Origin of the sequence: Aeromonas sp. SrichE-2G, assembly GCF_017939565.1 — a bacterium.
GTDB classification, from domain to species: Bacteria; Pseudomonadota; Gammaproteobacteria; order Enterobacterales; family Aeromonadaceae; genus Aeromonas; species Aeromonas taiwanensis.
The window spans coordinates 589,059-645,310 of sequence record NZ_JAGKRG010000053.1; the positions used below are offsets into that span (position 1 = coordinate 589,059).

Annotated in this window: 52 protein-coding genes and 3 tRNA genes (2 of these 55 cut by a window edge); 25 read left to right on the forward strand and 30 right to left on the reverse strand. The window is 61.5% G+C overall.

Features of this window, described 5'->3' with window-relative positions:
- The 5 genes from uvrC to J9885_RS19105 form a co-directional block, all read left to right on the forward strand.
- Positions 1-648, forward strand: the end of a protein-coding gene (gene uvrC, locus J9885_RS19085) for an excinuclease ABC subunit UvrC (RefSeq protein ID WP_210550406.1). Its footprint begins 1,206 nt before the window's first position; the window shows 648 of its 1,854 coding nt (coding positions 1,207-1,854); its start codon lies off the left edge, out of view; it ends in the stop codon at positions 646-648.
- Between the two features lie 281 nt (positions 649-929).
- Entirely contained in the window at positions 930-1,484 is a 555-nt protein-coding gene (gene pgsA / locus J9885_RS19090) for a CDP-diacylglycerol--glycerol-3-phosphate 3-phosphatidyltransferase (RefSeq protein WP_010675229.1), read from the forward strand.
- Between the two features lie 191 nt (positions 1,485-1,675).
- A tRNA-Gly gene (locus J9885_RS19095) sits at positions 1,676-1,751 on the forward strand.
- Positions 1,752-1,786: 35 nt separating this feature from the next.
- Positions 1,787-1,860 (forward strand) — tRNA-Cys (locus J9885_RS19100).
- A gap of 40 nt (positions 1,861-1,900) precedes the next feature.
- Positions 1,901-1,987, forward strand: a tRNA-Leu gene (locus J9885_RS19105).
- A gap of 229 nt (positions 1,988-2,216) precedes the next feature.
- Here J9885_RS19105 and J9885_RS19110 read toward each other — a convergent pair.
- The 7 genes from J9885_RS19110 to J9885_RS19140 all read right to left on the reverse strand — a co-directional run bounded on the left by J9885_RS19110 (position 2,217) and on the right by J9885_RS19140 (position 8,089).
- Positions 2,217-3,797, reverse strand: a complete 1,581-nt coding sequence (locus J9885_RS19110; protein WP_210550407.1) for a diguanylate cyclase — start codon at positions 3,795-3,797, stop codon at positions 2,217-2,219.
- Positions 3,798-3,984: 187 nt separating this feature from the next.
- A complete protein-coding gene (locus tag J9885_RS19115; protein ID WP_210550408.1) occupies positions 3,985-4,968 on the reverse strand; it encodes an MDR family oxidoreductase in 984 nt (327 codons plus the stop codon).
- Between the two features lie 52 nt (positions 4,969-5,020).
- On the reverse strand, positions 5,021-5,656 hold the full coding sequence (locus J9885_RS19120) for a TetR/AcrR family transcriptional regulator (RefSeq protein ID WP_043759564.1): 636 nt from the start codon (positions 5,654-5,656) through the stop codon (positions 5,021-5,023).
- Between the two features lie 141 nt (positions 5,657-5,797).
- On the reverse strand, positions 5,798-6,046 hold the full coding sequence (locus J9885_RS19125) for a GlsB/YeaQ/YmgE family stress response membrane protein (RefSeq protein WP_043759566.1): 249 nt from the start codon (positions 6,044-6,046) through the stop codon (positions 5,798-5,800).
- A gap of 130 nt (positions 6,047-6,176) precedes the next feature.
- Positions 6,177-6,902, reverse strand: a complete 726-nt coding sequence (gene lpxH / locus J9885_RS19130; RefSeq protein WP_210550409.1) for a UDP-2,3-diacylglucosamine diphosphatase — start codon at positions 6,900-6,902, stop codon at positions 6,177-6,179.
- 19 nt (positions 6,903-6,921) lie between these two features.
- Entirely contained in the window at positions 6,922-7,602 is a 681-nt protein-coding gene (locus tag J9885_RS19135; RefSeq protein ID WP_210550410.1) for a DUF4269 domain-containing protein, read from the reverse strand.
- Positions 7,592-8,089: a peptidylprolyl isomerase gene (locus J9885_RS19140; RefSeq protein WP_042076022.1), complete on the reverse strand. Its 498-nt coding sequence runs from the start codon at positions 8,087-8,089 to the stop codon at positions 7,592-7,594. The genes J9885_RS19135 and J9885_RS19140 overlap by 11 nt, the downstream gene beginning before the upstream one ends.
- Positions 8,090-8,278: 189 nt before the next feature.
- Here J9885_RS19140 and cysS point away from each other — a divergent pair, with 189 nt between their 5' ends.
- Positions 8,279-9,655 carry a cysteine--tRNA ligase gene (cysS, locus tag J9885_RS19145; RefSeq protein ID WP_210550411.1) on the forward strand — a complete coding sequence of 459 codons (1,377 nt, stop codon included), beginning with the start codon at positions 8,279-8,281 and terminating at the stop codon, positions 9,653-9,655.
- 134 nt (positions 9,656-9,789) lie between these two features.
- Here the strand turns inward: cysS and J9885_RS19150 are convergent, their stop codons facing one another.
- Both J9885_RS19150 and J9885_RS19155 read right to left on the reverse strand, forming a co-directional pair.
- Positions 9,790-11,583 carry an AAA family ATPase gene (locus J9885_RS19150; protein WP_210550460.1) on the reverse strand — a complete coding sequence of 598 codons (1,794 nt, stop codon included), beginning with the start codon at positions 11,581-11,583 and terminating at the stop codon, positions 9,790-9,792.
- 450 nt (positions 11,584-12,033) lie between these two features.
- Entirely contained in the window at positions 12,034-12,555 is a 522-nt protein-coding gene (locus tag J9885_RS19155) for a hypothetical protein (protein WP_210550412.1), read from the reverse strand.
- A 1,294-nt stretch (positions 12,556-13,849) separates the two neighbouring features.
- Here J9885_RS19155 and J9885_RS19160 point away from each other — a divergent pair.
- The gene (locus J9885_RS19160) at positions 13,850-14,893 is read left to right on the forward strand and encodes a sensor domain-containing diguanylate cyclase (protein WP_210550413.1); all 1,044 of its coding nucleotides are present in this window, start codon (positions 13,850-13,852) and stop codon (positions 14,891-14,893) included.
- Positions 14,894-14,999: 106 nt separating this feature from the next.
- On the forward strand, positions 15,000-15,287 hold the full coding sequence (locus J9885_RS19165) for a hypothetical protein (protein WP_210550414.1): 288 nt from the start codon (positions 15,000-15,002) through the stop codon (positions 15,285-15,287).
- A 178-nt stretch (positions 15,288-15,465) separates the two neighbouring features.
- Here J9885_RS19165 and J9885_RS19170 read toward each other — a convergent pair whose 3' ends face one another.
- The 6 genes from J9885_RS19170 to J9885_RS19195 form a co-directional block, all read right to left on the reverse strand.
- On the reverse strand, positions 15,466-16,191 hold the full coding sequence (locus J9885_RS19170; protein WP_210550461.1) for a transporter substrate-binding domain-containing protein: 726 nt from the start codon (positions 16,189-16,191) through the stop codon (positions 15,466-15,468).
- Between the two features lie 222 nt (positions 16,192-16,413).
- Positions 16,414-16,905, reverse strand: coding sequence for a GDYXXLXY domain-containing protein (locus tag J9885_RS19175; RefSeq protein ID WP_210550415.1), 492 nt, complete (start codon positions 16,903-16,905; stop codon positions 16,414-16,416).
- Positions 16,902-17,909: a DUF4401 domain-containing protein gene (locus tag J9885_RS19180; RefSeq protein WP_210550416.1), complete on the reverse strand. Its 1,008-nt coding sequence runs from the start codon at positions 17,907-17,909 to the stop codon at positions 16,902-16,904. Before J9885_RS19180 ends, J9885_RS19175 begins: the two co-directional genes overlap by 4 nt.
- Positions 17,902-18,840, reverse strand: coding sequence for a DUF2157 domain-containing protein (locus J9885_RS19185; protein ID WP_043759636.1), 939 nt, complete (start codon positions 18,838-18,840; stop codon positions 17,902-17,904). Before J9885_RS19185 ends, J9885_RS19180 begins: the two co-directional genes overlap by 8 nt.
- A gap of 219 nt (positions 18,841-19,059) precedes the next feature.
- The gene (locus J9885_RS19190; RefSeq protein WP_043759638.1) at positions 19,060-19,617 is read right to left on the reverse strand and encodes a TMEM165/GDT1 family protein; all 558 of its coding nucleotides are present in this window, start codon (positions 19,615-19,617) and stop codon (positions 19,060-19,062) included.
- Between the two features lie 241 nt (positions 19,618-19,858).
- Positions 19,859-20,188 (reverse strand): stress response translation initiation inhibitor YciH, encoded by a 330-nt coding sequence (locus J9885_RS19195; RefSeq protein ID WP_210550417.1) that lies wholly within the window; start codon positions 20,186-20,188, stop codon positions 19,859-19,861.
- Positions 20,189-20,308: 120 nt separating this feature from the next.
- On the opposite strand from J9885_RS19195, the gene J9885_RS19200 reads away from it, so the two are divergent.
- The 3 genes from J9885_RS19200 to J9885_RS19210 all read left to right on the forward strand — a co-directional run bounded on the left by J9885_RS19200 (position 20,309) and on the right by J9885_RS19210 (position 23,187).
- A complete protein-coding gene (locus J9885_RS19200; protein ID WP_043759641.1) occupies positions 20,309-20,536 on the forward strand; it encodes a FeoA family protein in 228 nt (75 codons plus the stop codon).
- Between the two features lie 103 nt (positions 20,537-20,639).
- On the forward strand, positions 20,640-22,910 hold the full coding sequence (gene feoB, locus J9885_RS19205; protein WP_210550418.1) for a Fe(2+) transporter permease subunit FeoB: 2,271 nt from the start codon (positions 20,640-20,642) through the stop codon (positions 22,908-22,910).
- Positions 22,911-22,944: 34 nt separating this feature from the next.
- The gene (locus J9885_RS19210) at positions 22,945-23,187 is read left to right on the forward strand and encodes a FeoC-like transcriptional regulator (protein ID WP_210550419.1); all 243 of its coding nucleotides are present in this window, start codon (positions 22,945-22,947) and stop codon (positions 23,185-23,187) included.
- A 54-nt stretch (positions 23,188-23,241) separates the two neighbouring features.
- On the opposite strand, the gene tapW is transcribed toward J9885_RS19210, so the two are convergent.
- Together tapW and J9885_RS19220 are read right to left on the reverse strand one after the other, a co-directional pair.
- On the reverse strand, positions 23,242-24,378 hold the full coding sequence (tapW, locus tag J9885_RS19215; RefSeq protein ID WP_210550420.1) for a type IVa pilus ATPase TapW: 1,137 nt from the start codon (positions 24,376-24,378) through the stop codon (positions 23,242-23,244).
- A 54-nt stretch (positions 24,379-24,432) separates the two neighbouring features.
- On the reverse strand, positions 24,433-24,789 hold the full coding sequence (locus tag J9885_RS19220; protein WP_025327402.1) for a DMT family protein: 357 nt from the start codon (positions 24,787-24,789) through the stop codon (positions 24,433-24,435).
- Between the two features lie 108 nt (positions 24,790-24,897).
- Between J9885_RS19220 and J9885_RS19225 the strand changes: the two genes are divergently transcribed.
- From J9885_RS19225 to J9885_RS19235, 3 genes are all read left to right on the forward strand, one after another.
- Positions 24,898-25,647, forward strand: a complete 750-nt coding sequence (locus J9885_RS19225) for a transporter substrate-binding domain-containing protein (protein ID WP_210550421.1) — start codon at positions 24,898-24,900, stop codon at positions 25,645-25,647.
- 85 nt (positions 25,648-25,732) lie between these two features.
- Positions 25,733-26,740: a vitamin B12 ABC transporter permease BtuC gene (gene btuC / locus J9885_RS19230; protein WP_210550422.1), complete on the forward strand. Its 1,008-nt coding sequence runs from the start codon at positions 25,733-25,735 to the stop codon at positions 26,738-26,740.
- Complete coding sequence (locus J9885_RS19235; RefSeq protein WP_210550423.1) at positions 26,727-27,512, forward strand: ATP-binding cassette domain-containing protein; 786 nt, start codon at positions 26,727-26,729, stop codon at positions 27,510-27,512. Before btuC ends, J9885_RS19235 begins: the two co-directional genes overlap by 14 nt.
- Before the next feature lie 240 nt (positions 27,513-27,752).
- Here the strand turns inward: J9885_RS19235 and J9885_RS20150 are convergent, their stop codons facing one another.
- Positions 27,753-27,875 (reverse strand): hypothetical protein, encoded by a 123-nt coding sequence (locus tag J9885_RS20150; RefSeq protein ID WP_282598315.1) that lies wholly within the window; start codon positions 27,873-27,875, stop codon positions 27,753-27,755.
- Between the two features lie 5 nt (positions 27,876-27,880).
- Positions 27,881-28,948 (reverse strand): 3-deoxy-7-phosphoheptulonate synthase, encoded by a 1,068-nt coding sequence (locus tag J9885_RS19245; RefSeq protein WP_134696465.1) that lies wholly within the window; start codon positions 28,946-28,948, stop codon positions 27,881-27,883.
- Positions 28,949-29,088: 140 nt separating this feature from the next.
- Between J9885_RS19245 and J9885_RS19250 the strand changes: the two genes are divergently transcribed.
- Positions 29,089-29,469, forward strand: coding sequence for a diacylglycerol kinase (locus J9885_RS19250; protein WP_210550424.1), 381 nt, complete (start codon positions 29,089-29,091; stop codon positions 29,467-29,469).
- Positions 29,470-29,547: 78 nt separating this feature from the next.
- On the opposite strand, the gene serA is transcribed toward J9885_RS19250, so the two are convergent.
- From serA to J9885_RS19270, 4 genes are all read right to left on the reverse strand, one after another.
- Entirely contained in the window at positions 29,548-30,780 is a 1,233-nt protein-coding gene (gene serA, locus J9885_RS19255; RefSeq protein ID WP_134696464.1) for a phosphoglycerate dehydrogenase, read from the reverse strand.
- A gap of 243 nt (positions 30,781-31,023) precedes the next feature.
- Positions 31,024-31,677, reverse strand: a complete 654-nt coding sequence (rpiA, locus tag J9885_RS19260) for a ribose-5-phosphate isomerase RpiA (protein WP_043759655.1) — start codon at positions 31,675-31,677, stop codon at positions 31,024-31,026.
- Between the two features lie 164 nt (positions 31,678-31,841).
- Positions 31,842-32,438, reverse strand: a complete 597-nt coding sequence (locus tag J9885_RS19265; protein ID WP_210550425.1) for a 5-formyltetrahydrofolate cyclo-ligase — start codon at positions 32,436-32,438, stop codon at positions 31,842-31,844.
- A 106-nt stretch (positions 32,439-32,544) separates the two neighbouring features.
- Positions 32,545-33,891 (reverse strand): Na+/H+ antiporter NhaC family protein, encoded by a 1,347-nt coding sequence (locus J9885_RS19270; RefSeq protein WP_210550426.1) that lies wholly within the window; start codon positions 33,889-33,891, stop codon positions 32,545-32,547.
- A gap of 320 nt (positions 33,892-34,211) precedes the next feature.
- On the opposite strand from J9885_RS19270, the gene dapB reads away from it, so the two are divergent.
- From dapB to leuA, 4 genes are all read left to right on the forward strand, one after another.
- Positions 34,212-35,024, forward strand: a complete 813-nt coding sequence (gene dapB / locus J9885_RS19275; RefSeq protein ID WP_210550427.1) for a 4-hydroxy-tetrahydrodipicolinate reductase — start codon at positions 34,212-34,214, stop codon at positions 35,022-35,024.
- Between the two features lie 668 nt (positions 35,025-35,692).
- Positions 35,693-36,829 (forward strand): glutamine-hydrolyzing carbamoyl-phosphate synthase small subunit, encoded by a 1,137-nt coding sequence (gene carA, locus J9885_RS19280; protein ID WP_210550428.1) that lies wholly within the window; start codon positions 35,693-35,695, stop codon positions 36,827-36,829.
- 16 nt (positions 36,830-36,845) lie between these two features.
- On the forward strand, positions 36,846-40,070 hold the full coding sequence (gene carB / locus J9885_RS19285; RefSeq protein WP_210550429.1) for a carbamoyl-phosphate synthase large subunit: 3,225 nt from the start codon (positions 36,846-36,848) through the stop codon (positions 40,068-40,070).
- A gap of 505 nt (positions 40,071-40,575) precedes the next feature.
- Positions 40,576-42,234, forward strand: a complete 1,659-nt coding sequence (gene leuA, locus J9885_RS19290; RefSeq protein WP_210550430.1) for a 2-isopropylmalate synthase — start codon at positions 40,576-40,578, stop codon at positions 42,232-42,234.
- Positions 42,235-42,301: 67 nt separating this feature from the next.
- Here the strand turns inward: leuA and J9885_RS19295 are convergent, their stop codons facing one another.
- Positions 42,302-43,330, reverse strand: coding sequence for a sterol desaturase family protein (locus J9885_RS19295; protein ID WP_210550431.1), 1,029 nt, complete (start codon positions 43,328-43,330; stop codon positions 42,302-42,304).
- 234 nt (positions 43,331-43,564) lie between these two features.
- On the opposite strand from J9885_RS19295, the gene J9885_RS19300 reads away from it, so the two are divergent.
- Complete coding sequence (locus J9885_RS19300; RefSeq protein WP_210550462.1) at positions 43,565-44,722, forward strand: DUF1615 domain-containing protein; 1,158 nt, start codon at positions 43,565-43,567, stop codon at positions 44,720-44,722.
- Positions 44,723-44,786: 64 nt separating this feature from the next.
- Here the strand turns inward: J9885_RS19300 and J9885_RS19305 are convergent, their stop codons facing one another.
- From J9885_RS19305 to J9885_RS19320, 4 genes are all read right to left on the reverse strand, one after another.
- The gene (locus J9885_RS19305; RefSeq protein ID WP_210550432.1) at positions 44,787-45,605 is read right to left on the reverse strand and encodes an HAD family hydrolase; all 819 of its coding nucleotides are present in this window, start codon (positions 45,603-45,605) and stop codon (positions 44,787-44,789) included.
- A 17-nt stretch (positions 45,606-45,622) separates the two neighbouring features.
- Positions 45,623-46,213, reverse strand: coding sequence for a hypothetical protein (locus tag J9885_RS19310; RefSeq protein ID WP_210550433.1), 591 nt, complete (start codon positions 46,211-46,213; stop codon positions 45,623-45,625).
- A gap of 69 nt (positions 46,214-46,282) precedes the next feature.
- Entirely contained in the window at positions 46,283-46,909 is a 627-nt protein-coding gene (locus tag J9885_RS19315) for a topoisomerase DNA-binding C4 zinc finger domain-containing protein (protein WP_210550434.1), read from the reverse strand.
- A 221-nt stretch (positions 46,910-47,130) separates the two neighbouring features.
- Complete coding sequence (locus tag J9885_RS19320) at positions 47,131-48,051, reverse strand: hypothetical protein (RefSeq protein WP_246877042.1); 921 nt, start codon at positions 48,049-48,051, stop codon at positions 47,131-47,133.
- Positions 48,052-48,422: 371 nt separating this feature from the next.
- Between J9885_RS19320 and J9885_RS19325 the strand changes: the two genes are divergently transcribed.
- The 5 genes from J9885_RS19325 (at position 48,423) to J9885_RS19345 (ending at position 53,106) form a co-directional block, all read left to right on the forward strand.
- Complete coding sequence (locus tag J9885_RS19325; protein ID WP_043759682.1) at positions 48,423-49,073, forward strand: DedA family protein; 651 nt, start codon at positions 48,423-48,425, stop codon at positions 49,071-49,073.
- Between the two features lie 239 nt (positions 49,074-49,312).
- A complete protein-coding gene (locus tag J9885_RS19330; protein WP_210550436.1) occupies positions 49,313-50,608 on the forward strand; it encodes a DEAD/DEAH box helicase in 1,296 nt (431 codons plus the stop codon).
- A gap of 78 nt (positions 50,609-50,686) precedes the next feature.
- Positions 50,687-51,325: a DUF2913 family protein gene (locus J9885_RS19335; protein ID WP_210550437.1), complete on the forward strand. Its 639-nt coding sequence runs from the start codon at positions 50,687-50,689 to the stop codon at positions 51,323-51,325.
- Positions 51,326-51,586: 261 nt separating this feature from the next.
- Positions 51,587-52,627, forward strand: a complete 1,041-nt coding sequence (locus J9885_RS19340; protein ID WP_210550438.1) for a M35 family metallo-endopeptidase — start codon at positions 51,587-51,589, stop codon at positions 52,625-52,627.
- Between the two features lie 44 nt (positions 52,628-52,671).
- On the forward strand, positions 52,672-53,106 hold the full coding sequence (locus J9885_RS19345; protein ID WP_043808181.1) for a hypothetical protein: 435 nt from the start codon (positions 52,672-52,674) through the stop codon (positions 53,104-53,106).
- Positions 53,107-53,187: 81 nt separating this feature from the next.
- On the opposite strand, the gene J9885_RS19350 is transcribed toward J9885_RS19345, so the two are convergent.
- Both J9885_RS19350 and gltB read right to left on the reverse strand, forming a co-directional pair.
- Positions 53,188-54,603, reverse strand: coding sequence for an FAD-dependent oxidoreductase (locus J9885_RS19350; RefSeq protein ID WP_210550439.1), 1,416 nt, complete (start codon positions 54,601-54,603; stop codon positions 53,188-53,190).
- A 12-nt stretch (positions 54,604-54,615) separates the two neighbouring features.
- Positions 54,616-56,252 carry the final stretch of a glutamate synthase large subunit gene (gene gltB / locus J9885_RS19355; RefSeq protein WP_210550440.1) on the reverse strand. The gene runs 2,821 nt beyond the window's last position, so the window shows 1,637 of its 4,458 coding nt (coding positions 2,822-4,458); its start codon lies off the right edge, out of view — the gene reads right to left on this strand; the stop codon is at positions 54,616-54,618.

A 56,252-nucleotide genomic window follows, 5' to 3' on the forward strand; every position in this document is an offset into this window, starting at 1 on the left:
TGTTTCGACATCTCCCACACCATGGGGGAGCGCACCGTGGCCTCCTGCGTGGTGTTCAACCGGGAGGGTCCGCTCTCCTCGGAATATCGCCGCTTTAATATCGACGGCATCACAGGCGGTGATGACTACGCCGCCATGGAGCAGGCGCTGGAGCGCCGCTTTGGCAAACAGCAGGAGCCGGACAAGGTGCCGGACGTGCTGTTTATCGACGGTGGCCTCGGCCAGCTGCGCCGCGCCGAGGAGATCCTGGCGCGCCAGCTGGAGTTTCTCGGCGGCAAGTATCCGCTCCTGGTGGGCATCGCCAAGGGGGTGACCCGCAAGGCAGGGCTGGAGACCCTGATCCTGGGGGACAGCCACGAGGAGCTGCACCTGCCGGCGGACATGCCCGCCCTGCACCTCATTCAGCACATTCGCGACGAATCCCACCGTTTCGCCATCACCGGCCACCGCGCACGCCGCGCCAAGGCCCGCACCACCAGCACCCTGGAGGATATTCCCGGGGTGGGGCCGAAACGGCGGCAGGCGCTGCTCAAATACCTGGGCGGCCTGCAGGAGGTGAAAAAGGCCGGAGTGGACGAGCTCGCCAAGGTGCCCGGCATCAGCCAGGAGCTGGCCCAGTCCATTCACGACGCCCTGCGCTCCCTCTAGCCCTTCGTCTGCGAAGGGCTGCACTCTGCCCATGCAGGCCTTCACGGAAGACAGGGCCTGGCATACCGGCTGAGGGAGAGCCATGGCATTCACCCCGGATTCATCCCCTGTAGGAAACCCGGACACACAAGGGCCGTGACGCAGGGGGGGCGCAAATGCCATAATGGCCCGCATCCTGAGGTTATTGATGGATTAATGGACCAAGGCGGGCACCTGTGCGGTTGCATCGGCAATCGGCATGGGGCTACCATGTTGCGGCATACAAGAAGTGGCTGAAAATAATGACAAATATTCCTAACCTGCTGACGTTTTTCCGGATCCTGCTCATCCCCGTCTTCGTCATCCTGTTCTACCTTCCCTATCAGTGGTCCTACATGGCGGCGGCCATCGTCTTCATCCTGGCGGCTGCGACCGACTGGTTTGACGGCTACCTTGCCCGCAAGCTGAACCAGTCCACCGCCTTTGGTGCCTTCCTCGACCCGGTCGCGGACAAGATCATGGTGGCGGCGGCCCTGGTGGTCATCGTCGAGCACTACAACACCGTCTGGGTGACCATTCCCGCCATGACCATGATCGGCCGGGAGATCATCATCTCCGCTCTGCGCGAGTGGATGGCCGAGCTCGGCAAGCGCTCCTCGGTGGCGGTCAGCTGGATTGGCAAGTGGAAGACCATGATCCAGATGGTGTCGCTGACGGGTCTTATCTGGCAGTACGATATCTGGATGGTGTGGCTCGCCTATGTGCTGCTCTATGTGGCGACCGTGCTCACCTTCTGGTCCATGTTCCAGTACATGAAGGCCGCCTGGGGCGATCTCAGCTACCACTCCCGCTTCTAGGGCGTGCTCCGGCACCAAGGGGAAAATCGCCGTTTCTTTGCCACTGGGGCCAAGAAACGGTCATGATCGCTAAAAGTGCGGGACAAGAGTAAAAAACACTCGAACGATCAGAGTATTAAATGTTTTTGGTTGACTGGACGAGGAACATCGCTAGAATGCGTTCTCGTAGTCAGGCAGTCAGCCAGACCGATGCGGGAATAGCTCAGTTGGTAGAGCACGACCTTGCCAAGGTCGGGGTCGCGAGTTCGAGTCTCGTTTCCCGCTCCAAATTCAGACAATGGAGAGTTCACTCTCCCTTGCATGGCGCGTTAGCAAAGCGGTTATGCAGCGGATTGCAAATCCGTTTAGTCCGGTTCGACTCCGGAACGTGCCTCCATATTGACAAGCCCGCCCGCGGACTTGATACCGATTGCGGTGCCTGAGTGGTGAAATCGGTAGACACAAGGGATTTAAAATCCCTCGCCGTTCGCGGCGTGCCGGTTCGATTCCGGCCTCAGGCACCATTAAAATTGAAAGAAAGCCTTACAGATTAGACAGATACGACGCTTAATTGCGTCGTTTTTGTTTTTACTCCTCTCCAAGATTTCTCTCCTGTTTTTCCTTTCTTGTCCATCTGTTGTTTAAGTGGCTTATGGCTTACGGCTTACGGCTCCCAGCGACTTGCTGCACACCACGGGTTCGGCGTTCCAACAAAGGCAAGAACCTGTGATTGGGCTGCGATGGGTGACTTGGTCAGGCGATGGCCAGGCGCTTGAGCGAGGTGAAATATTGGCGATCCTCAAGCAGGATATGCTGGGCGACCACTTCATAAGCCAGAAAATGCAGCAACTCCCCCGCGTTGACCTGATCGTGCTCGAAGCGATCTAACAAGCGATGCGACCGCGCCACCAGCTGGGCGTGGATCAGGCCGTGGGCGTTCCCTTCCACGTAGCCTTCCTGTTGGAAAAGCGCCTCTTCATCGTGGAAATGCTGCTCAATGTCCGCCACAAGCTGCGCGATGAGGCGGGCGATCTCAGGCTTGGGTTGCGACTCCAGCAGCGCCTGCAGCAGGGTATTTGTTTTCTCAAACAAGCTGCGATGCTGGTTATCGATCAAGGTGATGCCCGATTCATAGGTACTGCGCCACACCAGGTGCACCAGATTGGGGAGGGGGGACGAGGTCTGACCCGGTTCATGGTGCAGGCTCTCGTTTTCCACCCGATTGCGGCCTGCGGCTTTTGCCCGGTAGAGCGCCTGATCGGTGCGCTCCAACCAGGTATCCCAACTATCCGTCGATTGACAGACAGCCAGGCCAAAGCTGGCTGTGACCTGTAACCCGTTTGAAAACGGATACTGCTCGATTGCACTCCGGATCCGCTCCGCCAATGGCGCGGCATTGGCAAAACCGCTGTTGGGGAGCAGCAGCAGAAACTCCTCACCTCCCCAGCGCCCCAATAAATCGGTAGTACGAATGCAGCTCTGCACCACGGCGCAGAACTCTTTGAGGGCGATGTCGCCAGCCCCGTGACCGAGTTTGTCATTAATCTGCTTGAAGTAGTCGATATCCATCATGATCAAGGAGACCGGATGGCCGTAGCGTTCGAGTCGGGCCATCTCCTGCTTGGCGGTCTCCTCTATATGTCCCCGGTTCCAAATCCCTGTGAGGCGATCCTTCATGGCCAGCTGACGGTTCTGCTCATCCGTGCTCTCCTTGATCATCAACACAAAACCATTGGACATCAAGAGCAATGTGATAAAGGTCGCCAAAAACGTGACCACTTGAATGGGGGTCTCGCGCAACAGGCTGGAGATGTCGTCGGGGTAAAACATCACGCTAAAAAAGCGCAGGGTCAGCACGGTGATCGAGAGGCTCAACCCGCTGGCAATCAGATACTTGCCACGCCCGCTCACCACAACGCGCCTATCCAGCAAGGTGATCAGCACGACCAGGCACTGCACACTGCAGATGGCGCCGCAGATCATGATGCGGGCACCGATATCATCCATGAAAAAGCTGAACGTCGTCGCCAACAACAGGGGAGGAGCGTAGAACCACAAGCGCGACAGGCGGCGCTGCTGAAATACCACGACGGCCGCCAAGAAGCACGAGAGACTCGCTGATAACGCCGCGTTCGCTACCAAGACAGAGAAGAAGTCATGTATCTGGTTACGCAGGAAGAACAGCGTGAAGACCAGCGTCTGCAAGGCCAGCCCGAGCGTCCAGAGCTGTAGCTCCTTCTCGTCTTTGGCGCGGGTGACCCAGCCGACTGAACACGTCAGGGTCACGCTGGCAGCGATGATCATCATAAACATGGTGGGGATATCAATGATCATCTGGGCACACTGATTGATTAAGGTCAGCTGCCATTCTAATAAAGGCGCTTTCCTCGTGCTACTTGCTCGTCACCAGTTATAGTGCTCGATCGCATTCCCCACGCGGGCACGGCCAATATGCATCGGTGTGGCCACAGAGCGGATCGCCTGACCAGATCAGGCGATCCGGCTCATCTCGCGTCAGTCATCACCCCTGGACATTGACCAGGATCCGGCCGCGCACCTGGCCTGCCAGGAAGGCATCCCCCAGGGCCACGACCTGGGAGAGGGGCACTTCCCGGGTGAGGAGGTTGAGGCGGGTCAGGTCGAGATCCTCGGCCAGGCGGGACCAGGCCTGCTGGCGCAGCGGGCGCGGCGCCATCACGCTGTCGATGCCATAGAGGGTGACGCCGCGCAGGATGAAGGGCATGACGGTGGAGGGGAAGTCCATCCCCCCCGCCAGGCCGCAGGCGGCCACGGCGCCGCCGTAGCGGGTAGTGGCGCAGGCGTTGGCCAGGGTGTGGCTGCCAACGGTGTCGATGACGCCGGCCCAGCGCTCCTTGCCCAGCGGTCGCCCCGGTGCGGCCAGCTCGGTGCGATCGATCACCTCGGCGGCGCCGAGGGACTGGAGGTAGTCGGCCTCGTGCAGCCGCCCTGTGGCGGCCACGACCCGATAGCCCAGCTTGGCCAGGAGGGTGATCGCCACGCTGCCTACGCCGCCGTTGGCGCCGGTCACCAGGATGTCACCGTCCCCGGGGGCCACGCCGTGCTTCTCCAGCGCCATCACGCAGAGCATGGCGGTGTACCCAGCGGTGCCGATGGCCATGGCGTCCCGGGGCTGGAAGCGCTCAGGCAGGGCGACCAGCCAGTCGCCCTGAACCCGTGCCCGCTCCGCCAGCCCGCCACTGTGGGTCTCGCCCACGCCCCATCCGTTGAGCACCACCTTGTCGCCGGGGTGCCAGTCGGGGTGCTGGCTCTCCAGCACGGTGCCGGAAAAGTCGATGCCGGGGATCAGGGGGAAGCGGCGTACCACGGGGGCGGCGCCAGTGAGGGCCAGGCCATCCTTGTAGTTGAGGGAAGACCACTCCACCGCCACGGTCACATCCCCGGCAGGCAGCACCTCCTCGGGAATGCTCTGGTAGCTGGCGCGATAACCCGCCTCGTCTTTCTCGATCAGAATACCCTTGAACATCTTGTCTACTCCCATTAATTGGACTGGTTGACTATTAATAATCGTAAAAATATTACTTCGCTAACATCATGAAAAAGTTGAGAAAAGAGAGCATGGGCTCGGTATTGCCCACCAGGCGCGCGCGCAGCACGGCCCCTTCCCAGCCGATCCAGAACTGATGGGCGAGGGCGGAGCAGTCGCAGCCGGGGGGCAGATCCCCCGCCGTCACCGCGTCCCTCAGGCAGCGAGCGAGCAGCGCCTCCCAGTCGAGGAGGATCTGTTCGAGGCGAAGGCGCAGCTCGGGGGAGAGCTGCACCACCTCCTGACCCAGGTTGCCCACGAGGCAGCCCCGCTGGAACGCAAACCGGGTCATGCCCCGGCAGGCGCTGTCGACGAAGGCGGCAAGGCGCGCCAGGGGGGGCAGGCTCTCATCCTCCAGATAGCGCGTCAGCTTGCGGCAGAAGTAGTGGTGATAGGCATCCATGACCGCCAGGGTGAAGTCGTGCTTGGTGGCGAAGTAGTGATAGAAGGAGCCCTTGGGGATCCCGGTCGACTGCAACACCCGCTCGATGGAGGTGGCGGCGATGCCCTGCTCGGTCAGCAGCTCCATGCCCCGGCGGATCAGCAGATCCCGGGTGTCGGCATAGGTGTGCCCGTGCTGGGCAGGGCGGCCGCGAGGGCGGCGGGGCAGGGGGTCATTGGCTTGCATGGGGATTATTAGACGCCTCTACTAGAAATAATGCAAGCGCGGCGCCGGGGGATGTGCTGGGGAGCTGAGACAGATTGATGGGGCGGGGATAAAAACAGCGAGGGCGCCAGTGGCGCCCTCGGATCGGTGCATGTCGGCTTCTCAACTGCGCAGCTTGTTGTAGACAAACAGCACGATCAGGGCACCGACGGTGGCGATGACGATGCTCGGCAGGTTGAAGCCGGTGACGGTGCCCATGCCGAGCAGGGTGCTGACATAGCCCCCCACCATGGCGCCGGCCACCCCCAGGATCACCGTCATAAAGAAACCGCCCCCATCCTTGCCCGGCATGATCCACTTGGCCAGGATGCCGACTATCAACCCCAATACCACCCAGGTAAGAAATCCCATCACCTTGTCCTCATGTGTACGGATAAATTGTGTGCGGATAACCAGAGTATACCCATGGATCTTTATTGCATCCCGGGCCGGGCGGGCATGGGTCAGAAATGGTCATATGAGACTCGCCTGCCGGCGAGTCTCAGCGCAGGGTGCGGGTCTCGAGCCGCTGCCCCGCAGGGGAGCACACCAGCACGGATCCCTGCTCGAACCAGTCCCCCAGCACGATGCGCCGCGCCCCTCGTCCGTCCAGGGAGAAGTCGTGGATGGCGGGTCTGTGGGTGTGGCCGTGGATCATCAGGCGACAGTCGTGCCGGCGCAGCATGTCGTCCACCGCGGCCGGGGTCACGTCCATGATGGCCTGCTGCTTGGTGGCATTTTCCATCTGGCTTTGACCGCGCATCTTGCAGGCGATGGCGCGGCGCCGGGTCAGCGGCAGGCGCAGGAAGAGCCAGCGCAGCCACTTCTGCTGGGTGATGCGGCGAAACTTCTGATAGCCCTCATCCCGGGTGCAGAGCAGATCCCCGTGGCTCAGCAGCACCCGCTCGCCGTACAGCTCGATGACGCAGGGGTCGCCGAGCAGGGTCATGCCGGCCTGCCTGGCAAACTGGCGCCCCAGCAGGAAGTCGCGGTTGCCGTGGATAAAGTAGAGGGGCACCCCCTGCTGGCTCAGGGCGAGAAAGGCCTCGGCCACCTCGCGGTGCAGCGGGTTGGGGTCGTCGTCCCCAATCCAGAATTCGAACAGATCCCCCAGCACATAGAGGGCGTCCGCGCCGGGGGCGTCGTGCTCGAGAAAGCGCACCAGGGCGGCCGTCATGTCGGGCCTGCCTTGGCTGAGGTGAATGTCACTGATAAAGAGCGTGCTCATGAGGTCCTGGGCATCGTGGTTAAGAGTCCTCGGCGCGGGCGCAAGGCGGTGCATCGCCTCGGGCCGGGCGGGCGAGGGGAGAGGGCGACCAGCACAGCCCCGCGAGACTGCGCCCCTCCAGGGTCAGCAACGCCTCGTAAGGGTCGCCGGGGAGGCCCAGAAGACGGCAGATGGCGGCTTCCCCCTTGAGCCCGTCTTCCAGACGCAGGCGTCGCACTTCCTGATGGAAGGGCTCGCCAAAGTGGGCCAGCAGGGCGGCCATCAGGCTGAGGTGGCGCCAGCCGTGAAGGCGCTCGAGGGGAGCGGGGGTGAGGTAGAGCTCAAGGGGCCAGCTCTGGCCATCGGGCCCACGCCGGGTCTGCTCGGCGAGCCAGACCTGCTCGCCTTTGCTTCGCACCAGCCAGCCTTGTGCTGCCAGTGTCGCGGCGAGAGAGGCCGGGTCCGGGTGCTGGCAGAGGATATCGAGATCGCTGCCGGGCCGGTCGAGCCCGATGGCGACCGTGCTCACCAGCGCCAGATCGCTGCACAGGGGGCCAAGCTCATCCCACAGGCCATCCCCCAGCAGGGCGTGGGCCGAGCGCTGGCGCGGGTTGCCCTGGGCCAGGTAGTCGAGGCGGCGCCAGTTGGGGGCGACAGATGGAAAAACTGCGGCCGGGGCCGCAGTTGTGTCAGAGCCTGGCCGGCAGGAATTACTCGGCAAGGGTCACCTTGGTGATCACCACGTCTTCGGTCGGGACGTCCTGGTGCATGCGGCCGTAGTTGCCGGTCTTCACGCCCTTGATCTTGTTGACCACGTCCATGCCGGCGGTCACTTCACCGAACACGCAGTAGCCGAAGCCCTGGGTGGTGGCGGACTTGAAGTCCAGGAAGTCGTTGTTGTTCACGTTGATGAAGAACTGGGCGCTGGCGGAGTGCGGCTCCATGGTGCGGGCCATGGCGATGGTGCCGACCTTGTTGGACAGACCGTTGGCCGCCTCGTTCTTGATGGGGGCGCGGGTGTCTTTCTCTTCGAAGCCCGGGGCATAGCCGCCGCCCTGGATCATGAAGCCGTCGATGACGCGGTGGAAGATGGTGTTGTCGTAGTGACCGTCACGGCAGTATTGCAGGAAGTTGGCCACGGTTTCCGGGGCTTTTTCCGCGTTCAGGGTGAGGGTGATGTCGCCGTGGTTGGTATGCAGAGTGACCATGAGTTGTCCTTTCATTGAATGCGGGCGACAGGGTGCCCGCAGGTGTATGGCATAAAGTGGTGGCAATTCTAGCCCATCAGGGCCTTGCGGCATAGATGGCAGGGGGGAGAGTCGGCTTTTCTGCCTCGTTTTCTATACCGGATGCGGGTAGAATGGCAGGCCATTTTACTCACAGGCAGTGGTCATAAGATGCTGAAGATATACAACACACTCACTCGTCAAAAAGAAGAATTCAAACCTATCCACCCGGGCAAGGTGGGCATGTATGTGTGTGGCGTCACTATCTATGATCACTGTCATATCGGCCACGGCCGCACCTTCGTCGCCTTCGACGTGGTGGCCCGCTACCTGCGCTACGCCGGGTACGATCTCACCTATGTGCGCAACATCACCGACGTGGACGACAAGATCATCAAGCGCGCCGCCGAAACGCACGTGACCTGTGACGACCTCACCGAGCGCCTGATCGGCGACATGCACCAGGACTTCGACGCCCTCGGCATGGTGCGCCCGGACATCGAACCGCGCGCCACCGCCCACATCGGCGAGATCATCGCCATGGTGCAGCTGCTGCTGGATCGCGGCCACGCCTACGTGGCGGACAACGGTGACGTCATGTTCATCGTCGACTCCTTCGACGAGTACGGCAGGCTCTCCGGTCAGGATCTGGAGCAGCTGCAGGCCGGCGCCCGCGTCGACGTGGTGGATGCCAAGCGCAACCCCCTGGACTTCGTGCTGTGGAAGATGTCCAAGCCCGGCGAGCCGACCTGGGAAAGCCCCTGGGGCCCGGGCCGTCCCGGCTGGCACATCGAGTGCTCCGCCATGAACTCCAAGCACCTGGGCAACCACTTCGACATCCACGGCGGCGGCTCGGATCTGCAGTTCCCCCACCACGAGAACGAGATCGCCCAGTCCTGCTGCGCCCACGGCGGCGACTACGTCAACACCTGGATGCACAGCGGCATGGTCATGGTGGACAAGGAGAAAATGTCCAAGTCCCTCGGCAACTTCTTCACCATCCGGGACGTGCTGGCGCACTACGACCCGGAGACCGTGCGCTACTTCCTGATGTCCGGCCACTACCGCAGCCAGCTCAACTACTCGGAAGACAACCTCAAGCAGGCCCGCGCCGCCCTGGAGCGCATGTACACCGCCCTGCGGGATCTGCCGCTGGCCCCCGCCGCCGGTGGTGACGAGCAGGTGGCCCGCTTCAAAGATGCCATGGACGACGACTTCAACACCCCGGAAGCCTACTCCGCCCTGTTCGATCTGGTGCGCGAGATCAATCGCCAGAAGGCCGAAGACGTGACCGTCGCCGCCGGCCTGGGTGCCCGCCTGCGGGAACTGGGCGCCGTGCTCGGCATCCTGCAGCAGGATCCGGACGCCTTCCTGAAGGGTGACGAGGCCGACGACGAAGTCGCCGAGATCGAGCGCCTGATCAGTGATCGCAACCAGGCCCGTGCCGACAAGAACTGGGCTGCGGCGGATGCCGCTCGCAACCGTCTCACCGAGATGGGAATCGTGCTGGAAGACAGCGCCGGCAAGACCAGCTGGCGCCGTGCCTAAGGCCGGTGGCGCTGCTTGCGCCAAACGGTTGAGCCAATAAAAAAACCGCAGCCCTGGGGGCTGCGGTTTTATATTGCATGGTTAGTTAAATATATATGTGAATAGTGTTTTGATTAAAATAACTCTATTCGATCTTATATTATTAATATAGACTCTAATCGTGCATTCACTATCTCTTCTAATTCATACATATCTGACCATACTGTCGCCCCTTCAGGCAATTGAGTATCATTTATTTCAAGGATTCCATCCAAGAGAGATTTTATTTTATTATACATCGCGGGTTCTTCCTTTATATGTTTAATACAGTTTTCAGGTTTGTCACTTCCTACTGTTTCATCGAAATAAGCATCTTCAAAATTTATTATGGAAGCAACAACCCTCGAGTTATGTGTCTTTTGTGATAAGATCTTCTCATTATTAGTCCACGCGGGATTAACCATTTTAAATTTGTCATAGACTATAGTATCCCCTACAGACTTTTCTTTATTCTTTCTTTTCGATTCTATTTCGGGCGTGTCGGTGTCGTGAAGAACATAGTAATTTTTACCAAAATGGTTTAATACCTTCATCATAGAGGCGACTGTCACCTTTCCTCGTGCTCTAATGACATTAAGATCATTATATTGATAATTTCCAAATTCGGCTTCTGTATTTTTAATGAAATTAATAGCCGAATATTCAGTATCACCTTCAACCACCAGAACTTTACCGCCAAAGAAAGCCTCTGATATGTGAGAGTCAAATAAATTAATAAGTTTTAGATTTTCCTTATCATCTTTATCTAGTTGTGCAGAATCAGGCTTAAAAAGGGTAGTCGTTTTTATGTGATCATCTTGGTTTTTATCAACCCTTATAATCGTTGTGTGGTCTTTTGTTAGGTCAATAAAGCTAGGGGAATGTGTCGCAACCATAACTTGCCAATTATCGCTATCAGGAAGAGAATAAAGAACATCTCTTGCAATCTCCGTTGCTGAGGGGTGCAGGCTTACCTCTGGCTCATCTAACAATAAAACATGGGCAGTATTTGGGCCCAATGATTCATGATATGACTGTGCCTTTGCACCTCCGTTTTTAGCTCGAATGCCATTATCTGCAAGTAACTTCAAAATAGTCCACAATGCGGTTCTTCTGCTACCACTACCTTGCTTTTCAAGTGGAAAAGTAAAACCGCCAACAGGCCCCATTTCAATAGTAAATTCATCGCCAAGAAGGTCTATTTTTATTGGTGCGGTACTTTCTGGAGCGTTGATTTTTAATTCGTGATTAGGAAATATTTTACTAATAATTTCATTTGCATTTCCTTCCAAAGATTGAATTCTATCTTGCTGAATTATTTTAGATGAGTCTCTCAGTGATTTTAAATCATCTATCAGTGATTCATATTTAGTTCTCTCATCATCATCATTCTCTCTAATACTTTGGATATTTTCCTCTAATAGGCTTTTTAACAGCGAGGTTATGGCTTTTGATTGAACTTCTGGCTGATCAAATGTATTAACTCTATGTGGTTTAGGTCTTCTAGCTTTTGCAACATTATTGCTTCCCCATGGCATTTTTTCTTTATCGCCATTTTCTGCCCATCTATTCAGAGCTACGTTGAATCCTATTCTCTCTGGCTCTTTATTGGTACCAGTCCATGTCCATTTCTCTTTGACTAAAAAGGAGCCATTTTCTAATTTTAAACACCATTGATCACCAGGCTTATTTTCATTGACAGTAATTGAATGTACTTCAATTTCAGGATAGTTATCTATGGCTACTTGTTTGTTATGAAAATCATCTTGATCTAACTTAAGGCAATCTGTAACCGCTTCATAGGCTTTTAATATAGTGCTTTTCCCTGCATTGTTGGGTCCTACAAGAACAACAATATTATCAATGTCCAGCTCAACTTGGTGGTTTCCAATACAGCCAAAATTTTTAATTTTTTAATTTTTTAATTTTTGGAACCTGAGTCATAGTGAATGTCCTTTAAAATGAATAGTATGTTTTTACACACCAGTCTTGCGTTAAACCACCTGAAAAATAGATTTTTTAATCTATAGGTTCGATTGGCTAAGTGTAAATTAGTTATCAATGAGTTATGTCATGTCACGGTTCAATGCTAAATATCGAGCCAAGAATAAAATTCTATTATCCACCAGGGGGTGTCATTTTTGTTTAACTCATATGCACTTTTTAATCTATGCAATCGTAACGTAGGGTATAATTCACGAGGTGAATTGCATCGATATTCGATATTCGATATGCGTCTGATTATGCAGTAACAGGATTTGCGGATTTCTCTATTCATCTCACCCTCAAGGCGAGAGGAAAATATTACTATAATGCTCCTCTAATTGTTGTCTGGTTGTGTCGCATTAGAACTGCTAACATTAGTTATCGTAAATATCATCTGCTCGTTTAAAAATAGCACGCTCATGATTAAAACATTCAGCTATATCAGCCCATGTAATAATACCATCAAACTTTTTGAGAGTGTCTTTTTTGGGTGTGTATTTAGAAGAACAAAGGCCAACAAGATACACAGTTTTCCAAGGTAGAGAGCTATTTATAATTTTTTCTTTAGCTGCATTTAAATTTTCAATTTGTGCTAATTTAAAACCTTGCTGTGCTTTTGCTTCTATAATAATCATTGAGTTGTCTGATAATACAAATACATTGTCAAAAGTTATCTTTTCAAAAGTCTTATTTTCTCGTGCATCCAGATATCCAGATTTAGCTGCATCCCTAAACAAGCATACTTCATAGTTACTATCAACAATTTTTACGGTTTCATTTATACCTATGGACTTTAGCAGCAAACGTTCAAATAAAAATGGTGAGGCAATGAAGGCATGATGAAGGTAAGAAGTAAAAAAAACTTCTGTTCGTGTGATCTCACTTAACTTTTTCATTATCTTTAATGCTCCGGTAATTTTTAAAGCTGTAGATTAGATTGGCAAAGCGTAATCGGGCCTTCGAGAAATAATACAGTTGTTATTACAAAGCGTTCACTGCCGGGTTTTTAATATAAGTGCATTCCCCGATACGGATATGTGCCGCTTGTTGTTGTACTCACAATGATTTTTTCTCCTATGCAATCACGCCAATGGCACTTGTTGCATAACTGAGACAATCTGATCCCACTATGGGGGGCGTGAGTGGCCGGGTAAGAGATAACAACCCTCCCGATACTTACCCCGCAAACACAAGCTTATGGTCAAGTAACTGGCCTCGGTGCTACGGGTTGGGTGTTGCCTCCCTGTTGTTCGCCGAGGTGAGCCCGTCTGTCCAGGCCGCGAGGCAGGACGCCGAGCGAGCGGCGCTGGGCCATGGATGGCCCATCGGCGCGTGCCGTAGGACAAACGGGTGAGCCGAGGGCACCCGACGCAGGAGGGCGAACAAGTGGGGGTGGCCTTTCTTTTGGTGACTTTTCTTTGGCCACGCAAAGAAAAGTCACTCGCCCAAGCCCGAAGGGCGGGCGAAACCCCATCGAGGGCAGCGCCCTCGTGTCCTGCATGGCGAAGCCATGCCAATCAGGCTAGTGACCCCTCACCCTAGCCCTCTCCCGCAAGGGGAGAGGGAATTGTTACCGTGGTGCAATGCGCTCCGCTTATTGCACCCTACCGCTCTCCCGCAGGGGGAGAGGGGACGGTTACCGTGGTGCAATGCGCTCCGCTTATTGCACCCTACCGCTCTCCCGCCGGGGGAGAGGGGACGGTTACCGCGGACGATTACGCTTCGCTAATCGACCCTACACACTTATTGCACCCTACGTTGGTGGGGGAGGGGCGGGGAGCCTCGTCGAGGGTGAAACCTCGCCCCTTGCCGCAGGCGCGGGATGCCGGGCTGGCGTCCTGTCGAGGCCCGGGAAGTCGGCCCAATTCCGTCGCTGCCGCCCCTGGCTGTCGCTACCACAATGCGCCGCTGACCCGAGGGGACGAAACAGGGGCCAACGGGCACCCATTCCCATCCTACGGAGCCGACGGGGCCCGATCCATGGATATTGCTGACCCAAGTGTCAGAATTGATTGATTTTTTGCGCTGCTTCAAAGTTATGGCCCTGGGCGGGCCGCCGGGCGGGGCTGCGGGACGGCCAGACGGTGAAAACGGCGGGATTTCCCCCCGTGAGGCCCACACTGGCGCTTGCGGCGGGTGTCCCGAGTTGGCTAAGGTGTCCGGCAAGCACGTGCACCTTGGGAGATAGGCATGGACAACATATTGCAGGCTCTGTCGGTACAGGTCACCGGGGCACGGGATCTGGAGAGTCTGACCCGGCCCCTGCTGGAGATGCTGGAGACGGTGACGGGGCTGGAGTCGACCTACCTCACCCAGATCGATCTCCAGCAGAGCACCCAGCACATCCTGTTTGCCCGCAACGCGGCCGGGCTGCAGATCCCGGAGGGGGCGACGGTGGAGTGGCACGACACCCTGTGCCGGCGGGCCATCGACGAGGATCGCCGCTACAGCGACGACGTCACCGACAGCTGGGGAGATTCCCAGGCGGCCAGGGCCCTGGGCATTCGCACCTACCTGAGCAGCCCGGTGCGCACCTCGTCCGGCTCCCTCTATGGCACCCTGTGCGGTGCCAGCGCCGAGCGCAAACCCCTGGTGGCGGGGGCGGAACACCTGATCGCCTTCTTCGCGCGGCTCATCGCCGAGCACGTGGAGCGGGAGCAACTGCTGCACCAGCTGCAGCGGGCCAACAACGAGCTCTCCCGTCAGGCTCTGTCCGATCCCCTGACCGGGCTGCCCAACCGCCGGGCCCTGATGCTCGAACTCGCCCGCCTGTTCTCGTTGTCGGACAGGGCCGGTCATCCGGTGCTCATCGCCTTTATCGATCTCGACGGCTTCAAGGGGATCAACGACACCCACGGCCACGAGGTGGGGGATCTGCTGCTCGTCGCCATGGCGCGGCAACTGAGCGAGACCCTGCGCGGCGGCGACATGCTGGCGCGGGTGGGGGGCGACGAGTTCGTCGCCGTGGGCATGGGGCCCATCCCGGAGGCGCAGACGGTGGAGGCGGCGGTGCAGACCTTCCAGCGCCGGCTGTTCGAACACAGCGTGCTGCAACTGCCCCTCGGCAGCGAGCAGTCACTTCACTACCCCGGCGCCAGCGTGGGGGTAGTGGCGGTCGATCCTGGGCAGATCAGCGTCGACGAGGCCCTGCGCCAGGCCGATGCGCGCATGTATGCGGTCAAGCGCCAGCGCCGCGCACAGGAAGAGAACCCGGTGCCGCCGCGCCCCCATTGAGGCAAGGGGCACCGGCAAAGGCGCGAGGTCGGCTTGATATGACCCATGGTGACCCGGACCCCCGGGTGCTAGGATGTCGCCCCTCAATCAGTGCGGAGCCCCCTTCATGACAACCCCCCTTATCGACCGTGTTCGCGCCCTGGGGGCGCGGGCGGCCTCGCTCGTCGCCGGCCTCTCGGAGTTCCAGCAGCGCATCTGGGTGGTCAGCATCGTGCACGATGCCTACACCGACACCTTTATCGTCAACGAGGGGAGCTTCGAGGAGCCCATGCAGTGGATGCACCGCAAGGGCTACAGCGCCGAGATGCTGGCCCGGGTCGAGGCCATGGCGCGCTCCCAGGTGGTCCAGCTGGAGTTTGGCGGGCAGCGTCATCGCCTGATGCGGGTGAAGTAAGCCCTCTCTGCCCGACGTCCCGCCTGTCCCCCCGACCAACAGGCCGCGCTGCCCGAGCCACCTCTTGCCCGTCAGCCAGCGCCAAAGGAACGGGGATTGAGGTGTGGCATGGAGCAGGGGCATGGACGCGAGGAGGACGAGCTGACTGCACCGGGGCCTGGCCCCGGCGCGGGAAGGCTCAGGGGGCGGGGAAGTATTTGTGCTGGATCTGCTGGAATTCGCTGCTGGCCAGCACCTGGGTCAGGCCGTGCTGGAACTCCCTGACCAGGGCATCGTCCACCGCGTGGCTGAAGGCAAAGCAGAACTGCTCGGAGCTCAGCACCCAGCGCACCTCGAACCGGGCGGGATCCAGCTGCTGGGCCTTGATGAGATCCATCAGGGTGGACTTGTTGCTGGCGATGAGCTCGACCCGACCCGAGGTGAGCATCTTGAGTGCCTGGGGCAGGCGGTTGGCGGTCATGATCTTCTGCTCGTCGAAGCCATTGTTGAGCAGCAGTTGCTCCCCCACGTCGGCGCGCACGGCGGCGATGGTGTGTTGCTGGGCATCCTCCATCCGGGTCAAGGTCAGGGGGCGGCTGGCGAGCCCCATCAGCACGATCTCGGCGTAGCCGATGGGGCAGGCCCACTTGAACAGGGGATCGCGCGCCTCGGTGCGGGCGGTGGAGAAGAGCACCACATTGGGCTTCTGGGTCAGCAGGTAATATCCCCTGGCCCAGGGAAGGACGCTGACGGGCTGGGGCGGGGTGCCCGTCCTCTGCCACACCTGGTGCAGCAGCTCGACGGCAAGGCCGCTGGGGGCACCATCCTCCCCGGTGAAGTTATAGGGTTTGTACTCCTCGGTGAGGTAGTGCAGCTTGGCCAGTGCGGGGCTGGCCAGCGCCATCTGGCCGCTCCAGAGTGCCATCAACAGGGCGGCGGCGAGCCTGCCCCAACCCCTTGTGCTTGTCGTTCCCATCCTGACCGTCCCGCTGCCGAGTGCCCAGTGTAAAGTGTTGCCAAGTCACGCCGTTTCGCCAGCCGGACATCGGATCCCCGGTGATGCCGCCCCCACAAGAAAAAGAGGGGCGCCTGCAGGCCCCCTCTTTTTTCTTGTCACCACGAGCCTTGCCGGCCGCTTGTCATCACCTTACCAGGCGGGACGGGTGTCGCCGAGGGGCTTGAATGCCTCGTCGCGCAGGCCCACCAGCAGGGTGTCGCCATCTTCCTGCAGGCGAAACTCCCCGTAGCGCGCCCGCTCATACTGCGCGGCCGTCCCCTCCTCGAAGAAGAAGGCATCGGGCCCGACCCGCCACTGGCCGTGGAGCTGGTGCACCTTGAGCAGGCGCTGGTCCCCGGCCAGGGCGTCGGGGTCGCCCTCTTCCACCCAGTGCGCCACCTGTTGCCCGTCCAGACGCACCACCAGGGTCCGGGTGGCGGCCTCCTGACGGCCCGTCAGCTGGCGGGCGAGGGCGTAGTCGAGGCGCATGTAGTCCCCCTGCATCAGGGAGCGGGGGTCGACCGGGGCGAGTTCGAGCAGCACCACCTCGCCGCTGCCCATGGCGCGCTCGAAGCGCCAGACGGTGGCATTGATCCCCGCCAGAATGGCGAGGCCGACCAGAAACAGGGAGAGGCGTCTCATGATGTTTTCCTCCCGTGCAGGTATTGGAGCCCCTGGCGGGCGCCGAGCAGCACGGCGCCCGACCCCAGCAGCAGCCAGGACTTGGTCATCAGGGTCAGCCCCAGATCGTAGTAATAGAGGGCGCCGAAGCCCAGCAGCAGCAGGCCGGCCAGGGTCATGAGGGTGAGGCTGCCGGCATAAAAGCCGAGCACCAGCACCAGGGCGCCGGCCCCCATGCCGGGGATGAGGGCGCTGAGCAGCACCAGGGGCAGGCAGGCCAGCAGGGGCAGGCGCAGGTGCACCATGACCCCCAGCAGCAGGGCGGCGCAGAGCAAGGGGTTGAGCCAGAGCGGCAGCCGGGAGGGGCCGAGCTCGTCCAGCACGCTGGCGCCGCCCTCCCAGAGCGGGTGGTGCAGCCGTCCCAGCACCAGCAGGGAGAGGGCCAGCCCCAGGGTGAGGGACTCATAGAGCTGATGGCGAACGGGATCGCGCTCCGCCTGCAGCCAGCAGAGGGCGGCGGCGCCCATCACCAGGGGCAGGGCCAGCAGTTGCAGGCCGAGGCAGGCGAGTCCAAGGGTGAGCAGGATGGCGGCGGCGAAGCTGTGGAACAGGCGCACCAGCCAGTGTTCGAACAGGGCGGCGATGCAGAGGGACAGGGCGGCGAGGCCGAACCAGAGCGGGGCGTGGTGCAGATCCAGCCTGTCCAGCAGGCCGTAGAGCAGCCAGGCATCGGCGGCCAGCGCCAGCGCCAGCACGAACTGATCCCAGAGATCCGTGCGCCGGGCGGTGCGATTGAGGCCGAGGGCGGCGGCCATCAGCACGGCCCCCATGGTGAGGGCGTGGTTCGCCTCCCGGGTGAGGCTCTCGAAGGCCATGAACAGGAAGAAGAGCAGGAAGAGGGCGGCTATCCAGCCCACCATGCCGAGCAGGAAGCGGCTCGACCAGTGGGGCTGCTCGTCACGGGGGAGCTCCCCCTCCACCAGATGGGCGGCCCGAAGCCGCTCCCAGGGGGTCAGGTCAGACATGCTGCCTCCGTTGTTGTTGCAGCCAGCGGCTGGCCAGGACCGACAGACCGATGGCGATCAGGGCGAGCAGCAGGAAGCCGTTCATGTCGGGCTCCATCCACTTGCCAAGGGCCGCGAGGATCACGGCGATGAGGCTCAGGCACCCCATGGCGAGGCCGGCGATGAACCTGTGGTGCCAGCGCAGGTAGGCGGCGCCGAGCCAGGCGAGCCAGACGGGCCAGACCCAGGGGGAGGCGGCATTGAACAGGGCCAGCAGGGCCAGCAGGGTGATGCCGAGCCCGGCGGCCAGCCCGGCAATCCAGGAGGGCATGAGGGCGAAGCGGGCGGGGGCCAGGATCAGCAGGCCCCAGAGGGCGGCATTGAGCAGGGTCAGGCACCAGCCGAGGGCCTCCTCGTCGAAGGAGAAGAAGAGGTCGAACAGGCCGAGGCGCCAGTAGAGCACCAGGGCGAGCTGGCCGAGCAGCCAGGCGAGCGTCCAGAGCAGCGGGCTCCTGCCGAGCGCCGCCAGGGGCAGCAGCAACAGGGCCCAGGTGGCGAACAGCTGCCAGGGATCGGCGCCGGTCTGGTAGGTCTGGCCCACCAGGGCCAGCAGGGCGCCGAGGTTGAGGGCCAGGGCCAGCAGCAGGGCCTGGCGCGGCGTGTCGGCCAGGGGCCTGCGCCAGAGCACCACCAGCATGGCGAGCAGGGGCAGCTCCAGCAGGGCGAGGCGCGAGAGGCGGCCGAGCACCTGCCAGTTGAAGGCGACGAAGAACACCAGTCCCGCGCCGAGGCAGAGGCAGCCGAGCCAGAGCAGCAGGCGATCGAACAGCCACTGCCAGCGGGCGGGGCCGGGGGGCAGCTCACAGTGCGCGAGGGCGGCGGGCAGGGACTCCCGGGGGAGGTGACCGCGTCTGACCCAGTCGAGCAGGGTCTGTCTTGAGGTGACGTGCATGGCGAGGCTCCTGATGCCGTCGTGCCTGAAATGTAAGGCATTATGGCATGGCGCCGTGCTGTGGGGCAGATCTGGCGGCGTGAAGGCGACGGCAGGGGGCGCAGAGATGAAAGCGCAGAGATGAAAAAGCCCCCGCCGTGAGGCGGGGGCCGGGGTGACGACCGGGGTGGCGGTGTTGATCAGTGCTCACGCTGATCCCACTGCCTTGTGTCCGGTTTGTCAGACGAAGATCAGGGTGCTGACGCCCAGGCCCACGAAGAGGATGGCGCAGGCGATGCGGATCCCCTTGAGGGGCAGCTTGTCGGCCCCGAGCTTGCCGATCAGCACCACGGGAACGTTGGCCAGCATCATGCCGAGGGTGGTACCGGTGATGACCTGGACCAGGGAATCGTACTTGGCCGCCAGCAGCACCGTGGCTATCTGGGTCTTGTCGCCGATCTCGGCGATGAAGAAGAGCACGAAGGTGGCCATGAAGGGGCCGTACTTGTCCAGGGAACTCTCTTCGTCGTCCATCTTGTCCGGCACCAGGATCCAGGCGGCCATGGCGATGAAGGCACCGGCCACCAGCCAGGTCATCACCTTGGGGTCCATCCAGCGGCTGATGAACTCCCCAATCCAGGCAGCCCCCGCATGGTTGAGCAGGGTAGCGGCCAGCATGCCGGCGATGATGGGCCAGGGTTTGCGAAAACGACAGATGAGCAACAACGCCAGGAGCTGGGTCTTGTCGCCGATCTCGGCGATGGCCACGCTCAGGGTGGAGGTTAACAAGGCTTCCATAAATATGACCGGGGGACGGAATTGTTATAAACCAAAGACAAGCCTGCGCCATCCGTCCCCGGTTGTGGCACTGGCCCGTCAAAGGTCTTGTCAAATCCGGTTTTGACCGGATCACCCTGACCATGGTGAGTTGGCACCAAGTATGTTGATCAGGGTCGCGCCGGGTGATACCCGTGGCGAGACTACTCCCCCTCGATGGGAGCCGGCATTCTAGGGAAAAAGCGCGGGAGAGACAAGCAGATCAACCGCCTACCAGCTTGACCTGAAAGCCCGCCTTCTCCAGTTCGGCCTTGATCAGGTCCCGTTTGTCCCCCTGGATCTCGATGACGCCCTCCTTCAGGCCGCCGCCGGTGCCGCACTTCTTCTTGAGCAGGGTGGCGAGGGCCTTCTGCTGATCGGCGGGCACGCCGTGGATGCTGATGACCCCGGCGCCCTTGCGTCCCTTGGTCTCGCGGCGGATGCGCACGACCCCGTCGGCGGGGAAGGGGGAGGCGCTCTGTGCGGGGGCGGATTCCTTGATCATGCCGCCGTCCGTGCTGTAGACCAGGCGGCTGTTGTTGTCGTGACTCATGGCAATTCTTTGTCGGTTAGCGAAGCGGAGTTTGATTTTACGCAAATTAATGTTGGGGGCACAGCTTATAATCCCCCCAACTAAAAGCGAATTATTCTTGTTTAACTTCAGGAGCCCGTCATGGTACTCACACAGTTGTCGCCGGGGCAGAGTGCTCGCATCAAGAACATGAACCACCTTGGTCGTCCCCTGCGGCGCAAGCTGATGGTGATGGGGCTGCTGCCCCAGACCGAGATCCTCTATCTGCGTACCGCCCCCCTCGGGGATCCGCTCCAGATCCAGTGTCAGGGGATCTGCCTCTCCATGCAAAAGAGCCTGGCCCGTCAGATAGAGGTGGAGCCGGTATGACTCACGCTTCCCATTCCATCGCTTTCTCTATGCCGGGTCGTATCGATATGCATCACACACGCGAACAGAGCCGGGCTCACAACAGTATCGAGGTGACACCGGTATGAGCTACAACCTGGTCACGGTCGGCAACCCCAACAGCGGCAAGACCTCCCTGTTCAACGCCCTGACCGGCGCCCGCCAGCAGGTGGGCAACTGGAGCGGGGTCACCGTCGACAAGAAGATGGGGGAGTTTACCGCCGGAGGGCACGACTACACCCTGGTGGATCTGCCCGGCATCTATGCCCTGGCGAACCAGGAGGCGAGTCTGGACGAGCAGATCGCCAGCCGCTTCGTCCAGAGCCAGCAGCCGGATCTGCTGCTCAACGTCATCGACGCCGCGAACCTGGAGCGCTCCCTCTATCTCACCCTGCAGCTGCGGGAGCTGGGGCTGCCCATGGTGGTGGTGCTCAACAAGCTGGATCTGCTGCAAAAACGCCGCATCACCATCGACGAGGGGCTGCTCGGCCAGGCGCTCGGCTGCCCCGTGGTGTCGCTCTCGGCCCACAACCGCCAGCAGGTGGCGGCCTTCAAGGCCAGGATCCACCAGTTCATCGGCCAGCCCCAGCAGGCCCTGGTGCTCGATTATGGCCAGCCCCTGGAGAGGGAGATCACCGAGCTGGAGACCCTGCTCGCCCCCCACCACCTGAATGGCCGGGGCCGCGCCCTGCGCCTGCTGGAGGAGGACGTCGCCATGCAGGAGACCCTGATGGCGGGCCAGCAGGCCGCCGCCGCCAACCTGGTGAGCCGCGCCCACCACGCCCAGGACATCGATCTGCAGCTGGCGGACTTGCGCTACGGCCACATCCATCACTGGTGCCAGCAGGCGTGCCGCCGGCAGGGCAAGCTCACCGTCGCCCAGAGCGAGCGGCTGGACAGGGTGCTGCTCAATCGCTGGGTGGGCATCCCCTTCTTCCTGCTGGTGATGTACCTGATGTTCATGTTCGCCATCAAGGTGGGCAGCGCCTTCATCGACTTCTTCGACATCCTGGGGGGGGCTCTGTTCGTGGACGGGGTGCACCACCTGCTGGGGCTGATCAGTGCCCCCGACTGGCTCGGGGCCGTGCTCGCGGACGGCATCGGTGCCGGCCTGCAGACGGTGGCGACCTTCATCCCCGTGGTGGGCTGCCTCTTCCTGTTCCTCGCCATGCTGGAGAGCTCCGGCTATCTGGCCCGGGCGGCCTTCGTGGTGGACGCCCTGATGCGCCGCCTCGGCCTGCCCGGCAAGGCGTTCGTCCCCATGCTGATGGGCTTTGGCTGCACCGTGCCCGCGGTAATGGCGACCCGCACCCTGGGGTCGGAGCGGGAGCGGCTGATGACCTCGGCCATGGCCCCCTTCATGTCGTGCGGCGCCCGTCTGCCGGTCTACGCCCTGTTCGCGGTGGCCTTCTTCCCCGAGTCGGGCCAGAACCTGGTGTTCGGTCTCTATCTGTTCGGCATCCTGGTGGCCGTGCTCACCGGCCTCTTCCTGCGCAGCACCCTGCTGCCGGGCAAGAGCGACGCCATGGTGATGGAGATGCCGGACTACGAGTGGCCCCGTCCGGTGGACGTGGGGATCCGCACCTGGCAAAAACTCAAGGGCTTCATCTTCGGCGCCGGCAAGACCATCGTCCTGATGGTGGCGGTGCTGAGCGTGCTCAATTCCCTCGGCACCGACGGCAGCTTCGGCAACCAGGATCAGGAGCGCTCGGTGCTGAGCCAGCTGAGCCAGTCCGTGACGCCGGTGCTGCACCCCATCGGCGTGCGGGACGACAACTGGCAGGCCACGGTCGGCATCCTGACCGGCATCTTCGCCAAGGAGGCGGTGGTCGCCACCCTCAACAGCCTCTATGCAGGAAGTGCAGGCGACGGGGAGGAGAGTGAATACTCCCTGCTCGGCAGCCTGCAGGAGGCGCTGGCCACCATCCCCGCCAACCTGGCTGACATCGACCCGACCGACCCCATGGGGATCAAGGTGGGGGATCTGGCGGACAGGCAGGCGGCAGCCGAGGCCCAGGAGGTGGATACCTCCACCTACGGCAACATGCAGACCCACTTCGACGGGGTGGCCGGGGCCTTCGCCTACCTCTTGTTCGTGCTGCTCTACATGCCCTGCGCCGCCGCCATGGGCGCCCTGGTGCGGGAGACCGGCCGCCAGTGGGCCCTGTTTACCGCCGCCTGGTGCAACTACGTGGCCTTCCTGTGTGCCACCGTGTTCTACCAGCTCGCGACCTATGCCGCGCACCCCACCCAGAGCCTGATGTGGGTGGGAAGCTACGGCGGCTCGCTGGTGCTGATCTGGTGGCTCGGCCGCCGTCACGGCGACATCGTCGCCCGCAGGGTGGTCACCCTGTGACGGGACGGGCGGGCGCCAAAGAGGAGGCAAGCTCATGATATTGCGGGATCTGGGGGAGTACCTGGCCGAGCATCGGCGGGTGAGCCGGCAGGAGCTGGCCCGGCGCTTTCACACCTCCGAGGATGCGGTGGAGGCCATGCTGGGGGTCTGGATGCGCAAGGGGCGCGTCGCCAAGCGCGAGACCCGGCTCTGTGGCGGCTCCTGCTGCGGCAAGAGCGAGGAGGTGATGTTCGAGTGGTGCGAGCCCGGCCGGATAGGGCTGGTGCAGTGCAGCTGAACGCGCATGAAAAAAGGGAACCCGAGGGTTCCCTTTTTGTTGTCTGCTGTGCGGCTAGAAGAGATCTTCATCGTCCTTGGTGGGTTCCAGGCTCCAGCCGCTGGCCGCCGAGCTGTTGCCTATCTGCCCCTTCTCGCGCCAGAGTTTGATCTTGAGGCGCAGGTTGTTCTGGGAGTCCGCGTTCTTCACCGCCTCCTCCTCGTCGATGACCCCCTCCACCACGAGATCGAACAGGGTGCTGTCGAAGGTGACCATGCCAAGGGCTCTGGATTTTTCCATGATCTCCTTGAGGCCACCAAACTCGCCGCGCTTGATGAGGTCGCGCACCGTGTGGGTGCCGAGCATCACCTCCACCGCCGCCCGCCGTCCGCCGTCCGTGGTCTTCACCAGTCGCTGGGAGACGAAGGCCTTGAGGTTGTTGCCCAGATCGTTGAGCAGCTGGGGGCGGCGCTCCTCGGGGAAGAAGTTGATGATGCGGTCCAGCGCCTGGTTGGCGTTGTTGGCGTGCAGGGTGGAGATGGCCAGGTGCCCGGTCTCGGAGAAGGCGAGGGCATGCTCCATGGTCTCCCGATCGCGAATTTCGCCGATGAGGATGACGTCCGGCGCCTGACGCAGGGTGTTCTTCAGCGCTGCATGGAAGCTGCGGGTATCCACCCCCACCTCCCGCTGGTTGATGATGCACTTGTGGTGGCGATGGACGAACTCCACCGGATCCTCGATGGTGATGATGTGGCCGCCGCTGTTGCGGTTGCGGTGATCGATGAGGGCTGCGAGCGACGTGGACTTGCCCGAGCCGGTGCCACCGACGAAGAGCACCAGGCCGCGCTTCTCCATGATGGTATCGAGCAGCACGGGGGGGAGCTTCAGATCCTCGAAGCGGGGGATCTCGGTCTTGATGTTGCGCGCCACCAGGGAGACTTCGTTGCGCTGCTTGAAGATATTGACCCGAAAGCGGCCTATCTGGGGCAGGGAGATGGCGAGGTTCATCTCCAGCTCCTTCTCGAACTGCTGTTTCTGCTCGGCATCCATGATGCCGTCGGCGATGCTGGCCACTTCACCGGGTTCGAGCAGGGCCTGGCTGAGGGGGCGCAGGGCGCCGTTGAACTTGGCGCAGGGAGGGGCGCCGGTCGAGAGATAGAGGTCGGAGCCATCCTGTTTGGCCAGCATCTGTAGCATGTCTCTCAATTCCATGTGTTGCCTCGTCAATCAAAGGGATAGGGTAGCGCCGTGCTTGAGTGTACAGCCTCAGGCACCGGTCAGTTTTTCACGGAACACAAAAAACACCGCGCCCAGGATGCACAGGCCGGCCCAGAGGTAGTCCCATTTCAGGTCCTCTTTGAGGTAGAAGATGGAGAAGGGCACGAACACGGTGAGGGTGATCACCTCCTGCAGGATCTTGAGCTGGCCGACCGACAGCACGGTGTGGCCGATGCGGTTGGCGGGCACCTGCAGCAGGTATTCAAACAGGGCGATGCCCCAGCTGACCAGGGCGGCGATGATCCAGGGTTTGTGGTTCATGCTCTTGAGGTGGGCATACCAGGCAAAGGTCATGAAGACGTTGCTGCAGATGAGCAGACCGATACTGGTCACGATAGGGTTCATTAGGTTCTCCTTTAAAATCAACGCATTTTATCTCGACTCCCTGGGTTTCCATAAGGGGCGTCAGGGGGTATTTTTAACCCACAGGATGTCAAAATAAGGTTGAACGGGATGGGCAAGACAAGCCGGGGTGTGCTTGGTCTGCTGTTTGCCAGCTGGGCGCCCGTGATGGCTTTGGCAAACGGAGCACCAACCCTGACAGTGGTCACCGATGTGTGGCCGCCATTTCGCATGATCACGCAGAATGACGAGTTCCATGGTCTGGACATCGACATTCTGCGCCAGCTGCAGGCGCGCAGTGGCATAGCGATGACCCTCAAGCGGGTGCCCTGGGGGCGCGCCCTCAAACAGATGCAGACCGGTCAGGCGGATCTGATGATAGGGCTGGCCCACACAGAGGCGCGGGCGACCTTCATCGACTACCTGCAACCGGCCTATTACCAGTGCCAGCCGGCCTTCTATGGCAAGGCGGCGGCGGTGGCGACCCTGAACACCTACGGGGATCTCCGTGGCCGGGAGATAGGCTATGTGCTCAACTCCGCCTATTTCTCCCCCTTCGACGGGGACACCGGGCTCAAGAAGCACGGCGTGCCCACCGAGGATCAGCTGCAGCGCATGGTGGAGCGGGGGCACCTGCCCCTGATGATCGGCACCGACTGCCAGGTGGACTACGCCCTGAGCCAGCACAATGCCGGCGAACTCGTGAAGGCGGCCTATCGTCCCCCTCATCCCGTGGTGCTCTATCTGGGCATGAGCAAGCGCTCACCCCACCACGCCCTCGGCCCCAGGCTGGCGCAGGCGTTGCAAGCCATGGTGGAGAGCGGCGAGATAGGGGCGCTGGCCAAGCCCTACCAGCCTTGACCTCGGGTGGTAACACGCTGTTATCATGCAGCTTTCCTGCCTGTCCCCCCGGGGACGGGCATCCGTCTCATCTCGGGGACCCCGCGTGTATCTCGCTCTCATCCATCGCCAGCAGCGCTGGCAGCGCCGCTGGCTGCTCGCCCTGGCGCTGTTGACCCTGGCCCTGTTCCTGCTCTCCCTCGCCTGGGGGGAGTTCGTGCTGTTGCCCTGGCATCCCCTGGGGGAGCTGGAGCTGCGCATCCTGCTGGATCTGCGGCTGCCCCGTGCCGTGCTGGCCCTGCTGGCAGGGGCGGCGCTCGCCTGTGGCGGGGCCGTGCTGCAGGTGATGCTGCACAACCCGGTGGCCGAACCCGGCCTGCTCGGGGTGTCGAGCGGTGCGGGCCTCACCGCCATGGTGGCCATGGCGGTGGCCAAGGCCCTCGGCATCTACCTGCCGGGATGGGGGCTCTCCTTCGCGGCCTTTGGCGGCGCCCTGGTGGTGACCATGTTGCTCATACAGCTGGCCCGCCGGGCGCGGCTCGGCCATACCCGGCTGCTGCTGTTCGGGGTGGCCATCGGCATCCTCACCAACGCCGCCATGACCTGGCTGATGTACTTCGCCGATGATGGCGCCCTGCGGGAATACATGTTCTGGATGATGGGCAGCCTCGCCTACGGCAGCCAGCAGTTCGCCTGGTGGTGGCTGGTGCTGCCGCTGACCCTCGGCTGGCTCTGCCTGCAGGGGCGGGCGTTGCAGCAGTTGCTGCTGGGGGAGACCCAGGCCCGCCTCATGGGCATGAACGTGGAGCGCATGCGGGTGCGGTTGGTGCTGGCGGTCTGCCTGCTCACCGGTGTGGCGGTGTCCCTGTGCGGGGTCATCGGCTTTGTCGGCCTGGTGGTGCCCCATCTGCTGCGCCTGTGCGGTGGCAGCGATCAGCGCTTCCTGCTGCCCGCCTCGGCGCTGGGCGGCGGGGCCCTGCTGCTCGGCGCCGATCTGGTGGCCCGCTCGGCACTGCACGCCGGGGAACTGCCCATCGGCGTCATCACCGCTTCGGTGGGGGCGCCACTCTTCATCTATCTGTTGCTGAGGCAAGATGCCCATGCCGGCTCCTGACATTAAGGGCGAAGGGCTCCCCGTGCTGGAGGCCCGCGCCCTCGCCATCGCCCACCGTCTCGCCCCCCTGGATCTCGCCTGGACCGGGGGCCAGCTGGTGGCGCTGCTCGGCCCCAACGGCAGTGGCAAGTCGAGCCTGCTGGGGGCCCTGGCCGGCATTCTGCCCGCCGAGGGCGTCGTCTTGCTGGGAGGGGAGGCCCTCACGGCCCTGAGCTGGCCCGAGCTTGCAAAGCGGCGGGCCATGCTGCCCCAGCGCCAGCCCCAGCTGTTTCACATCCCGGTGTTCCAGGTGCTGAGCCTGGGGCTGGGGGAAGAAGGGGAGGCGCAGGCGCAGAACCGGGCCGTGGCCGAGATCTGCGGGGCCCTGGAGCTGGAGGGACTGCTGGCGCGGGACTTCAGCCGCCTCTCGGGCGGGGAGCAGCAACGGGTGCTGATCGCCCGCACCCTGCTGCAGCTGTGGCCGGGCCTGAACCCGGCCGGGCGGCTCCTGCTGCTGGACGAGCCCCTGGCGGGGCTGGATCTGCACCATCAGCTGGCGCTGCTGCGGTTGCTGAAGCGGCTGGCCGGACAGGGGCTGCTGGTGGTGGTCGCCATCCACGACATCAACCTGGCCATCGACTGGGCGGATCGCATTCTCTGCCTGCAACAGGGCAAGGTGGTGAGCGAGGGGGGTGTCGAGGTCATCGACACGGCGCTGCTGGAGCGGGTGTTCCAGATAAGGACGGAGCGCATCGAGGCGGCGGGCCGGGTCTGGTTTATGCCGAGTCTTTGAGAACGGAGCGCAGAGGAGAGATAGCGTTTGTAGGGTCGATTAGCGAAGCGTAATCGGCCGCCTGCAAGAATAAGGGGCCAGTATCAGGAATACTGGCCCCTTTGCTTTTATTCGCTGTTCAGCCCAGCTTGTCCAGACGTACCTTGGCCGCTTCGGCCAGCATGGCCAGCAGGGTCTCGGTGTCTTCCCAGGACAGGCAGGCATCCGTGATGCTCTGGCCGAAGGATGATGACACAGCCGTTACCCCTGGCGGGTTTTCTCCAGACGCACCTTGGCGGCCTCTGCCAGCATGGCCAGCAGGGTTTCGGTGTTTTCCCAGGACAGGCAGGCATCCGTGATGCTCTGGCCGAAGGATGATGACACAGCCGTTACCCCTGGCGGGTTTTCTCCAGACGCACCTTGGCGGCCTCTGCCAGCATGGCCAGCAGGGTTTCGGTGTCTTCCCAGGACAGGCAGGCATCCGTGATGCTCTGGCCGAAGGTCGCGGCACAGCCGTTCTCCACGTCCTGACGCCCTTCCACCAGGAAGCTCTCGGCCATGATGCCGGCGATGCCGGTGCGGCCGCGGCGCAGCTGATCGCAGATGTCCTGGGCCACCAGCAGCTGGCGACGGTGATCCTTCATGCTGTTGCCGTGGCTGAAATCCACCACCAGGCGCTCGGGCAGGCCCACCTGGGCCAGGGCTTCACACGCCTCGTCGATACTGGCGGTGTCGTAGTTGGGTCTGTGGCCGCCGCGCAGGATCACGTGGCCGTAAGGGTTGCCGGCGGTGCGGTAGATGGTCATCTTGCCGTCCTTGTCCGGGGAGTAGAAGATGTGGCTGTGACGGGCGGCGCGCACCGCATCGATGGCGATGCGGGTATTGCCGTCGGTGCCGTTCTTGAACCCCACCGGGCAGGAGAGAGCGGAGGCCATCTCGCGGTGAACCTGGGATTCGGTGGTACGCGCACCGATGGCACCCCAGGTGATGAGATCGCTGATGTACTGGCCGGTCACCATGTCGAGGAACTCGGTGGCGGTGGGCATGCCGGTTTCGTTGATGTCGACCAGCAGCTTGCGAGCCAGCTTCAACCCTTCATTGACGTCGAAGCTGCCGTCGAGGCGCGGATCGTTGATGAGCCCCTTCCAGCCGACGATGGTGCGCGGCTTCTCGAAGTAGGTGCGCATCACGATGCACAGGCTCTCTTTGTACTCTTCACGCAGCTTGTTCAGGCGCAGGGCGTATTCGTGGGCGGCGGCGGGATCGTGGATGGAGCAGGGGCCGACGATGACCAGCAGGCGCTGATCTTCCCCGGCCAGAATGGCTTCCACTTGGCGGCGGGCATCCAGCAGGTTCTGGGCCACGGTGTCGTTTAACGGGAAGGCGTGCGCCAGCTCGCTGGGCGTGATCAGGGACTCCAGGCGACGGGTGCGCAATTCATCGGTGTGAATGGACATACGACTCAATTCTCGAGTGGATAGGGGGGCGGGACGCCAAAATGCAAGGGAATAAAATAAAGCAAAACTCCCCCGATGGAAACCTCGGGCGGCTCTGATAGGATGTGAGCCTAAAAGCCATTCCAAATGAGGTAGTTATCGTGGCAAAGCCAGGCGCGACCGGGATCACCCGCATCATCAACGCAACCGGTTACAGCATGAAGGGTCTCAAATCGGCCTGGATTAACGAGGCCGCCTTCCGCCAGGAGCTGGTGCTGATCCTGCTGCTGATGCCGCTGGCATTCTGGATAGGTGACTCCCTCAACGAGATCCTGCTGCTGGTCTGCATCAGCTGGCTGGTGGTGATCGTCGAGGTGATCAACTCCGCCGTGGAGGCGGTGGTGGATCGCATCGGCTCCGAGCATCACGAACTCTCCGGCCGCGCCAAGGATCTGGGCTCCGCCGCCGTCTTCATCGCCCTGGCCCTCAACGCCCTGGTGTGGGGCGCCCTGGTGGGCCGCAATCTGCTGGGGTGGTGGTAGGTTGCGGGAGCAACCTTTCTCCTGACATAAAAAAGCCCGTCATCACGACGGGCTTTTTGTTGCGCAGATAAGGGCTTATCAGTGGAGGATACGGGCACGGATGGTGCCGTTGATCTCCTTGAGACGGGCCAGGGCCTTCTCGCTGTGCTCGGTTTCCACGTCGATCACCACGTAGCCGATCTCGCTGCTGGTCTGCAGGTACTGACCGGCGATGTTGATCCCCTCGTCGGCGAAGATCTGGTTGATCTGGTTCATGACGCCAGGCTGGTTGCGGTGTATGTGCAGCAGGCGGCTGGAGCCCTTGTGACCCGGCAGGGAGACTTCCGGGAAGTTGACGGCAGAGAGGGTTGAGCCGTTGTCGGAGTATTTGACCAGCTTGTTGGCCACTTCCAGACCGATGTTCTCCTGGGCCTCCTGGGTGGAGCCGCCGATGTGGGGGGTCAGGATGACGTTGTCCAGGCCGCGCAGGGGGGTCAGGAACTCTTCGTCGTTGGACTTGGGCTCCACCGGGAAGACGTCGATGGCGGCGCCGGCCAGGTGACCGCTCTTGATGGAGTCGGCCAGGGCCTCGATGTCCACCACGGTGCCGCGGGAGGCGTTGATGAAGATGGCGCCCGGTTTCATCATGCGCAGCTGTTCGGCGCCGATGAGATCCTTGGTGGAGGCGGTCTCCGGCACGTGCAGACTGATGACGTCAGACATGTTGAGCAGCTCCACCAGGTTGGGCACCTGGATGGCGTTGCCTAGGGAGAGCTTGTTCTCGATGTCGTAGTAGTAGACCTTCATGCCGATCATCTCGGCGATGATGCCAAGCTGGGTGCCGATGTGGCCGTAGCCGATGATGCCGAGCTTCTTGCCACGCGCCTCCACCGAACGGTTGGCCAGCTTCTCCCAGACGCCGCGATGGCACTTGGCGTTCTTCTCCGGGATGCCGCGCAGCAGCAGCAGGATCTCCCCCAGTACCAGCTCGGCCACGGAGCGGGTGTTGGAGAAGGGGGCGTTGAAGACGGGAATGCCGCGCACGTGGGCGGCATCCAGGGAAACCTGGTTGGTGCCGATGCAGAAACAGCCGATGGCCACCAGCCTGGTGGCGGCGTCCAGCACCTTCTCGGTGATCTGGGTGCGTGAACGCAGGCCCACGAAGTGCACGTCACGAATGCGCTCGATCAGCTCCTCTTCCGACAGGGATGTCTTCAGATACTCGATATTGGTGTAACCGGCGGCCCGAAAGGTCTCCACCGTGTTGGGATGGACTCCCTCCAGCAGCAGTACTTTGATCTTATCCTTGTCCAGCGAAAACTTGGCTGTCATGACGTTCCCTCTATTGTTTTTGAAAATGCGTTCAGGCTTGCAGTGTGAAGAAAACCGTAAAGTAGCAAAAACGTTTGGGAGAGGGAATATTTGTGACGAAAGTCAAATTCTTTGAAGTTATCAACGATTTTTGCAGAGGGGCTGCGCCAAGCCATTGAGGGATAAATAGAAACGGCGCCATCAGGCGCCGTTGTCCATTCGGGAAAGCCAGATTACGGGATCCGGCCGCCCGCTGGCAGATCCTTAGCGGGTGACCACGCCCTCGGGCGTACCGATCAGCACCACGTCTGCGCCACGGTGGGCGAACAGGCCGTTGGTGACCACGCCCACGATGGCATTGAGCTGCATCTCCAGCCCCTTGGCGTCGGTGATGGCCATGCCCTTCACGTCCAGGATGTGGTTGCCGTTGTCGGTGACCACCCCTTCACGCCACACCGGGTTGCCGCCCAGGGCACGGATCTCGCGGGCCACGTATTCGCGGGCCATGGGGATCACTTCTACCGGCAGGGGGAAGGAGCCCAGGACGTCGACGGTCTTGGTGTTGTCGATGATGCAGATGAACTGGTCGGCCACGGCGGCCACGATCTTCTCGCGGGTCAGGGCGGCGCCGCCCCCCTTGATCATGTCGCGGGTGGCGTTGATTTCGTCGGCACCGTCCACGTAGACGGAGAGGGCGTCGATGTCGTTGAGGTCAAACACCGGGATGCCAAAGCCCTTGAGGCGCTCGGTGGAGGCCACAGAGCTCGATACCGCGCCCTTGATCTGGTCTTTCATGGTCGCCAGTGCGTCGATGAAGTGATTGACGGTAGAGCCGGTGCCGACGCCGACGATGGAACCGGGCACCACGTATTTGAGCGCAGCCCAACCGGCCGCCTTCTTCATTTCATCTTGAGTCATGATGGATCCTTATGGAAAAAGCGGGCGCATTATATCCAAGCCGCCTTCCCAGAGCGACCATGGCGCTCACCTTATGACGCAAAAATCCCCAAGATGTAAATCGTTTGCCTGTTTATTAAGCCGGGGGGTGGGGAAGGAGGCAATCTCGGGTCTCTCCAGCGGGATCACGCAAAGTGCCAGCAGCGGCTGGGGGTGATGATCTGGGGGAGCGGCACGTCCCACTGCTCCTGCGGCACGGCATCCACCTGCTGGCAGTCGTGGGCCAGTCCCAGGGGCCTTGGGCCCAGCCCGTGCTCGTGCCAGCAGGCCAGGGTGCGATCGTAGTAGCCGCCCCCCATGCCGAGTCGGTTGCCCGTGGCATCGAAGGCCACCAGGGGCGTGCAGATGAGATCCAGCATGCTGTGGGGCACCACCTGCTGCACATCGAGCTCGGGCTCGGCGATGCCGTAGCGGTTGCGAGTCATGGGGCTGGTGGCGGTGTAGCGCAGGAAGAGCAGGTGACCCGGAGTAAAGGGGTGGAGCACCGGCAGGAAGACCTCTTTTTGCTGGGCCCAGAGCCAGTGAATGGCGGGCAGGGGATCGAGTTCCCCGTCGTTGGCCAGATAGAGGGCGATGCGCCTGGCCGCGAGGATCCCGGGGTGTTCCTGAAAGCGCTCGACCAGCTGCTGGGCCGCGGCCTGCTGCTCGGCCTGGCTCAGGCTCTTTCTGCGCTGGCGGATGAGCTGGCGCAACGTCTGCCGCTCGGGCTGGGTATCCGGCATGGGGACTCCTGTGAGAGGAAGGGGGTGGCGCTACCTTAACAAGGGGCCGGCGGGATGAAAAGCGCACCGACCAGGGCCGCCTTGGCGGCAGCCCTGGGAGGGACAATCAGGCGCGGGGGGAGGGCGCCGCCACCGCGCTCATCTGGTGCTTGATGAAGACAGCCGCGACGGCGGCCAGGGCCAGCGCCATGGGGTAGAAGCTCATGCTCACTACCGCCAGGGGCGAGAGCGCGAAGATGGAGCCCAGCAGCAGCGCCTGGGCGCCCCAGGGGATGAGCCCCTGCACCACGCAGGAGAAGATGTCGAGCATGGAGGCGGCACGGCGCGGGGTGACCCCGTGCTGCTCGGCGAGATCCCGGGCCACCTTGCTCGCCACTATGATGGCCACCGTGTTATTGGCGGTACAGAGGTTGGTGAGGCTCACCACCCCGGCGATGCCGAGCTCGGCCGCTTTCTCGTTCTGCTCGCCGTCGTGGCTGCGGGTGAAGCGGGCGATGAGGGCGCTGATGCGCGCGCTGATCCAGGCCAGGCCACCCTGGCGCTCCATCAGGGCGCCGAGGCCGCCGATGAGCATGGAGAGCAGGAAGATCTCCTGCATGCTGGTGAAGCCCTGATAGATGTCCTTGCTGAACTGGCCGAGGGGATAACCGCCAATCATCCCCACGCCGCCGGCGGCGATGATGCCGAGCCCCAGCACCATGAAGACGTTCATGCCAGAGAGCGCCAGCACCAGGATCAGCAGATAGGGCGCGACCTTGAGCACGTCCGCCTCGGCGGTGGGGGCCGGCGCTTCGCCCGTGGAGCCCAACATCAGATAGAGCAGGATGACCAGCACGGCGGCGGGGGCGGCAATCTTGACGTTCTCGCGGAACTTGTCCTTCATCTCGCAGCCCTGGCTGCGGGTCGCGGCTATGGTGGTGTCGGAGATGATGGAGAGGTTGTCGCCAAACATGGCGCCGGAGAGGATGGTGCCCGCCATCAGCACCGGATCGATGCCGGTGGCCTGGGCGACGCCGAGGGCCACGGGGGCGATGGCGCCTATGGTGCCCATGGAGGTGCCCATGGCGGTGGCAATAAAGGCAGAGATGAGGAAGAGCCCCGGCAGCAGGCACCAGCCCGGGATGAGCGACAGACCGAGGGCGACCGTGGCATCCACCCCGCCGGTGGCCTTGGCCACGGTGGCAAAGGCGCCCGCCAGCAGATAGATGAGGCACATGGCCATGATGTTGCTGTCGCCGACCCCCTTGAAGAAGGTCTCCAGGTTCTTGTTGAACCCCTCACGTCCCAGCATCAGGGCCAGCATGACGGCGGGCAGGGCGGCGACGGGGGCGGGCAACTGGTAAAAGGCGAACTCGACCCCCTGCAGGGTCAGCCAGGTACCGGTACCGATAAAGAGAGCAAGAAAGACCAGAAGGGGCAGCAGGGCTCTGGCACTGGGTTGGGTCTGGATCATGTGTTCCTCGAAACTTGAACAATGACCTCCTGTCGCAACCTGTGTCGGGCCGGATTGACTCTACACAGGGCGGGCATCCTGCCACCATGGGGGGCCTACAGTAGTGAGTCGGGGGCAAGGGGTCAAGATAGACGTCCAGATGGATAATTCTTTTTACTTTATGATTCTGTCCTGGGTTTTTGTTTTGTCGATTATTCGGTGTATTGGTTATTTAGTTGATAAAAAATCGGATGCCCGTGGGCGGCCACGCCGGGCTTTTCAAAGGGGGCGCGGGCTGGTAAAACGGTCTCTTTCCAAAATAAAGAGATGAGAGGGTGGAGATGGACAATCCGATCCGTGTGGCCGTGATGGGCTGTAATGGTCGTATGGGCAAGGTGCTGCTGGAGGCTATCGCCAACGCCGAGGGCGTGGTGGTGGGGGCGGCGCTGGAACGGCCGGGCTCTGCCGTGATTGGTCTGGATGCGGGTGAACTCAACGGCTTGGGCCGTCTCGGGGTGGCCATCAGCGACAGCCTGGACAAGGTGCGCGATGAGTTCGATCTCATCATCGACTTCACCCGCCCCGAGGTGACCCTGGCCAACCTGGCCTTCGCCCTGGCTCACGACAAGCGGATGGTGATCGGCACCACGGGCTTTGACGAGGCGGGCAAAGCGGCGCTGCACGAGGCGGGCAAGCAGATCGGCATCGTCTTCGCGTCCAACTACTCGGTCGGCGTCAACCTGGTGTTCAAGCTGCTGGAGCAGGCCGCCAGGGTAATGGGGGATTACACCGACATCGAGATCATCGAGGGGCACCACAGACACAAGGTGGACGCTCCGTCCGGTACCGCCCTCTCCATGGGTGAGGTAGTGGCGAAAACTCTTGGCCGCGATCTCAAGGAGTGCGCCGTCTATGGCCGCGAGGGGATCACCAGCGAGCGGGATCGCAATACCATCGGCTTTGCCACCATCCGCGCCGGGGATCTGGTGGGGGAGCACACCGTCATGTTTGCCGACATCGGCGAGCGGGTGGAGATCAGCCACAAGGCCTCCAGCCGGCTCACCTTTGCCAACGGCGCGGTGCGGGCGGGCAAGTGGCTCAGTGGCCAGCATGCCGGCCTCTACGACATGCAGGATGTGCTCGGCCTGAAATAAGGTGCCGCGAGGAGAGAGGGAGCGCATCCGCGCCCCCGCCCTGAGTGCCAGACCCCGGTTTGCCGGGGTCTTTCGTATAGTTTTTGTAGAAACAAGCCTTAGTCATCACTTTTTAAGTGAACCCGCCTAAATCCTGCAATTCTTACAAACTCGCCAAACTCTCGCGACATGGATGTCATCAAAGGGTAACGGGTTTGGGTCTCAATAGTCCCCTATAACCCCCTTTTTTTCTTGTCGTCAATCAGACTAAAAATTCAAACATAGAAAAACGTTTTCCACCGAATTGGTGATTTTTTCTGCCTGTAAAAAGGGGTTTATGTTTAATGTTATTTCTTTTTAAGAAAATCAATTAATTGATTTATATGAAAAAAAATATGATTTGTTTGCTTTGTGGGGCGCACAAAGTGGCTTTTTGTCGGGGTTTTTACTTTTCTTTTCGGGGAGGGGGTTGCAAAGCTATGAAGTGCATAGATAATGGGTAATGTTGCTTGTTTATTGAATTTAGATGCATTTCAGACGAGAAAAGACGTTGAAATGAGATCGTTTTTAAGTAGAATGCGCCCAATTTGCCAGAAATCTGCCGGGTTTGAACCCTGTTTCAAACAGCGTCCGGACCCGCAACACCCAGGTAAATTGCTGAATTTAAAGCTAAATAACTGGAGGTTGTCTTGAATCACACTGCATTGCTAGTGCTGGAAGATGGAACTGTGTTCAAAGGCGTGTCGATAGGCGCCGAGGGATGTTCCGTTGGTGAAGTGGTTTTCAACACGTCGATGACGGGTTACCAGGAAATCCTCACTGATCCCTCTTATTCCCGTCAGATCGTTACCCTCACTTACCCCCATATAGGCAACACCGGCACCAACAGCGAAGATGAAGAGTCCAGTCAGGTCCATGCTCAGGGCCTCATCATCCGGGACCTTCCGATACTGGCCTCCAACTTCCGCAATCAGCAATCCCTCTCCGATTACCTCAAGTCCCACAATATCGTTGGCATCGCCGACATCGACACCCGCAAGCTGACCCGTATCCTGCGCGAGAAAGGTGCCCAGGCCGGTTGCATCCTGGCGGGCAAGCAGCTCGACGAGGCCCATGCCCTGAGCCAGGCCCGCGCCTTCCCCGGCTTGAAGGGAATGGATCTGGCCAAGGAAGTGACCGTGAGCGAATCCTACCGCTGGACTGAAGGCAGCTGGCAGCTTGGCAAGGGGCACGTGACCCCGGCAGAGGGCGACTTCAAGTACCACGTGGTGGCCTATGACTTCGGCGTGAAGCGCAACATCCTGCGCATGCTGGTGGACCGCGGCTGCCGCCTGACCGTGGTACCGGCCAAGACCCCGGCCGCCGAGGTACTGGCGATGAACCCGGATGGCATCTTCCTCTCCAACGGCCCCGGCGACCCCGAGCCGTGCGACTACGCCATCGAGGCGATCAAAACCTTCCTGGATACCAACACCCCGGTGTTTGGCATCTGCCTGGGCCACCAGCTGCTGGGCCTGGCCTCCGGCGCCAAGACCGTCAAGATGAAGTTCGGCCACCACGGTGCCAACCACCCGGTGAAGAGTCTGGACGACAACACCGTGATGATCACCGCCCAGAACCACGGCTTCGCGGTGGACGAGAACACCCTGCCCGAGTGCCTGCGCGCGACTCACGTCTCCCTGTTCGATGGGTCGCTCCAGGGCATCCATCGTACCGACCGTCCGGCCTTCAGCTTCCAGGGCCACCCCGAGGCGAGTCCGGGTCCGCACGACTGTGCCGGTCTGTTCGACCACTTTATTGAATTGATTAAGCAGTATCGCGCCTAAGAGGATAAAGAGAGCCATGCCAAAACGTAACGACCTACAGAGCATCCTGATCCTCGGCGCCGGCCCCATCGTCATCGGCCAGGCCTGCGAATTCGACTACTCCGGCGCCCAGGCGTGCAAGGCCCTGAAAGAAGAGGGCTACCGCGTCATCCTGGTGAACTCCAACCCGGCCACCATCATGACCGACCCGGAGATGGCCGACGCGACCTACATCGAGCCCATTACCTGGGAAGTGGTGCGCGAGATCATCAAGAAAGAGCGCCCGGACGCCATCCTGCCCACCATGGGTGGCCAGACTGCCCTGAACTGCGCCCTGGCGCTGGAGCAGCACGGCGTGCTCAAGGAGTTCGGTGTCGAGATGATCGGTGCCACCGCCGACGCCATCGACAAGGCCGAAGACCGCTCCCGCTTTGACAAGGCCATGCGCAGCATCGGCCTGGAGTGCCCGCGCGCCGGCATCGCCCACAACATGGAAGAGGCGTGGAAGGTGCAGCAGATGGTCGGCTTCCCCTGCATCATCCGTCCCTCCTTCACCATGGGGGGCTCCGGCGGCGGTATTGCCTACAACACCGAAGAGTTCGTGGAGATCTGCGAGCGCGGCCTGGACCTGTCGCCGACCAAGGAGCTGCTCATCGACGAATCGCTCATCGGCTGGAAAGAGTACGAGATGGAGGTGGTGCGGGATCGCAACGACAACTGCATCATCGTCTGCGCCATCGAGAACTTCGACCCCATGGGCATCCACACCGGTGACTCCATCACGGTCGCGCCAGCCCAGACGCTGACCGACAAGGAGTACCAGATCATGCGCAACGCCTCCATGGCGGTGCTGCGCGAGATCGGTGTCGAGACCGGCGGCTCCAACGTCCAGTTCGGTATCAACCCGAAAGACGGCCGCATGGTCATCATCGAGATGAACCCGCGGGTGTCCCGCTCCTCCGCGCTCGCCTCCAAGGCGACCGGCTTCCCCATCGCCAAGATCGCCGCCAAGCTCGCCATCGGTTACACCCTGGACGAGCTGATGAACGACATCACCGGTGGTCGCACCCCGGCCTCCTTCGAGCCGGCCATCGACTACGTGGTCACCAAGGTACCGCGCTTCAACTTCGAGAAGTTTGCCGGCGCCAACGACCGTCTGACCACCCAGATGAAGTCCGTCGGCGAAGTGATGGCCATCGGCCGCAACTTCCAGGAGTCCCTGCACAAGGCCCTGCGCGGCCTCGAGACCGGCAAGACCGGCTTCGACCCCATGGTCGACCTCAATGCCCCTGACTCCCTGACCCGCATCCGCCACGAGCTGCAGGATGCCGGTAGCGATCGCATCTTCTACATCGCCGACGCCTTCCGTGCCGGTCTCTCCATGGACGGCGTGTTCCGCCTGACCAAGATTGACCCCTGGTTCCTGGTGCAGATTGAAGAGCTGGTCAAACTCGAAGAGCAGGTGAAAGAGCGCGGCATGGCCGGTCTGGACGCCGACTTCCTGCGCGCCCTCAAGCGCAAGGGCTTTGCCGACGCGCGTCTGGCCAAGATCCTGGGCGTGGCCGAAGGTGAAGTGCGTAAATTGCGCGCCCGTCACAACATCTTCCCGGTCTACAAGCGGGTCGATACCTGCGCGGCCGAGTTCGCCACCAACACCGCCTACATGTACTCCAGCTATGACGAGGAGTGCGAGGCCAACCCCACCAACCGCGACAAGATCATGGTCATCGGTGGCGGCCCGAACCGTATCGGTCAGGGCATCGAGTTCGACTACTGCTGCGTGCACGCGGCCCTGGCCCTGCGCGAAGACGGTTACGAGACCATCATGGTCAACTGCAACCCGGAAACCGTCTCCACCGATTACGACACCTCGGACCGCCTCTATTTCGAGCCGGTGACCCTGGAAGACGTGCTGGAGATCGTGCGGGTCGAGCAGCCCAAGGGCGTCATCGTCCAGTACGGCGGCCAGACTCCGCTCAAACTGGCTCGCGCCCTGGAAGCCAACGGCGTGCCGGTGATTGGCACCAGCCCCGATGCCATCGACCGTGCCGAAGACCGCGAGCGCTTCCAGTCCGCCGTCGAGCGTCTGGGCCTCAAGCAGCCGGAAAACGGCACCGTCACCGCCCTGGAGCAGGCCGTGCAACTGGCCACGCGCATCACCTACCCGCTGGTGGTTCGCCCCTCCTACGTGCTGGGTGGCCGCGCCATGGAGATCGTCTATGACGAGCAGGATCTGCGTCGCTACTTTGCCGAGGCGGTGAGCGTCTCCAACGAGTCGCCTGTGCTGCTGGACCGCTTCCTGGACGATGCCACCGAGGTGGACGTGGATGCCATCTGCGACGGCGTGGATGTGGTCATCGGCGGCATCATGGAGCACATCGAGCAGGCCGGTATCCACTCCGGTGACTCCGCCTGCTCCCTGCCGCCCTACACCCTGTCCAAGGCCATTCAGGACGAGATGCGCGAGCAGGTGCGCAAACTGGCCCTGGAGCTCGGCGTGGTCGGCCTGATGAACGTGCAGTTCGCGGTGAAAGACAACGAGATCTACCTCATCGAGGTGAACCCCCGTGCCGCCCGTACCGTGCCCTTCGTCTCCAAGGCCACCGGTGCGCCGCTCGCCAAGATCGCCGCCCGCGTGATGGCCGGTCAGAGCCTGAAAGATCAAGGCTTTACCACCGAGATCATCCCGCCCTACTACTCCGTGAAAGAGGTAGTGCTGCCGTTCGCCAAGTTCCCGGGTGTCGACCCGCTGCTGGGCCCGGAGATGCGCAGTACAGGTGAAGTCATGGGGGTGGGCAGCAGCTTCGCCGAGGCGTACGCCAAGGCCCAGCTGGGTGCCGGCCACCAGGTGCCGCGCGAAGGTCGCGCCCTCTTGTCCGTGCGCCACGGCGACAAGGAGCGGGTGGTCAACCTGGCCGCCAAGCTGCTGGAGCTGGGCTATGACCTCGACGCCACTCACGGCACTGCGGTGACCCTGGGGGAAGCGAGCATCAACCCGCGCCTGGTCAACAAGGTGCACGAGGGTCGCCCGCACATCCTGGATCGCATCAAGAACGGCGAGTACACCTACATCGTCAACACCGCCGAGGGGCGTCAGGCCATCGAGGACTCCAAGCAGCTGCGCCGCGGCGCCCTGCAGCACAAGGTGGCCTACACCACCACGCTGCACGCGGCCTTTGCCACCTGCATGGCCATCACCGTCGATGCCACCGCCAACGTAAGCTCGGTGCAGGAGCTGCACGAGAAGGTGAACAACCGCTAAGAGCGCCGGCAGCACGCTGCCCGCTCGATACACGCAAACCCCGCCAGCAATGGCGGGGTTTTTTATTGCCTGTCCCTGTCAAACCAGAGGTATCGTCCGGAAGCAACATGGTGGACATGGCGAATAATGCATCAGGGGTGGTGATACTCACCCCATTAATGGACTTTTAGTGTATCAACATTGCTTAGTTGGCCTATCCAAGTGCAATCTTCGCAATCTCTCGCCCTCCCGGCCTCCCTATACTGGGTGCTCATACAAACAAGGTCGTCTGCACCGACATGCCCCCGGGCCTCCCGGGCACTGTGCGAGAGGATCAGCGCCCGCAGCCCAATCCGGCTGCCGTGGCCGGCCCCGGTGACCGACGGGGGCCACCGGAAAACCGGTCGCGGGGTTACCGCCGCGCGACTCGTCAGGGCCGGCGTTACCGCGTCAACCCGCTTCCCCTCCTTGCCCCGCCCGTTGTCAGTCGCCCGGCGACCCGCATATCAGCCAAGGGAATCAGAATATGAGCTTCGATCATCGCAAATACCGTCGTGCCCCCGTGATCAACCTGGCGGATCGCCAGTGGCCCAACCGGGTGCTGGAGCGGGCGCCGCTCTGGTGTGCCGTGGATCTGCGCGACGGCAACCAGGCGCTGGTCGAGCCCATGACGGTGGCCCAGAAGCTGCAGATGTGGGCGCTGATGACCCACATCGGCTTCAAGCACATCGAGGTGGGCTTCCCTGCGGCCTCCCAGCCTGATTTCGACTTCGTGCGCGAGCTTATCGAGCGAAACCTCATCCCCGATGACGTCACCATCCAGGTGCTGGTGCAGGCCCGGGAAGATCTCATCGCCCGCACCTTCGAGGCCCTCAAGGGGGCGAAGCGTGCCATCGTTCACGTCTACAACTCGGTCAACCCGACCCAGCGCAACTATGTGTTCAACTCAGGAAGGGAAGGGGTCAAGGCTATCGCGGTGCAGGGAGCGCGCTGGGTGCGGGAGTATGCGGCCCGCAATCCGGGCACCGAGTGGAGCTTCCAGTATTCCCCGGAGAGCTTCAGCAGCACCGAGGTGGAGTTCGCCGTCGAGGTGTGTGACGCCGTTATCGACGAGTGGCGCAGCGCTTCCCGTCCCATGATCCTGAACCTGCCCGCCACCGTCGAGGTGAGCACCCCCAACGTGTTTGCGGATCAGGTGGAGTGGTTCTGCCGCCACCTGAAGGCGCGCCCCGAGGTGAGCATCTCCATCCACACCCACAACGATAGAGGCTGCGGGGTGGCCGCCGCCGAGCTGGCGGTGCTGGCGGGGGCGGATCGCATCGAGGGTACCCTGCTCGGCAACGGCGAGCGCACCGGCAACATGGACATCGTTACCATGGCCATGAACCTCTACAGCCAGGGGATCGACCCCGAGCTGGACCTGTCCGACATGGATGCCATCGTCGCCACCGTGGGGGCCTGCACCCAGATTGCCCTGCACCCGCGCCACCCCTATGCCGGCGAGCTGGTCTACACCGCGTTTTCCGGCAGCCACCAGGACGCCATCCGCAAGTCCCTGGCGGCGGAAAAACCGGACCATTACTGGGACGTGGCTTACCTGCCCATCGATCCTGCCGATCTCGGCCGCAGCTATGAGGCGGTGATCCGCATCAACAGCCAGTCCGGCAAGGGAGGGGTGACCTATCTGCTGGAGCGTGACCTCGGTCTGCAACTGCCGCGCTGGCTGCAAATCGACTTCAGCCGCCGGGTTCAAGCCGAGGCGGAGGCCAGCAGCAGCGAGATCAGCCCGGAGCAGATCCGCGCCCTGTTCGAGCAGCACTACCTCGAGCCTGCCCACGGCTATCGCATCGGGCGCTTCCAGCTCGGCCACGACAGCCAGGAGAGCCTGCGCCTGGAGTTGCAGACTCCGGCGGGCACTTTGCAGCTGTGCGGTGAGGGGGAGGGGGCCATCACGGCCCTGGTCAACGGCTGGCAGCGCCAGACCGGCATGCACATCGACGTGCTGGATTACTCCGAGCATGCCCTCACCGCCGGCACCGAATCCCGCGCCGCGGCCTATGTGCTGCTGAGCGTCGAGGGCACCCGCATGTGCGGGGTGGCCGTGGGTCGCGATGTGGTCAATGCCTCCCTGCAGGCGGTGATCAACGGTGCCGCCCAGCATCAGGCCCTGCGCCGTAGCGCCTGAGCTAGCACGTCTCTTCGCCCATAAAAAAACGCCACCGCAAGGTGGCGTTTTTTTATGGCTGTCCGGCTCAATCGGCCAGGGCATTGCGCCCGCGCGGGCGGGGCAGGGCGCGCCACAGCTTGCGCGCCGTCACCAGGAAGGGGCGCAGGATGAGCACGCTCAGGCGGCTGTAGCGCTCGTTGTCCCTGGGACCGACCCCGAAGGAGAGGGGCTCGGGCTGGCTGCTGGTCACATAGAGGGTGCCAAACCACCAGTCCCAGAGGGAGAGGTTGGTGCCGAAGTTGTGGTTGAAGTGGCGGGGATCCCGGCTGTGGTGGATCTGGTGCTGGGCCGGGCTGTTGAAGACGTGCTCGATGACGGGGCCAAACGAGAGCCAGACATGGGTGTGGCGCAGGTTGGCGGCCAGGGAGTTGAACACCAGCACCAGGTAGCTCACCCCAAACAGGGTGTAGGGGCGCACGGTGCCGCCACACAGCCAGTGGAAGGCGCCGGCGTAGAGGGCGAGACAGCTCCCCTTGACCAGCATCTCGCACAGTTTTTCCACCAGATGAATGCGGCTTGCCGTCGGCGGCACCATCACGGTCGCGCTGTGGTGTACCTTGTGAAACTCCCAGAGCCAGCGACTGTGGAAGGCGCGGTGTAGCCAGTAATGCACCAGATCGCTGATGAGAAAGACGCCCAGACCGTAGAGCATCATCAGCCAGCTCGTCTCGGCCAGCCGGGGACGCTCACCCCACAGCCGGGTCAGGGCCGACTGGACATCCTCCGCCTGCAGCAGCCAGGGGTGGAGCAGGGCCAGGATCGGCAGGATCAGCGCCACATGGAGTAGCGCTCGCACCAGATAGTACTGGTAATCGAGCAGGGCCGAGGGGTGCAGCCAGACGGCCCGGCCCCCGAGAAAACCGGCAAAGCTGCGGGCGCCGGGATCCCCCTGGTGACGGCGATGGCGATAGAGCAGGTAGGCGACCGTGCCCGAGATGAGCAGAAAAGGGGCTCCCAGGCGGCCGTTGAGGTCGAGCAATCCGGTGAGGCAGTGCCAGAGCGGCGTGATCAGCCACTGCTGCACGGGGTCAAAGAGAAGGGTCAGTCTGTCCATGGGGTCCATACCGTGAGCGTCCGGGCGGCGGCATTCTAAATGTAAATCACTCTCGATAAAAGCCCGTGTCGTGCTGTTCATCGGCTTGCAAGGGATGCGACAGAGGTTGCTTGAGCGAGGGTGGTGCCGCTGCCATCAGGCTTTAGCCTTGCGGATCAATCCTCTACAATGAGCGACCATTTGCTCGCCTGACGCAGGTCGGGCACAGTCTCTGTACCGGATGCCTTGATGATCATGTCTCTCTCCTCTCATTCTGTTGTCGTGCGCGGGTTGCCGCTGCTCGTCACCTTGCTGCTCGCCGGTTGTGCCAGCGAGCCGCCGGCACCGACCAGCCCGGCGACCCCGGCGGGGCGCCCCATTCCCAAGGCGATGCAGCCACAGAAGCCGGCCGACATGAAGACCCGTATCGTGCGCTTCCTGCCCAAGCAGGTGCCGGACAAGCCGGGCTGGGCCAACGACGTGGTGACCGCCCTCACCACCCAGAACTTGACGGTGAGCGATCACAACGTCTGTACCGTGCTGGCGGTGGCGGAGCAGGAGGCCACCTACCAGGCCGATCCCGTGGTGCCAGGTCTTGGCAAGATAGCCTGGAAGGAGATCAACGCCCGGGCCGGCAAGCTGCTCATCCCCGAGTTCATGGTGCGCACCGCGCTCTCCATCAAGTCCCCGACCGGCAAGTCCTATGCCGAGCGGATCGACAAGCTGCGTACCGAGCGGGAGATGAGCGAGATTTTTGAAGACATGATAGGCACAGTGCCCATGGGCAAGCAGCTCTTTGGCAACATGAACCCGGTGCGTACCGGGGGCCCCATGCAGGTGAGCATCGCCTTTGCCGAGGCCAACGCCCGCGGCTACCCCTATTCCGTGAAGGAGAGCATCCGCCACGAGGTGTTCACCCGTCGCGGCGGCATCTGGTTCGGCACCAGGCACATCTTCGGCTATCCGGCCGACTACCCCGACACCCTCTATCGCTTCGCCGACTTCAATGCGGGCTGGTACGCGAGCCGCAATGCCGCCTTCCAGGCCGCGGTCAGCCGCCTGAGCGGCAAGACCCTGGCGCTGGACGGGGATCTCATTCGCTACAACTCCGACAAGCCCGGCAATACCGAGCTGGCGGTCTACACCCTCGCCAGCCGGGTCAACATGAGCAAGACGGCCATCAGCCAGAGCTTGAAACTGGGGGATAGCAGCGACTTTGCCAAGAGCGACCTCTACCACAGGGTCTTCGCCCTGGCCGACAAGCAGGCGGGCAAGCGGTTGCCCCGCGCCATCCTGCCCGGCATTCAGCTGAAAAGCCCCAAGATCACCCGCAACCTCACCACCGCCTGGTTTGCCAAGCGGGTGGATGAGCGCGAGCAGCGCTGCGTGCAGAAGATGGCGACGATCCGCTGATACCTTTAAACAACAAGGGCGGCCCATTGGCCGCCATTATTTATATCAATACATAATTTAAGAACTATCCCTTTCTTTTAAATAGTCTCAACAAGCCTTTGACTGTGATATCTAGATGACTGCCTTCATCATACAGAGCAGGAACGACATAATCAGCCCTCTCCTCAGAAATGAGTTTTTCAACTTTATCTTGAGTTGATTTTAAAGGCCATTTCTTGTTATCAAAGACTGCTATAGATCTGCCACCTTGATATCTCACCATCTTCATGGAAGGAATGTCTGTATCGCCATCACCAAGATATATCATTCTCTGGAATGGGATATCTCTATCTTGGAGTTCAATGAACTTGTTTACTTCTCCGTTATCCCAGGAGTTATGTATGCCTTTGTTTATTCTAAATAAAAACTGGGTCTTGGTTGTATAGTTTATTGCTTGAGCTGGCCATGTTGCGTAACATTTATCTTCTGAGTAGTGATACTTGCAAGCGTAAATGTCACGAAATTTATTTCCAATGCTAGTCCCCCTGATCATTGCATCAAGACCGCTTGATATGATGTAATGATCTAGTTCTAGGCCAATGCTTTCAGCAAACCTATCAATTCTGTCAAACCATGATTCGACCCCACTGAACAGGGGGATAGATTGTCCATGCATTATTAGTTTTTCTGTACTAAGGACATCAGATTTAAGTATGTTAGCCTTCTCTGCCAGCATGCCAAGATAGGTCAATATTTCATCGCCGTCATCGTGTTTTGCTCTACGCTTCACGCTAGCCCAAAATTCAGGAATATCAGTTATCCCTAATTCGGGCATAACCCCATGCTGGGCACAGTCACCTTCCGCCAAGGTTCCATCGAAATCATAAATTAGTGCGCACTTCATGAATAATCCTCTAAGAGTTAAATCGGCCAGTTTTGTTCAATCCATAATATCTCCCGGCACACTTTATCCTCCATTCTGCTTCTATCAGAGGTAAGTCCGAACTCTTGACCTGAATGAAGATCAAGTACGATATATTCCGCACCCGCCTCTTGAATAGCTTCATGCATTAAATAGCAGATATAATCTGCCCGCTCTCTTGTCATTCTCTGCTTCTCGGTGAAATGGAGCTTGACATGAGTTCTAACGCCATTGATTAATACGCTTAGCTCGGGGTTGCAATGAATTGTTGTGCTATTAAAAACGAAGGACTCCCGCAGTGATGCATACACATCAATTTTCTTACCTGACTGCCATTGAATAAAATTATGAGCTAGGCGTTCAAATTTTATTTTTTTACTAGAGTCCTTTTGCTTTCTAGATATGTCAATCAGGTACGATACATGTCTCTTTTGGCTGAAAAGTGACTTTATAGCGGTTCTAAGTTGCAAGTAGTAATCTTTATAGTGTGCGTAATCACCTCTTAGTGCGATCTGTCTAAGCTTTGTGTGTTTAGGTGAGCCAGTTGCAACAGCAATATTAGTGAAATCTGAAATAGCTAATTCCGGCATACAACATCCTTATTTTAAATATGTGAATTTAGTTATCTGCTCAGGGGCAAGTATTCATTAATTCGATACTTAGTTCTCAATAGGGATCAGGCTGCGGCATTGCGGATAGCCGGGACAGCCCCAGAAGGTATTGCCCTTGGTATCTCCCCGCTTGCTGGTTCTTAGCACCATGGTAGTGCCGCATTTGGGGCAGGCGGGTGCCTGCCCGGCAGAGACTGTTGCTGCTGCACCTTGGTCACTGTCGCTCGCGACCCGCTCCAGCGTGATGCGAACCTCTTCACTGATCCGGATGATCCGCTGGGCTTCGTCATAGGCATCGCGGTACAGCTCGCTGTCATCCGCCCGCCGGATCAGTACCCCCATCTCGTTGTTGTTCACCTGACTGAACTCGTAAAGGTTCAGGCTGGCGATGATGCACATCTCTTCATTGAGGTAGCACTTGGCATGGAGGTTTTTGCAGAAGCTGGTGCGGATATAGGTGAGCTCCTTGAGCCAGCTGATCTCTTCCGGCTGAAGTTCGCTTTTACCATAGACGATACGCACATCGATCTTGAGGCGGTTCTTGTCAGTCAGCAGCTCCTTGATCCTGTCATTGAGCTTGAGGAAGGGGCTGATCAGAATTAGCCGCTCCTTGGCATCCTTTATCAGCTCTTCAAGGAAATAGTTGGTTGCGCTGGTATTCAGAAATTTGGCCATAACAAACTCCCTGTCCTTGGAAATGTCATGTGTTCTCTGGTCACGGTAGGCATCAAGACCGATCTCAATCCTCGGCGTAGCACAGCGTCACAGTCTCCATCGCCGCACCTTGTCCCCATGCTAGGAGATACATGTGGGGCCTGATAGTGGCAATTGGGTCAAATGTGCGCCCAGTCAGAGATTTTGCTTTCGAGGCGGATCATGTCGCCATGCCCCGGGCACTAGAAACTCATCGCCAGCCCGAGGGAGTAGCCGCTGGTGTTGTTGCTGAACATATAGCGGGCCACCAGGCGGGTGCGAGTGACCAGCACCTTGTATTTGCTGCTGTCGAGTTCGATGCCAAGGCCGAGAGAGTTGAGGTTGCTGAAGCCGAGCTGCCCCCGTTGCGCCCCCAGGTATTCGGTTCTTGCCCCCTCCAGCACGTAGCGCAGGGGCCTGTCCAGCAGGGTCCAGTTCCACATGGGGGCGCGGCGGCGCAGGTACAGGCCGAGGTTTTCCGCCTCGGCATGACCCGTGATGCTGTCGGCGGTGCCGGTGAAGCTTTGCAGGTGCTGGTAGGAGTAGCGCAGCTCGGCGTCGATGTCCTGGGACTTGGAGAAGAGCTCGTAGTCGAGCATGAGGGAGCCCCCGAGGCCATAGACATTGAGGGTGCCGCCGTCGAGAAAATCGAGGCTCTTGCCGGTTTTGTGCTTGATCAGGGCCGCCCCGATGCGCAGGTCGCTGGCCACCGTGCCCAGGGTGAAGTTGGCGATGGGGCGCAGCACCAGGTTGCCGCCCTGGCGGTCGCGGTGCAGGTTGAAGTCCCAGCCGATGCCGCCGGTGGCGCTCAGGCTGTTCCACTTGGTGGGAATGGTGCGAGTCTCGTTGCCGTTGGTGAACACGAACTGGGGATCGTAGCGGCTGTATCCCAGGGTGCCCTCCAGGTAGATGGGGAAACTCTCGCTCATGGTGGCGCCGCCGCCGAGCTGGGTGATGGTCAGGGCCGCGCTCTCGTTGGTGCCGCTGCCGATGTCCAGGTTGCTGGCGGTGATGTCCGGCACCACCGTGTAGCTCATCAGGGAGACGACCGCATTGGCGCGTTGCTGCACCAGGCTCTCGTCGCTGGCGTGTGCGCCAGGGCAGAGCAGCCAGAGTCCGGCCATCAGAACGGGGATTGCATGAGAAGAGGGGGGTAGCGCCATACCTAGCTCCATGAGTCTCCCCGTCCACTGGGGAGTCCTCACACTGTAACGTTTTTCGCGGGACTTGACAGCCAGGCCGGGTGTCAACTGACCATAATCTCTGCCTCGTGATGGCCAAGGTTCGCTGCCGGGCATCTGACGAAGGCCCGGGTCGGCCGACCTCGATGCCCTGCCGATGGGCAGAAATAGTGATCATTAATTTATTGTTCAGTTCCCCGGGTGTATAAGAGGCCTCCCATACGAACTTTGGGGTGGTATCAGGGATGGATTACCAGGCGGGGCCTTAGGGTCATCACGACGAATGCGCATTACGTTGATGGGAGTCGCACCAGATGCAGGACATGCTGCTTGCCATATGGCATCAGGATTTTGATCAGCTTATACAAATGCAGGCAATCGGCCTGCTCGTCACCTGCCTGGTGGTGATCCTCTTTCTCGAGTCGAGCTTTGTCTTTTTGCCGTTGCCGGGCGACAGCCTGGTGTTGCTGGCCGGCGGGCTGGTGGGCATGGGGGTGCTGGGGCCCGAGGTGACGCTGCTTTACCTGCCGCTCGCCGCCGGGATAGGCAGCGTGCTCGCCTACTGGCAGGGCCAGGCGCTTCATGGCACCCGCTTCATGGGCCATGTGGAGCGGATGATCCCGGAGGGGAGCCTGCCCCGGGCATCCAGGCTGCTCGATCGCTACGGCTTCTGGGCCATGTTCGTCTCCCGCTTCATCCCCTTCGTCCGGGTGCTGACCCCCATGCTGATGGGGGTGTCACGCCTCAACCTGCTGCGGGTGGCGATGGTCAGCTTCGCCAGCGCCTTCCTCTGGTCCCTGCTGCTCAGCCTGGTTGGCAAGGCCATGATGGCGACCCCGGTCCTGGCCAATCACCACGAGCTGTTGACCAAGTGCCTGCTGATCACCTCCTTTGCACTCTTCATCATCGCCGTGGCCGCCATCGGCATGCGGCTGCTCAAGCGCCCGACCAAGCGGGTGCGCTGACCCCGCTCCTCGGCGGCGCCTTCCCTCGGGCGGGCGCCGCCCATGGAAAAATACAGGCCATTTGAGGCGGCAATCCCGCCGCCTATCTGTTACACTTCGCGCCCGCCATTTTCCGGCTCACTTTCTGACGTGATGTCAGTCCCAGCCGTCCTTGGCCCCAAGCCGCGCCAACGCAGGGCCAGACGCCCGCTCAGGCCACTCACGCCAACTACAGCCCAGCTGGAACACAGGAACCCAAGATGAGATTTGAATCGTTCGATTTTGCCCCCGAGATTTTGCGCGCCATCTCAGATTGCGGTTATCAGGAGATGACCCCTGTGCAGCAGCAAGCCATTCCGGCCGTGCGCCGTGGCCGCGACCTGCTGGCGAGCGCCCAGACCGGGACCGGCAAGACCGCGGCCTTTGCCCTGCCCATCCTGCAACGCCTGGTGGACAATCCGGCGCCGGTGCAGCCCTCCAACGCCCGGGTGCTGATCCTGACCCCGACCCGCGAGCTGGCAGCCCAGGTGGCGAGCAATATCAATGACTTCGCCAAGTATCTGGATATCACCACCTTGACCCTCGTTGGTGGCGGCAAGCAGGACGTGCAGGCCAAGCGGCTAAAAGCGGGCGCTCACATTATCGTGGCTACCCCGGGCCGTCTGCTCGAACACCTCACCGCTTGCAACCTGAGCCTCTCCGGGGTCGAGACCCTGGTGCTGGACGAGGCGGACCGCATCCTCGACATGGGCTTCAGCGCCGATGTGCAGCAGATCCTGCAAGCAGTCAACAAGACCCGTCAGAACCTGCTCTTCTCCGCCACCTTCTCCGAGGCGGTGAAGAAGCTCGCGAACCTGATGCTGGACAAGCCCCAGGTGGTGAGCGTCAACAAGCAGAACTCCACCGCCGACACCGTCAGCCACACCGTCTATCCGGTGGAGCAGAAGCGCAAGCGCGAGCTGCTCTCCGAGCTCATCGGCAAGCAGAACTGGCAGCAGGTGCTGGTGTTTGCCAGCACCCGCGAGAGCTGTGACGAGCTGGTGGAAGAGCTGAACCTCGACGGTATCAAGTCTGCCGTGGTGCACGGTGACAAGGCCCAGGGCAGCCGTCGCCGCGCCCTGCGCGAATTCACCGAAGGCAAGCTGCGGGTGCTGGTGGCCACCGAAGTGGCCGCCCGCGGTCTGGACATCCCGGATCTCGCCTATGTGGTCAACTACGATCTGCCGTTCCTCGCGGAAGACTACGTGCACCGCATCGGCCGTACCGGCCGCGCCGGCAAGAGCGGCATGGCCATCTCCTTCGTCAGCCGCGAGGAGGAGCGCACCCTGCTGGAGATCGAGGCCCTCATCGGCCAGAAGATCCGCCGCATCATGGTGCCGGGCTACGAGGTGAGCAGCCGCGACGACCTGATCAAGCAGCTGCAGGAGCGCCGCCGTTTCGGCAAGCGCCCGGAGCGCGCCGACAATGCCGCCGCTCAGGCCATGGCCGAGTCGAAGCTGCAGGGTCAGCGCCTCAAGCGCCTGGCGGCCGCCAAGAAGCCCCGCCAGCCGAAGTAAGCGCGCCGGGCCACCCCATTGCACTGCAAAGGCGCCACCGGCGCCTTTGCCATCTCTGTCATCACGCGAGGATCCGCCATGACCCTTCCCACCTACAACCAGGCCCTGTTTGACATGGCCAGCCAGAGCCTGGCCGAGCTGGCCCGCACTGCCGCCCAGAAGAGCGGCAAGCGCACCCCGGCCCAGGAGAGCCACTTCCTCTGCACCTGGATGGCGGACTCCCTCAAGGAGAAGCGCTTCTCCCGGCTGGTGATGGAGGACTTGAAGGCGTGGGTGCAACTGGGCCGCACCCTGGGGGCTGGCGCCGATCTCAAGGGGCTGCTCGAGCGCATCGTCAGCCAGTATGAGCGCGCCATGGCCGAGCCCGTGCAGCTGGGGGCCCGGCTGGCCGACCTGCTGGCAGAGCTGGAGGCGGCGGGCTGGCTGGTGCTGACCACCAGCGAGGTGAACGCCAAGCTGCGCCTGCAATCCGGTGGCCAGTCGAGCCTCATCATCAGTGCCAGCGAGTATCAGGGCCACATCGAGGCGGGCGAGCTGGTCAAGCCGCTCACCCTCTATGTGCGCGGTGACGAGCGGGTGCTGGCCGAGGCGGCCTTCGCCCGCGGCCTGCTGCTGAGCCAGGGCAACAAGAAGACCAGCCTCGTCAAGCACCACAAGAGTTATCGCGTGATGCCGGGCAACGAGCAGCCGGCCCTGGCGCTGCTGGCGGGCGCCTGATCCCGGTCGCCACCCGGCATGACCTTCACTACCCGGCCCAGTGCCGGGTTTTTTATGGATGCTCGCCGGTGGCAGGAGGGCGCCATGATGCAGCGCCAAGGGGGCAGCTTTTGTCGTAGCCGGGGAAGGCCCCCTCTGATGGGGGGCGTCCCCCATATGGAGGGGGGGAGGCGCCGTGCTTCTGCTCTAGGGTGGATGGGCCCCGAAGAGGGCCACATGGAAGCAAACCGCCTGATGGCGCCACTCAATGAATGAGGAAAAATGATGAAAGCGACTCCCCTTGCCCTGCTGCTGGCCGGCGTGCTGGCCTCTCCGCTCTGCGCCGCAGGGCTTGACGCCCGGCTCACCCTGGTGGATGGCAGCACCGACGACGTGCGCGTCAACCTGACCCTGACCAACACCGGGGACAAGCCGGTCCGTCTGCTCAAATGGCAACTGCCGGGCAGCGAGGATGCCCCCCTGTTCCTGGTGGAGCGGGATGGCCAGAAGGTGGGCTACGAGGGTGCCCTGATCAAGCGGGCGGCCCCGACCGACAAGGACTTCCAGCTGCTCAAGGCCGGCCAGAGCCTGACGGTGCAGGCGGAGGTCTCCGGTCTCTACGACATGAGTGCCCAGGGGCAGTACAGCATCCGCTACCTGCTGCCGACCGTGCCGCAGGAAGGCAAGGCCGCCAAGGCCGAGCAGGCCCAGGCGAGCGAGTCCAATGCGGTGACCCTCTGGGTGGAAGGGGTGAACGATGACAGGATACAGGCCAAGGTTGCCGTCTCCGAGCCCCAGGCGGTGACCGCCTCGGTCAGCTTCAGCGGCCGCTGCACCAACACCCAGAAGAGCGACATCCTGGCGGCGCTGGATGCGGCCAGCAGCATCACCAACAACGCCAGCAGCTATCTGGCGGTGGACAAGCCGAGCGGCCAGCGCTATCGCAGCTGGTTTGGTGCCTATGATTCCTCCCGCTGGGATCAGGCCGAGACCCACTTCAGCAAGATCAAGGATGCCATCGACAACAAGCCGCTCACCTTCGACTGCGGTTGCAAGCAGAGCTATTTCGCCTATGTCTATCCGGATCAGCCCTACAAGGTCTATCTGTGCAAGAGCTTCTGGACCGCACCCGTCAACGGGACCGATTCCCGCGCCGGCACCATAGTCCACGAGCTCAGCCACTTCAACGTGGTGGCGGGCACCGACGATCTGGGGTACGGTCAGGCCAATGCCCGCAACCTGGCGAGCACGGATCCCCAGAAGGCGCTGAACAACGCCGACAACCACGAGTATTTCGCCGAGAATACCCCGAGCGAAAACTGAGTCACGAACAGGGGCCCCAGGGCCCCTTTTTTGATGGAGGCACCATGATGACACTCCTGCTCACCACCCTGGCGCTGGCCCCCCTGCAGTGCGAACTGTCGGTCAAGGCCGAGAGCGGGGTGAACGAGCCCCTGCCCCTGGTGATGACCCTGACCAACCGGGGGGAGGGGGCGCTGCAGGTCCTGACCTGGTTCACCCCCTTCGAGGGCTGGTTTGCCGATGCCATCGAGCTGCAGCGCGATGGCAGGCCTGTGCCCTACAAGGGGCCCCTGGCCAAGCGCGGCGCGCCCGGGGCCGACGACTTCCTCCTGCTGGAGCAGGGCAGGCAGGAGAGGGCGGATGCGGATCTGACCCTGGTCTACGATCTGTCGCAGCCGGGCCACTATCGGCTCAACTACCGCCCCCTGCCGCTGGCCCTGACCGAGGGAGTGGCGCCCAGCTGCCCTACGGTGAACTTTACCCGGGTGGCTACACCCTGAGGCTGTTGACTATCAGCCAGAAAAAAACAGCCCCGCATAAGCGGGGCTGTTTGTTGGTTGGTACAGATCAGGGATGGCGGGTTACACGGCCAGATAGTCCATGATCCCTTCGGCCGCCTTGCGACCCTCGTAGATGGCGGTCACCACCAGATCCGAGCCGCGCACCGCGTCACCACCGGCAAACACCTTGGGGTTGCTGGTCTGGAAGGCGTACTCGGCCTTCTCCGGTGCCTTGATACGATCCCGGCTGTCGAGCTCGACCCCGTGCTCTGCCATCCAGGGCTGGGGGTTGGGCTGGAAGCCGAACGCCATCACCACCGCATCGGCGGGCAACACCTGCTCTGAGCCTTCGATCACGACAGGATTGCGTCGGCCATTGGCATCGGGCTCACCGAGCGCGGTGCTCACCACCTTGATGCCGCAGGTACGGCCATGGGCGTCCAGCTCCACGCCGATGGGCTGGAGGTTGAACATAAATTCCACCCCTTCCTCCTGGGCGTTCTTCACCTCCCGCTTGGAGCCCGGCATGTTCTCGGCATCCCGGCGGTAGGCACAGATCACCCGATCGGCCCCCTGACGGATGGCGGTGCGCACGCAGTCCATGGCGGTGTCACCGCCCCCCAGCACCACCACCTGCTTGCCGGCGAAGTCGATGTAGTCGGCTTGCGCCTTCTCGAAGCCCAGCAAGCGGTTCGCGTTGGAGATGAGGTAGGGCAGGGCGTCGTAGACCCCCGGCGCCTCTTCGTTGGCAAAGCCGCCCTTCATATATTTGTAGGTGCCGACCCCGAGGAAGACTGCATCGAACTCGCCGAGCAGGTCGGCGAAGGTGACGTCACGGCCCACTTCGGTCTCGAGGCGAAATTCCACCCCCATCCCCTCGAAGATCTCGCGACGGCGCTGCATCACTTCCTTTTCCAGCTTGAAGGAGGGAATGCCGAAGGTGAGCAGGCCACCTATCTCCGGGTATTTGTCGAACACTACCGGGGTCACGCCGTTGCGTGCCAGCACGTCGGCGCAGGCAAGGCCGGCCGGGCCTGCACCGATGACGGCGACCCGCTTGCCGGTCTTGACCACCTTGGAGAGGTCCGGGCGCCAGCCCATCTCGAACGCCTTGTCAGTGATGTATTTTTCGATGTTGCCTATGGTCACGGCACCGAATCTGTCGTTGAGGGTGCAGGCACCCTCGCACAGACGATCCTGCGGGCAGACGCGGCCGCACACCTCCGGCAGGCTGTTCGTCTGGTGGGAGAGTTCCACCGCCTCCAGGATGCGCCCCTCGTTGGCCAGTTTCAGCCAGTTGGGGATGTAGTTGTGGACCGGACACTTCCACTCGCAATAGGGGTTGCCGCAGTCGAGGCAGCGATCCGCCTGCATGCCGACCTGGGCCTGGTTGAAGGGCTCGTAGATCTCCACAAACTGGATTTTGCGGATCTTGAGCGGCTTCTTGGGCGGGTCGACCCGCTGGACATCGATAAACTGGAATACGTTCTGGCTCATAGGGTTCCCTCCTTATTGCGCCTGGATTCTGAGTTCTGCACTGGAACGGCTGGTGTGGCCCAAGAGGGACTTGACGTCGCTGGACTTGGGTTTGATCAGCCTGAACTTGGGCACATAGGAGTCGAAGTTGGCCAGGATCTCCTCGGCGCGCGAGCTGCCGGTTTCGTTGAGGTGCGCCGTGATGATGCCGCGCAGGTGCTCCTGGTGGATGGCGAGATCCGCCACCTCCAGCAGCTCGACCAGCTCGGGGTTGGTGCGCTTGGCGAAGCTGCCGCACTCGTCGAGCACGTAGGCAAAGCCGCCTGTCATGCCCGCCGCGAAGTTGACGCCGGTCTCGCCGAGCACGGTGACGATACCGCCTGTCATGTATTCACAGCCGTTGTCGCCAATCCCCTCGACCACAGCGAGGGCCCCTGAGTTGCGCACCGCGAAGCGCTCGCCGGCGGTGCCGGCCGCATAGAGCTTGCCGCCGGTGGCGCCGTAGAGGCAGGTGTTGCCGATGATGGCCGCCTCGTGGGACTTGAACGCCACGCCGACGTGGGGCTTGATCACCAGCTTGCCGCCGGTCATCCCCTTGCCCACGTAGTCGTTGGCATCCCCGGTGAGGATCATCTCAAGACCGCCCGCGTTCCAGACGCCGAAGCTCTGGCCTGCGGTGCCGTTGAAGTGAACCCGAACCGGATCCGCCGCCATGCCCTGGTTGCCATGGCGTTTCACTATCTCGCCGGAGAGGCGCGCACCCACGGAGCGGTCGGTGTTGCGGATGTCGTAGCGGAACTCGCCGCCACTCATGTTCTCGACGGCCTCCAGCAGGTCTTCCACCATCTTGAGGTTGAGCGGCCCCTTGTCGAAGGTGGGGTTGTGCTGCTGGCTGAACAGGCTGGAGCCTTCCGGTGCCACCGGGCGGGCCAGCACGCCGGACAAGTCCAGCTTGGCCTGACGGGCGGTGAGGCCGGGCAGGGCTGCCAGCAGGTCGGTGCGACCGATGAGGTCGGTCAGCTGGGTGACCCCGAGTTCGGCCATCAACTCGCGGGTCTCTTCGGCGATGAACTTGAAGTAGTTCATCACCATCTCCGGCAGGCCGGTGAAGTGCTCGCGACGCAGCTTCTCATCCTGGGTGGCGACGCCGGTGGCGCAGTTGTTCAGGTGGCAGATACGCAGGTATTTGCAGCCGAGCGCCACCATGGGGCCGGTGCCGAAGCCGAAGCTCTCGGCGCCGAGGATGGCCGCCTTGATGATGTCCAGACCCGTTTTGAGACCGCCGTCCACCTGCAGGCGCACCTTGTGGCGCAGGCCGTTGGCGACCAGGGCCTGCTGGGTTTCGGCCAGGCCCAGTTCCCAGGGGGAGCCGGCGTATTTGACCGAGGTGAGGGGGCTTGCACCTGTGCCGCCGTCGTAGCCGGAGACGGTGATGAAGTCCGCATAGGCCTTGGCCACGCCGCAGGCGATGGTGCCGACGCCGGGCTCGGAGACCAGCTTGACCGACACCAGGCAGTTCGGGTTGATCTGCTTGATGTCGAAGATGAGCTGGGCCAGATCCTCGATGGAGTAGATGTCGTGATGCGGCGGCGGCGAGATCAGGGTTACGCCGGGCACGGAGTAACGCAGCTTGGCTATCTGGGCCGTCACCTTGTCACCGGGCAGCTGGC

What these genes read in the sequence shown, in the direction of transcription:
- J9885_RS19195 (WP_210550417.1), bottom strand. Translation starts at nt 20,188, where the DNA reads ATGAGTCACGACAACAACAGCCGCCTGGTCTACAGCACGGACGGCGGC.
- J9885_RS19330 (WP_210550436.1), top strand. Translation starts at nt 49,313, where the DNA reads ATGAGATTTGAATCGTTCGATTTTGCCCCCGAGATTTTGCGCGCCATC.
- feoB (WP_210550418.1), top strand. Translation starts at nt 20,640, where the DNA reads ATGAGCTACAACCTGGTCACGGTCGGCAACCCCAACAGCGGCAAGACC.
- J9885_RS19110 (WP_210550407.1), bottom strand. Translation starts at nt 3,797, where the DNA reads ATGATCATTGATATCCCCACCATGTTTATGATGATCATCGCTGCCAGC.
- J9885_RS19350 (WP_210550439.1), bottom strand. Translation starts at nt 54,603, where the DNA reads ATGAGCCAGAACGTATTCCAGTTTATCGATGTCCAGCGGGTCGACCCG.
- lpxH (WP_210550409.1), bottom strand. Translation starts at nt 6,902, where the DNA reads ATGAGCACGCTCTTTATCAGTGACATTCACCTCAGCCAAGGCAGGCCC.
- J9885_RS19155 (WP_210550412.1), bottom strand. Translation starts at nt 12,555, where the DNA reads ATGAAAAAGTTAAGTGAGATCACACGAACAGAAGTTTTTTTTACTTCT.
- leuA (WP_210550430.1), top strand. Translation starts at nt 40,576, where the DNA reads ATGAGCTTCGATCATCGCAAATACCGTCGTGCCCCCGTGATCAACCTG.
- pgsA (WP_010675229.1), top strand. Translation starts at nt 930, where the DNA reads ATGACAAATATTCCTAACCTGCTGACGTTTTTCCGGATCCTGCTCATC.
- J9885_RS19120 (WP_043759564.1), bottom strand. Translation starts at nt 5,656, where the DNA reads ATGCAAGCCAATGACCCCCTGCCCCGCCGCCCTCGCGGCCGCCCTGCC.
- serA (WP_134696464.1), bottom strand. Translation starts at nt 30,780, where the DNA reads ATGACAGCCAAGTTTTCGCTGGACAAGGATAAGATCAAAGTACTGCTG.
- J9885_RS19310 (WP_210550433.1), bottom strand. Translation starts at nt 46,213, where the DNA reads ATGCCGGAATTAGCTATTTCAGATTTCACTAATATTGCTGTTGCAACT.
- cysS (WP_210550411.1), top strand. Translation starts at nt 8,279, where the DNA reads ATGCTGAAGATATACAACACACTCACTCGTCAAAAAGAAGAATTCAAA.
- J9885_RS19125 (WP_043759566.1), bottom strand. Translation starts at nt 6,046, where the DNA reads ATGGGATTTCTTACCTGGGTGGTATTGGGGTTGATAGTCGGCATCCTG.
- J9885_RS19245 (WP_134696465.1), bottom strand. Translation starts at nt 28,948, where the DNA reads ATGTCCATTCACACCGATGAATTGCGCACCCGTCGCCTGGAGTCCCTG.
- J9885_RS19180 (WP_210550416.1), bottom strand. Translation starts at nt 17,909, where the DNA reads ATGTCTGACCTGACCCCCTGGGAGCGGCTTCGGGCCGCCCATCTGGTG.
- J9885_RS19225 (WP_210550421.1), top strand. Translation starts at nt 24,898, where the DNA reads ATGGGCAAGACAAGCCGGGGTGTGCTTGGTCTGCTGTTTGCCAGCTGG.
- J9885_RS19210 (WP_210550419.1), top strand. Translation starts at nt 22,945, where the DNA reads ATGATATTGCGGGATCTGGGGGAGTACCTGGCCGAGCATCGGCGGGTG.
- J9885_RS19320 (WP_246877042.1), bottom strand. Translation starts at nt 48,051, where the DNA reads ATGGCCGGACTCTGGCTGCTCTGCCCTGGCGCACACGCCAGCGACGAG.
- J9885_RS19170 (WP_210550461.1), bottom strand. Translation starts at nt 16,191, where the DNA reads ATGGCACTCTGGAGCGGCCAGATGGCGCTGGCCAGCCCCGCACTGGCC.
- J9885_RS19335 (WP_210550437.1), top strand. Translation starts at nt 50,687, where the DNA reads ATGACCCTTCCCACCTACAACCAGGCCCTGTTTGACATGGCCAGCCAG.
- J9885_RS19305 (WP_210550432.1), bottom strand. Translation starts at nt 45,605, where the DNA reads ATGAAGTGCGCACTAATTTATGATTTCGATGGAACCTTGGCGGAAGGT.
- rpiA (WP_043759655.1), bottom strand. Translation starts at nt 31,677, where the DNA reads ATGACTCAAGATGAAATGAAGAAGGCGGCCGGTTGGGCTGCGCTCAAA.
- J9885_RS19345 (WP_043808181.1), top strand. Translation starts at nt 52,672, where the DNA reads ATGATGACACTCCTGCTCACCACCCTGGCGCTGGCCCCCCTGCAGTGC.
- J9885_RS19270 (WP_210550426.1), bottom strand. Translation starts at nt 33,891, where the DNA reads ATGATCCAGACCCAACCCAGTGCCAGAGCCCTGCTGCCCCTTCTGGTC.
- J9885_RS19165 (WP_210550414.1), top strand. Translation starts at nt 15,000, where the DNA reads ATGACAACCCCCCTTATCGACCGTGTTCGCGCCCTGGGGGCGCGGGCG.
- J9885_RS19190 (WP_043759638.1), bottom strand. Translation starts at nt 19,617, where the DNA reads ATGGAAGCCTTGTTAACCTCCACCCTGAGCGTGGCCATCGCCGAGATC.
- J9885_RS19265 (WP_210550425.1), bottom strand. Translation starts at nt 32,438, where the DNA reads ATGCCGGATACCCAGCCCGAGCGGCAGACGTTGCGCCAGCTCATCCGC.
- J9885_RS19185 (WP_043759636.1), bottom strand. Translation starts at nt 18,840, where the DNA reads ATGCACGTCACCTCAAGACAGACCCTGCTCGACTGGGTCAGACGCGGT.
- carB (WP_210550429.1), top strand. Translation starts at nt 36,846, where the DNA reads ATGCCAAAACGTAACGACCTACAGAGCATCCTGATCCTCGGCGCCGGC.
- dapB (WP_210550427.1), top strand. Translation starts at nt 34,212, where the DNA reads ATGGACAATCCGATCCGTGTGGCCGTGATGGGCTGTAATGGTCGTATG.
- J9885_RS19300 (WP_210550462.1), top strand. Translation starts at nt 43,565, where the DNA reads ATGTCTCTCTCCTCTCATTCTGTTGTCGTGCGCGGGTTGCCGCTGCTC.
- J9885_RS19340 (WP_210550438.1), top strand. Translation starts at nt 51,587, where the DNA reads ATGATGAAAGCGACTCCCCTTGCCCTGCTGCTGGCCGGCGTGCTGGCC.
- J9885_RS19315 (WP_210550434.1), bottom strand. Translation starts at nt 46,909, where the DNA reads ATGGCCAAATTTCTGAATACCAGCGCAACCAACTATTTCCTTGAAGAG.
- J9885_RS19235 (WP_210550423.1), top strand. Translation starts at nt 26,727, where the DNA reads ATGCCGGCTCCTGACATTAAGGGCGAAGGGCTCCCCGTGCTGGAGGCC.
- J9885_RS19325 (WP_043759682.1), top strand. Translation starts at nt 48,423, where the DNA reads ATGCAGGACATGCTGCTTGCCATATGGCATCAGGATTTTGATCAGCTT.
- J9885_RS19220 (WP_025327402.1), bottom strand. Translation starts at nt 24,789, where the DNA reads ATGAACCCTATCGTGACCAGTATCGGTCTGCTCATCTGCAGCAACGTC.
- J9885_RS19160 (WP_210550413.1), top strand. Translation starts at nt 13,850, where the DNA reads ATGGACAACATATTGCAGGCTCTGTCGGTACAGGTCACCGGGGCACGG.
- J9885_RS19115 (WP_210550408.1), bottom strand. Translation starts at nt 4,968, where the DNA reads ATGTTCAAGGGTATTCTGATCGAGAAAGACGAGGCGGGTTATCGCGCC.
- J9885_RS19200 (WP_043759641.1), top strand. Translation starts at nt 20,309, where the DNA reads ATGGTACTCACACAGTTGTCGCCGGGGCAGAGTGCTCGCATCAAGAAC.
- J9885_RS19140 (WP_042076022.1), bottom strand. Translation starts at nt 8,089, where the DNA reads ATGGTCACTCTGCATACCAACCACGGCGACATCACCCTCACCCTGAAC.
- J9885_RS19175 (WP_210550415.1), bottom strand. Translation starts at nt 16,905, where the DNA reads ATGAGACGCCTCTCCCTGTTTCTGGTCGGCCTCGCCATTCTGGCGGGG.
- tapW (WP_210550420.1), bottom strand. Translation starts at nt 24,378, where the DNA reads ATGGAATTGAGAGACATGCTACAGATGCTGGCCAAACAGGATGGCTCC.
- J9885_RS19295 (WP_210550431.1), bottom strand. Translation starts at nt 43,330, where the DNA reads ATGGACAGACTGACCCTTCTCTTTGACCCCGTGCAGCAGTGGCTGATC.